Source organism: Halomonas sp. A3H3, assembly GCF_000982975.1.
GTDB classification, from domain to species: Bacteria; Pseudomonadota; Gammaproteobacteria; order Pseudomonadales; family Halomonadaceae; genus Vreelandella; species Vreelandella titanicae.
Window position 1 is genome coordinate 2505313 of the sequence record NZ_HG423343.1, and the last position, 56460, is coordinate 2561772.

Below are 56460 nucleotides of genomic sequence, written 5' to 3' on the forward strand. Positions count from 1 at the left end.
CCGGGTGGTGTGGCAGGGGACCGGTCAGCCATGCTGACCGCCCCTATGCCGATTACCCCTGCCCTTTATCGGCTGTGGGTATCGAGATCTGTTGACGTTGAGTCTCATGACCGCACGACTATTTTACAAGGATGAGTAAAATAGAATGTATCAACAATCGGTCAAAAGCGTAATGAAGCGAGTGGATAACGCCCTTTATCTAGTCAAAGAGCAAGGGCGGTATCGCGTTTCAACGGGTGGCCTATTAAAATCGGCGCAGCAGGCTTAAGCCGGGTCGCGATCAACCGCAAACGCTGACCATGCCTGACGAACGGTCATAATTTCCAAGCGATTGATGTTGATATGGGCGGGCAGCGTGGCCAAGTAGTAAAGCTGCTCGGCGATATCTTCTGCTTGAAGTGGCGTCGTACCCCGGTAAAGTGCATCCGAAGCGGCCTGGTCGCCTTTAGTTCTGACCAGTGTGAACTCGGTTTCTGCCATGCCGGGTGCCAGGTCAGTAACCCGCACGCCAGTACCTAACAGATCGCAGCGTAGGTTGTAGCTGAACTGCTGAACAAAGGCTTTCGACGCGCCATACACATGCCCGCCAGGATAAGGCCACTGACCCGCCACCGAGCCGAGATTGAGAATACTCGCGCCTTTACCGGTTTTCAGCAGCAGCGGCAGCGCCGCGTGTGTCACATTGACCAACCCCGTGATATTGGTGTCGATCATGGTGTGCCAATCCTCCAGCGCCACCTTTTGCGCCGGTTCCGGTGCCAGGGCTAACCCCGCATTATTGATTAAACACGTCAGCGGCAGAAACGTTTCCGGTAAGTTGCTAATGGCGTCAGTCACCGCGTCACTATCGCGGACATCCAGCGCCAGCGTTAGCACGGGCACCTGCTTGGAAAGCTCCTCCTCAAGTGCTTTGAGGCGCTCTACGCGTCGCCCGGTTAAAATCAATGACCAGCCCGCTTTGGCAAAGCGCTGGGCAGCCGCTTTACCAAACCCTGACGTCGCTCCGGTAATAAGTACGCTAGGCATTGCAATCTCTCCACGTTATTTAAATGATTAAAAGGCGATGGGGCGAGTTCTGACATCACTGTAAGCAACGCTGGTTCAAGCCTTTAGAGCCAGTTCGTGCCCGTTACTGTGACATCACTCGTCTGTCCCTCTGGTATGTAACGACTGGCCCTACAGCCTAAACGGTTGACTCACTAGGCTGGCAAGCACGCTATTTCTTAACGGATTACTTAAGGTGCTTGCTATGAATACCAATATTGCCGCTTCACATCCACCCGAAAGCGGTGTGGATAATACTTATGTACACACCTTAGATCGCCAGTATGTGTTCCACTCCTGGGCACAGCAAGGCAGTTTAGACCCCATGGTGATTGCAGGGGCTGAAGGGTGTCGCGTATGGGACTATGTGGGGCGCTCGTATCTGGATTTTAGTAGCCAGTTAGTCAATACCAATATCGGCCATCAGCATCCCAAGGTGGTCGGTGCGATTCAAGCCCAGGCCGCGAGCCTGTGTACCATTGCCCCCGCCCATGCCAACTTGGCTAGGGGCGAAGCGGCCAAGCGCATTATCGCCAAAGCGCCCGCTGGGTTTAGTAAGGTGTTTTTCACCAATGCGGGCGCGGATGCCAATGAAAATGCCATTCGTATGGCGCGTCTTTATACCGGGCGAAGCAAAATACTATCCGCCTACCGCTCCTATCACGGCAATACCGGTTCAGCGATTGCCGCCACCGGTGATTGGCGGCGGGTGCCCAACGAGTACGCCAGTGGCCACGTGCACTTCTTCAACCCTTACCTTTATCGCAGCGAGTTTTGGGCGCGCAATGAAGAGGAGGAGTGTGAGCGGGCGTTGCAACACCTGCGCCGGGTGATTGAGTGCGAAGGTGCTAACGCGGTCGCGGCCATCCTGCTGGAAACCATTCCCGGTACGGCTGGCGTACTTTTGCCTCCGAAGGCGTATCTTCAGGGCGTTAGAAAACTCGCCGATGAGTTCGGTATTGTACTGATTCTTGATGAAGTGATGGCTGGCTTCGGCCGCACGGGCCGTTGGTTCGCTTTTGAACATTATGACATGGCGCCGGACTTAATCGTCTTCGCCAAAGGGGTGAACTCGGGCTATGTGCCTGCCGGGGGCGTGATTATTTCTGAACCCATCTCACGCTATTTCGATGACCACTTCTTTGTCGGCGGTCTGACGTATTCCGGCCACCCGCTGGCAATGGCGGCGATAGTCGCGACCCTGGATGCGATGGAAGCAGAAGGCGTGGTTGCAAACGCTGACTCGGTGGGTAATGGCCCGTTAGCCGCAGGGTTGCAACAGCTTGCCGAGCGATACGCCATCATTGGTGATTGGCGGGGCGTTGGTGTGTTTCATGCTTTGGAGCTCGTCAGCGACCCGGTTTACAAAACGCCACTGCCAGGGGCGGAAGTGCTGCAACTCAAGCAGCAATTAATGGAAAACGGCCTGCTGGTCTTTACCGTTGAGAACCGCATCCATGTGGTGCCGCCGTGTATCGTGACGGCCGCTGAAGTAGAGGAGGGTTTAGCCATTTTGGATCGCGTGCTGAAAAACTATACGGCATCACGCTAGATGGGCGATGGTGGGTTAAGTGCCCGTTGTTAAAGTATTCAGGGCGTTATCGTAGGCGAAACCCAGGCGCTGTATGCCTGGGTCGATACGCTCCCTCTCGATGGCGCCAAACCCTAGCCGGAAAAAGCGCCGCGTCGGGGCGGCATCGAAGAAGTGCTGGAAGCCGGGTTCAATCAACACACCCCGCTGGGCGGCATGCCAGGCTAGCCGCTGAGTATCGATGCCCGCATCCGCTTCCATCCAGAAGGCGCTGGAGCGACTGCTGCTGTGGCTGAGGCAGCCGGGCAATGCCTGATCGATGGCAATCCGCATGGCGTCCCGGCGCCGGTCGATCTCCTCCACATGAAGCTTGAGATAGCGCTCGTAATAGCCTTGCGAGATAAACTGCGCCAACTGGTGCTGTAACGCTGCGGGTGGATGGCGGTACATCATGCGCCGCAGCGCTCGCAGCTCGTCGATCACCTCAGCATCGGCCACTACGTAGCCCATGCGCAGCCCGGGCGAGAGTGCTTTGGATAAGCTGCCCATGTAGATAATTCGTGCGCTCTGGGCACTGGCTTTGAGCGCTGGCAGCGCGAACTGGTCGCCATGAATCTCGGCGTCGTAGTCATCCTCAATCACGATTTGGTCGCGATGGGGTAGCTGGGCCAGCAAAGTCTCGCGTCGCTCGCGGCTCATGGTGACGCCCGTGGGCACCTGATGACTGGGCATGACGTACAGATAGTCACACTGCTGAGACCCCTCAAGACGCATGCCTTCCGTATCCACGGTTTGCAACTGCAGACTGGCTCCGCGCTGAGCAAACACATTCATTGCCTCGCGGTAACCGGGAGATTCTAGCGCCACGCGAGTGCCCCGATGGCAGAGCAACTGGGCAATCAAATAGAGTGCATTTTGCGTTCCCATGGTGATCAGAATTTCTTCTGAGCGAGCAAAAATTCCCCGGCGCGGCAAAATACGTTTGCGCAATTGCTCAATCAGAAACGGGTCGTCCTGGTCAATACGGTCGCGCAGCCAGGGTTTATCGCGTTGCGAACTCAATAAGCGCCGAGAAACATCTCGCCACTGGGCTAACGGAAAAAGTCGCGTATCTAACTGGCCGTAAATAAACGGGTAGGCATATTCCGACCAATTGCCGGGCTTGAGGATTCCTTGGTAGTTAGTAGGGCGCTGAGCAATGCGTTTGTGCCAGTTTGGTGCGCTTATTGCGCCGTTATTGGTTTCGGTTAACGCTGTTAGTGATGAACTAAGCGTTGATTGAGGGTCGCTATAATCAGGGTGTAAATAGTAGCCGCTACGAGGGCGACTTATTAAATAGCCATCCTCGACCAGCTTTTCGTAAACAATCGCCACCGTATTACGCGAAATACCCAGCTGTTGTGAAAGCTTGCGGCAAGAGGGCAGCGCGTCCTCGCTGGGTAAACTGCCCATACGAATCGCTTCCAGCAGCGTTTTGCGTAGTTGTTCTTGCAGGCAGGCGCCAGTGTTAGGGTCGACCTCAAGACACAGTGATGTCATGCACATCTCCTCTTCAAAACCCTGGCCATCTAGCCCATTCACTCAAGCATCTCTCCTTAAACAAAGCATCTTTCGTGCCAGCTCTGTTGTTGGCAGCGGCTATCGGTAACTGTCCTTTTAATTTGCGCTAACTGGCTCTAATCGCAGAGAGGATAAAAATCTAGGGTGAAGTCAGCTTCTGCAAACAGTGGGCGAGCGATGTTTTGACTGCTTTTTCTAAAACGTATTTTTTAAAAGCGTATTTTTGAAAACCTAGGGGATATCAGACGATGAAAAAAATAGCTGCCTTAGCCTCCGCAATAAGCATCGGCGCGCTTGCTTTAAGTGCGTCACTGACCGTTTCCGCTGCGGATTTAGATGAAATAGAGAGCCGTGGCTATATGAGCGTGGCCACCGAAGATAACTACGCGCCGTTCAACTTTATGAGTGGCAGCGACCCCGATGGCTTTATCAAAGATATATTGATTGAACTGGAGGAGTACTCTGGCTTCGAGATCCGCCAGGATATTTTGCCTTGGACGGGGCTTTTGGCCTCGGTTTCATCGGGCCAATACGACATGGCACTTACCGGCGCGTCGGTGACCGACGAACGCCTGCGGGTATTTAACTACGCGCCGCCGTTTGCATCGGCACAGCACTTTTACATCAAGCGGGCAGGTGATGAGCGTATCAACAGCATTGAAGACTTAAGCGGTATGACGCTGGGTGTTCAGGCGGGCAGTGCCCTGCTATCGCGCCTACCAGAGTTGGAGGTCATGCTGGAAGAGAGCGGTGGCGAGCTGGGCGACGTGATGGAGTATGAGGCCTATCCAGAAATCTACGCTGACCTGGCCAACGGTCGTGTCGATTACGTGATTAACTCTATCGTGCCGGTTAATGATCTGATCCGTGAGCGTTCTGACGTATTTGAAGCTGGTCAAGCCGTCTCCGGTCCAGGCTTCGTGGCCTGGCCGATGCCTAAAGACAGCCCACAACTACTGACCTATATCACCGACTTTATGAGCCACCTGCGTGATTCTGGCCGCCTGGCCGAGCTGCAGGAAAAGTGGTTTGGCGAGTCCTTTGATGACCTGCCGACAACCCCTATCACCTCAGTGGAAGAGTTCCACGAAATGGCCGGTATGTAAGCCATCACATTCGCCTGCCGCCCAGCCTGGGCGGCGGTTTTCTTATCGCGAATTAGGGGGTGAGCATGGACAGCAGCGCATGGGGGCTTCTCATCCAGGGCGCCTGGACAACGCTTTGGATATCCGGCATCTCCATTGCCATCGGTGTGGTAATGGGGCTTTTGATTGCATTGCTTAGGGTGGCCAAAATTCCCGTTTTGCATCAATTGCTAGGCGTCTACATTAGCTTGGCGCGGGCAACGCCGCTGGTGACGCTGGTGCTGTTTATCTTCTTAACCGCGCCGACCATGGGCGTTAACCTCAACCGCAATGTGGCCGGTATTATCGCGTTAACCCTCAATACCACTGCTTTTAACGCTGAAATCTGGCGCTCTGCCTTTAACAACTTCTCCAAAGAGCAGCGTGAAGCGGCCCTGGCCATCGGTATGACACCGTGGGTCTATTTCCGCCGTATTATGCTGCCACAAATCACCATTACCAGCCTGCCGGGCTTGGTGAATGAAATGTCATTTCTGATTAAAGGCAGCCCCGCTATTGCGGTCATCGGCGTCGTCGACCTGACCCGTGTGACCAACCGTATTTCGGCGGTGACCTACGACCCACTGCCACCCATTTTAGCGGCTGCGGCGCTGTATATGCTGATTATCAGTCTGTTGGTGTGGTTTCAACGTGTGGCTGAGCGTAAAGCCAGCCGGCTGGCCGTTTAAGGTGGTCGTTTAGGGAGTCTCTATGAGCAACTGGGAAATTCTTTGGTCATCTTACGATGTGTTTTTAAGTGGTTTTTATAACACCTTAAAGCTATTTGGTTTATCCGCTGTCTTGGCTTTTTTAATGGGCAGCGCCATGGTGTTTTTATTGGAGGGTTCCCGCCCACGGTTAAAGGTTCCGCTGCGGATTTTTATCGATGGCATGCGTATGCTGCCATTTTTGATCCTGGCCTACCTGCTGTATTACGGCTTACCTAGTGCAGGCATCCGCATGAGTGCCTGGACGGCCGGGATTATCGCCCTGGTGATCTACCATGGCGCATACTTCGCGGAGATTCTGCGCGGCTGCCGCGCTACCTTCGCCCAAGGGCAGGTAGAGGCAGCAATCGCCCAAGGGTTCTCGCAGCCCCAAATGTTTATGCGCATTATCTTGCCGCAGCTGATTTTGAAAACCCGCGGCTTATTGGGTAATCAGTTGATTATCCTACTCAAAGACACCGCCTTTCTGGTGATCATCACCGTGCGCGAACTCACCGCGGCGGCGAGCAGCCTGTCGAGCACCTACTTCATTCCCATGGAAGCGTTCATCGTGGTGATCGGCTTCTACTGGCTGATCAGTATTGGTTTAGAACTATTTATCAAAATGATTGGCCGTTTTGGCGCCAAGCGAGGATTCGAAAATGCCTGAGACCGCTGCTGTTAGTATTCGTAACCTTTCCAAAAGCTTCGATGGCACCGAAGTGCTGCGGGATGTATCGCTGGAAGTTCAGCCCGGCGAAGTGGTGAGTATTTTGGGCTCATCGGGTTCGGGTAAATCTACCCTGCTACGCTGCATTAACTGGCTTGAGCAACCCGACCGGGGCGACATCCGTATTGCTGGTGATCGCATTGGCGTGAGTGACACTGGAAAACACATGTCGCGCCGTGAGCTGGCAGGCATGCGCGCGCGCTTGGGCATGGTGTTCCAAGGCTTTAACCTCTGGCCTCATTTAAGCGTGCTGCGCAATGTCACCGAGGCGCCTATTCATGTTCAGGGGCTAAGCAAAACCGAGGCTGACGCGCGGGCCATGGCGCTGCTCGAAAAAGTCGGCATGGCCGACAAGCGTGAACAATATCCCTACACACTCTCTGGTGGTCAGAAACAGCGGGTAGCGATTGCGCGGGCACTCGCCATGCAGCCTAAGGTGATGCTGTTCGATGAGCCCACTTCAGCCCTCGACCCCGAGCTGGTGGGGGAAGTGCTTGGGGTGATCAAAGACCTCTCCAAAGAAGGCTACACCATGGTACTGGTGACCCACGAAATGGAGTTTGCCCGGGCAGTCTCCGATCAAGTGGTCTTTCTCGACAAAGGCATCATCATTGAAAAATCCCACCCCAGCGAGTTCTTTGAGAACCCTAAAACCGACCGAGTACGGCGCTTTCTGGAACTTGAAGCGCCTGCGGTGTGAGCACACTGAATCTGGCGCTGGCTAGATCATTACCCCAACTGCCTGCGCCAGCGGTTCTCTATGGTATCCAGCTCTGCCGGGCCGTACTGTGCATGATCATGCGGCCCGTAGTAGGCCCATAATTGATCGCCATAATCGAAGTGCCACCACTCGCTGGGCAGGTTGGTGAAGCCTTGCTGCTGCAGAGTGTGATAGAGCAGGCGGCGGTTATCCCGCGCCTTATGTTGCTGCGGGGTAAGCATTTCCAGCTTTTCGAAATAGTCGCTATGGGAGGCGGGAAGCGCCTCGTCAAACAGGGTGCCCATATCCAGTGGCAGGCCATCGGCATCGCAAAGCGTGACATCGACGGCGCCGCCGGTGAGGTGCGGGCTGGGGGCTAAAGGGTCGCGACTGGGTACCGATACGAACTCTCTTGTACGCTCCAATAGCTCCGCTTCGCTGAGGTCTGGATGGTGGTGGTGGATGGCTTCATGCAGGGTATCAAACAAGTACTGCTGCACCCGCCATGGCCGCCAGCCATCCAGTACGATCAACCCGATGCCCTCGGGTAAGCTACGTGCCGCAGCGAGTAGCGCCCGATAAACCCCCTCACGAACGAAACACTCCGGCACCGCACCCGGAATACCCAGCCGAGCATAGGCGGGGAACACGCTGACCGGTGCCGGGGCGAGGCTCATCGGTACCAAGCGCTCGCCGTTATCTTCAATAGGCGCGCGGCGCAGCTGTTCCCAGCAGGGAGCTGAATGGCTGGGTATAGGCGGCAAGGCCTTCAATAGTGTGCTCAAAGGCATTATGTTATCCAAGCAGAGTGTTATCCAAGCTGGTTATTAAAACTAGTTGTCAAAACTGAGTAGGCAGCCATAGCGTCAGCGATGGAAAAAGGATTAATAGAATAAGCACCGCAATCGCCGTCAGCACAAAGGGCCAAATGGTTCTAAATAGCGACACTATCTCAAGCCGACTAACCGCGGCGGCCACGAACACACAGGCGCCCAGCGGTGGCGTGATCAATGCAATGGTAATGTTCAGTGTGATGATGACGCCCAGATGAATGGGGTCTATACCCGCCATCATAGCCACCGGCGCAAAGATCGGCGTCAGTAGCATCAATGCCGACACCTCCTCCATAAACATGCCCGTGATGAAGGTGATTGCACTAAGCAGTAATAAAATAACCACGCTATTGTCCACGTAGGGTGATAGCAGGGATACAAACTGCGCAGGTACTTGCGCATAGGAGAGCAGCCAGCTAATCGTCGCCGAGGCCGCCATGATGAGAAAAATCGCCGAGGTTAAGCGTGCCGTATCAAGGATGGCTTGCCAGCACTCTTTAAAGCGTAACCCTCCCAGCACAAAGCCACATAAGGCCACATACAGCGCTGTCAACGCGCCCGATTCTGTAGGCGTCACAAAGCCCAGCACGATGCCAGCAACAATAATAAAGGGAGCGATAAGCGCGGGCAGAGCGGCCGCGAAGGCTATGCCAAGTTGGCCGATTGAGGGCAACTGGCCACTTTTGGGTAATCGGTGGCGCCAGGCATACCAGGCGTTCATGCCCATAAAGGCAACCCCCAGCAGCAGACCTGGTACTACGCCCGCCAGAAATAGATCGCCTACTGAGGTGTTGGTCAGTGAGGCGTAGAGGATCATAAAGATACTGGGTGGAATAATCGGGCCGATCAGCGAGCTACCGGCGGTCAACCCAGCGGCAAAAGCCCTTGAGTAGCCCTCCTTCTCCATGGCAGGTACTAACAGCGACCCCAGTGCCGAGGTATCCGCCACCGCTGAGCCATTGACGCCTGCGAAGAAAACGCTCGACACCACGTTGACGTGGCCCATACCGCCCCGCAAGTGCCCCACTATCAGGCGGGCGAACCCCATCAGGCGCTCGGTTAAGCCGCTGACGTTCATCAGGTTGCCAGCGAAGATGAATAACGGAATAGCCATCAAGGAGAACACATTGATACCGCCAAAGAATTGCTGGGGCAGCATACGTGGAATCATCGAGGGGTCGACAAACAGAAAGCCTACTATCGCCGTGGTCAGTAGCGCGATGAACAGAGGAAGCCCAAGCAAAACGTGGCCGAGGAAAACCACCAGCATCGTCACAATCATAAGGAGTCCTCAACGGTTGTGGATGGAGAGTCCTCAACGGTTTTAAGTGGCGCGGGGCCATAGAGAAGCGCATGCCAAGCCAGTAATAAAAAGCCAACGGGTAGCGAGAGGAGGGGCACCGTGCGGCTAATGCCAAGCCCTGAGGTGGTAAACATGCTGACCGAGAGTGCATAGCGATAGCTGACCCAGGCACCCCCCGCTGCAATCAGCAGGGTGAGCAGCCACTGGTACACGTTCAGCAAACGCGCGAGAGGGGGTGGCAGTAGCTTCTCCAACAGACCAACGCGCATGTGACCCCCTTCCGACCAGACGGTGCCAGCCGCGAGCATCACGGTGGCGATAATCAAAAATCGCGATATCTCATCTGTCCAAATAGGGGCACCACCGGCGATGTAGCGGGCAAACACCCCATACAATATGGCCGCAACATTGAGGCATAGCAGCGCGCCCGCCAGGGTTAGGGACACCGGGCGGCTGATCGCCAGTAGACGGGATCGAAGCGTATTAAACATGGCAGCCTTCCAGGAAGCACAGAAACGTTAAGCACTAGAACATTCAGTACTGGGATATTAAGTACTGGAAATTAGGGGGCCGGTAAGGTACCAGCCCCTGTTGTTAACAGCCGTTAGTCGAGCAGTTCGCTCATGCCTGCATCTTCCAGGGCCATATCGATCCAGCGTTGCTCGATATCACGTTCTTCGAGCCACTCAAGATAGGCGGGCTGGCCAATGTCGCGGAAAGCGGTGAGCTCCTCTTCAGAAGGGCGAATCACTTCCATACCTTGCTCTTCCAGGTAGGCGATACGTGCCTCAACCTGTTCCTCGTTGTGCTCACGGGCATTGTGATTAGCTTCGGAGACGGCCTCCATAAAGGTGCTGCGAAGCTCATCGTCCCAACCTGCGATCATGTCGCTATTGCCCACCAGGAACTGATCGGAGTATTGGATATTGGCTAGGGTCAGGTAGTCCTGCACTTCGTAGAGGCTGCCCAGGATGATATACATCGGCGGGTTCATCTGGCCGTCGGCCACTCCTGTACGCAGTCCCATGTAGGTCTCTGTCCAGGGAATGGGAGTACCGGAGGCACCGAAGGATTCATAGAGGGCTACCTGGCTGGGATCCATGGCCCGGAAACGCAGCCCTTCGAAGTCGTCCGGGTGGCTGATAGGCCGTTCATTGTTGGTGAATGCCAGGAAGCCCCCCTCTTCGACGACCGCCAGCATATCGATACCGGCACGCTCCTGCAGAGCATTGCTGACTTCCTGCCAATACTCTCCTTCATCGAAGAAGCTACGCGCCGCCGCAAAGTCGTCGAACAGAAACGGAATAGCGCTGACGAAGATCTCATCAACGAGAGGAGAGACGCCTGCAAATGACGCCACGTTGAGCATGGGCGTATTCATGGTTTGTTCCATGCGCTCCTCTTCATCACCCAGCATGCTATTCGGGTAGAGCTCAAGCTGTATCTCACCGTCAGTTTTTTCGTCTACCAACGTTTTAAGGTTCTCTGCAAAGACGTGGACAGCATTCTTTTCGGGATCTGGGGCACCGTTGTAACTCAGATTAATGGTGGTGGCTGCAAGAGTGTTTCCTGCCATCATGGCAGAGCCAATCAGGCAAGCCGAGATGAGTCGTTTGGGTGAAAAGTGCTGAGTAAACATCGTAAGTCTCCTGGTTTATTGTCGTGAGCTATGAGGCGCTAAGGGCGCGTTATTGGATTTATAAGGAGTGCTTACTAGAAGACTATGTATTGAGGTGTTGACTATGCAATACCTAAACTGTGGCTTTTATTGCAACAGTCGTGGTGCATCGGCGGAGAAAAAGCGCATGCCTTTGTGCAAATGATCGATGCAAGTGATTGAGGCGACCGGGAGTTCCTGCCCTTTCAGGCTAACAATTTGTGCCCGCGTACCGTTCATCACCGGGTACTGCATGGGTAGTGTGAAGATCTCACCGCGCTCAATCTCATCCGCTACGGTGAGTTCGGGCATAAACGTAACGCCGATGCCTGAGCGGACGAAATTCTTTAACACCGAAACAGAGTTGGTGTGCAGGCGTGCTTCAAGATGAATGCGCTCCTGGTGGGCCACCATATTGACCATTTGCCGCATACCAAAAGGATTGTCCATTAACGCCAGGGGCCACCCCGTTAAGTCATGCAGGGTTACCGGGCGGTTAAGATCACTTAGTGGGTGATTGGGGGGCACAATCACATCGAGCGGCTGGCGCGTTTCCACGTGGCAGAAAAGTTGCGGGTCTACCGGCGGTGCATAAAGTAGCGCTATATCCACTTCACGATCTTTGAGTAACGACATCGCTTCGTTGACACCCGCCATGCGAATTTCGACATTGATACCGGAAAACGCTGACATAAAAGTGCCTAACGGTGCGGCGATCAGGTCAGCGATAAACCCTTCTCCCACGGCAATACGAACTTCCCCTTTCGTTAGGCTTTGAAGTGCCATTAGCTGGGAGAGCACCGCTTCTTCTGAAGCCCGCTGGGCATGAAAATGGTGCACCAGTAGCTGGCCCGCTGCGGTTGCGCGCATCCCTCTTCCGTGCCGCTCGCATAGCTGGGTATCCAACTCTTCTTCTAGTGCTTTTAGTTGGCGGCTAACGGCAGAAGCATCGACATTCAGGTGGGCCGCGGCGCGCCTGAGCGAGCCGCGGCGAATCACTTCATTGAGGTAGGTTAATGCACGCTGGTTAAGCATAAAACACGCCTGTAGTGGAGTGTTTTATATCTTACCCGCTATCACATTATTGCTGGCTCTTAATGTAAATAGTTTTTTAATGTGATTAGTTTTACGCGATCGGTTTTAGCCTGGAAGACGGCCATAGTCGTGAACGCTTATTCCACGGGGCTTATTCCAAGGACTCACTCCAAGGGTGTTATTCCACGGGCCGGGCACGCTGGATGATTGCCGCGCAATCCAGCCCGGTGGGTAGCGTGCCTGTATTGAGGCCACTGCGGTCGGCAAGCCGACCAGCGCAGAATGCATCGGCCACATAAGCGGGGGCGTGCTGAACCAGCAGGGCGCCCTGTAACGCTAGGGCCATGCCGTCCGCCAGTTGGCGGGCGCGGAACTGGAGCGTTTGAGTATCCTGCATCTGCCGCTGTAATTGGTGGATAAAACGGTCAAGATGCCCATTGGCGCCCTGTGAAAGGCCGAGTTCGGCGAAGTAGGCGTCGAGTACTTCGGGCTGTTTTTCAATCGCGCGCAGGATATCCAAGCACTGCACATTTCCGCTGCCTTCCCAAATGGCGTTGATGGGCGACTCGCGAAACAGGCGCGCCATTATGTGGGTCTCCATGACGCCGCTTCCACCAATCACCTCCATTGCCTCGTATGCGTGGTGGGGCGTGCGTTTACATATCCAGTACTTGCCCACAGGGGTGGCGATTCGCGAAAGCAGGCGCTCATGCTCGTTGTCCTGATGATCCATGGCGCGGGCCATACGCAGCATTAAGGTGGTGGCGGCTTCGCTCTCAATAGCCAAGTCAGCGAGCACATTTTGCATCAGCGGCTGCTCGCTGAGCCGCTTCCCAAAGGCATGCCGATGAGAGGCGTGATGAATCGCCTGGGCGGTGGCTTGGCGCATTCCGGCAGCTGAACCAATCATGCAGTCGTAGCGGGTCATGGCGACCATCTCAATAATGGTGCGCACGCCGCGGCCTTCATCGCCCACCATCCAGGCAAAGGCGCCCCGCAGCTCGGTCTCGCTGGAAGCATTCGATACATTGCCCATTTTACGTTTTAGCTGCTGTATATGAAGCGGGTTCTTACTGCCGTCGGGCCGCCAGCGTGGCAGCAAGAAACAGCTCAAGCCGCCGGGCGCCTGGGCGAGTACCAGAAATGCATCGCACATTGGCGCCGAGACAAACCACTTATGCCCCACCAGCTCAAAAGCTTCTCCCGGCCCGCTTTGATCAATCGGGTAGGCGCGGGTGGTGTTCAAACGCACATCGGAGCCGCCCTGCTTTTCGGTCATTGCCATGCCCAGAGTGAGGCCCTGTTTCTCGAAATAGGGGACGTTGCGCGGATCGTAATGTGGGGCGGTGATTTTATCGCCCCAGCTCTCAAGCAGGCTGGGTTGATGGCGCAGTGCGGGGAGGGCTGCAAAGGTCATGGTAATCGGGCAGCCATGGCCCGCTTCTACCTGGGCCTGTAAAAAGTAGTTGGCGGCCCGATAAACATGCGCACCGGGCCGAGGGGTTCGCCAGGGGCTAGCATGCAAGCCGTGCTCTATCGCCGTTTGCATAAGCTGATGATAGGCGGGATGAAACTCGATCAAATCGACCCGATGGCCTTGCCTGTCGTGGGTCACTAACTGGGGGGAGTAACGGTTGGCCTCAACCCCCAAGGCAATCGCCTCAGCAGAGCCCGCCCACTGGCCAAACGTCTTGAGTGGGGCATCGTCGTCAGACCCGCTTTCACGGTTAACGCCTTCCTGAAGAACGCGATCAGCTGTGTAGCTATTGTAGCTTTCCAGCGGTGGCGGCTGGTTTTCTACCTGGTGAGTGCTAGCTTGGAGTTGATCGGCCAGGGGGTAATGATGGTTCATGGCAGGCACCTAGCGCGTAACGACGATAAGGGTGATTGTTTAAACGAACGTTTTACGGCTCATATATTTTGGAGCGTTTATGAGAGCATAGTTGCTGGACGGAGTAGTTGCTGGACGGAAAAGTCGCTAAAAACGGAGGGCGAAGAGGGGAGGGATGGATCCTGCTTTGCTCAGTCAGCGAATTTAACCGACAATGCCGCTTATCCTTCTCAGTCACGGGTACTATCGATGCAAGCAAACGCGATGCAGACAAACGGCTTTTTTGACGAAATTGGCGAAACTATCGGTGAAGCCATCCGCGTGGTGGTGGAGTTTCTGCTGGGCATTTTCACCAACTTCTTCGGTGCGTTCGGCGATTTCATCGATGGCTTGACGCGTTCGCTGGGAATCAGTGATTCCTTTTTCAGCATTGCTGTCTTAGTGATTGGGCTGCTGATTCTGTGGGGCGGTTTGCGCGCTTTTCTGCGAGGCTCGATAATCGGCGGTATTGTACGTACCGTATTGGGGCTGTTTATTCTTTCGTGGTTGATGATGTAGACACACTGAGAGGAGGAGTAGATGAAGCAGTTTGCGTTGATCGCCTATGATTACACCGATGAGGGGGCCTTAAACCGCCGTCTGGCTTGTCGCGAGCTGCACCTGGAAGGACTGCGTAATCTCTATCGGTCGGGTAATTTCGTAAGTGGTGGGGTAGTGCTGAACGATGAAGGTAAAATGATCGGTTCAAATGCACATTTCAGATTTGCTACTCGAGAAGATTTAGAGGCTTGGCTGGCGCAAGAGCCTTATATGACTGAGCGTGTCTGGGAGCAGGTCGATATACGCGAAGTTAAGCTGTTTGATCCCTCTATATAGTATGACGAACGAGCTCGGGTATTGTTTATAAAAAATGTCATAAAATAATGCCCCCGTTTCTCTCCTTGGTTAACACTCCATACACTGATGATGAGCAATCGCGTTGCCCTTGAGTCAGTTTCATCAGGGGCATGATAGATTGTCATTTGCTTATTTGGTGCATTTTGGCATCATTTGCACTCATTTTGTGCAAAGCGAGTGTAATGAAAACTTATCTTGGCAAGATGCGGGGGCAGCCAGTCAAGCGTGCCCGGGTAGGCTGGCAGGATGCTTTTTGGTCATGGGTCGGGGCCTTTACCGGTATGGCGGTCATTTGCTGGTTAAGCTCGGCGTGGCTGTCACAACAACTGCTCATCGTAGGCTCCTTCGGCGCAACCTCGGTGCTCATCTACGCAGCACCTGAAAGCCCTTTTGCCCAGCCCAGCCATGTACTCTTTGGCAGCGTGCTCTCCGCGGGTATTGGCGTTGCTTGCTACCAACTGCTGGGAGCGACCCCCCTCTCAATGGCTCTGGCCGTATCACTGTCGGTGCTGGGTATGCAGCTAACCCATACGGTTCACCCACCAGGAGCCGCGGCGGCTCTGATTGCGGTAGGCGGGGGTGCCAGCGTTCATCAACTGGGGTGGTGGTATCCTCTTTTGCCAATCGGAGCGGGCAGTATAGTGATGCTGGTAATCGCCATATTGGTCAATAACCTTGCCCGTCACCGCCGTTATCCGCGCTACTGGTAATGTTAAAATTGGCTCAGCTGTTGTTCCAGAGCAAAGATATGGGCATCTTTGGCGCCTAGTTCCCGCAGCGCCACGGCGAGGTTGACCAAGTAGTCGCGGTTGGGGCCGCTGGGCCCATGGGCGTTGGCAATTTGCTGGGCGATCTCATCAAGCGGCGCGTCGCCCAAAAAGGCCGGATTGTCATCGCTGGCCAGATAAATAAGCCCTTCGCTCTGTTCGGTTCCGTTGCCTTTCTCGTCCATAAACGTCAGCGGTACTTTTTCCCGCAAATAGCCGTTCTTCTCCCGCACATCCAACGGCGCGAGCACTTCCGGGGCAATGCGGTAGGCCATGCCGTGGCAAATCGAATCTTTGGCGCGGATCAGCGTTGCCACCCGCCCAGGCGCTTCAGGCGTGCCGCGGTGATCATGGGAGCCCTGCCAAAATCGCCGCTCCCAGCCGTGTATATACGCCGGGCGGCGCTCCAGGTAGGCAAAGTCAGCCTTCCAAATCAGTGAGCCGTAGCCGAATAGCCATATCGCCGCATGGCCTTCGAAGAAGTTTCTTTGCTGGTTAAGTGCAGTGGTATCAAGCATCGGTATCAGGCAGCGTTTTTAAGGCACATTTTTCAAGTAACATGGGGGCCAACGACGGTGTAAAACCACCATCTTAACATGTCACGGTTGATCACCCACACGATTGCCAAGACCACGACTGGAGGCAGCCATGCGCGCGATTTTTCTGGTGGATAACGGCTCGCTACGAGCGCAGGCAACGCTGAATTTACGCCGCGTGGCGGCTTCGCTTAGCGGGCTTGTAGGCGAAACCGTGCAGGCGGCCTCGTTGCTGCACTCCAATAAGATTCCTGCGGATGAGGTGGGAGGTATTCCCGCCACTACCCTTGGCCCCGCCGCTGAACGCTGTGCCGAACAGGGGGCAACGGAGATTATCGTGCTACCGTTCTTTTTTGGCCCCAGCAAAGCGCTGACGGGTTATCTGCCCGAGCGCATGGCCACGCTGCAGGAGCGCTTTCCCCACGTTAAGGTGCGGGTAGCCCAGCCCTTAGTGGATGAGTTCGGCGATAACGACCTGCGTTTAGCCCATCTGCTGGCCGATAACGTGCGCGACAAGCTTCGCCCAGGTACTAAACCGCATGTGGCGCTGGTGGATCACGGCAGCCCGATTCCTGAGGTTACCGCCGTACGCAACCGCCTGGCGGGGCAGCTTAGCGTGCTGCTAGCCGATGACGTAGCGTGTGTTGCCGCTGCTTCCATGGAGCGGCGCGAGGGCGATGAGTACCGCTTTAATGAGCCACTGCTGGAAAACTTGCTGGCGCTACCCGAGTTTAAGATAGGCTCGGTGATCCTGGCGATGCTGTTTCTTTCGCCGGGGCGCCACGCCGGGGAGGGCGGCGATATTGCCGAGATTTGTGCAGCGGCTGAACAGCAGTATCCAGGGCTTTCCGTTACCACGACGAAGCTGGTGGGGGAGCATCAAGGGATCGTTGATATATTGCACTCGCGGCTGCGCCAAGCGCTTGATGATGAACGCTTTCTACTCGATATCCCGGCAATCGCCTGACGCCACTAGGGTTTGATGGGTGAATACACGCCTAATAGCGCGTAGAATCGCGAGCCTTTCTATTCGTTGTAAGCTGTCGTCGTTACTGACAATGCGCTAACCAGGGCTCCTTTTGTGATCGCTACCGCCAATATCACCATGCAGTTTGGGGCCAAGCCCCTGTTTGAAAATGTCTCCGTTAAATTCAATAACGGCAACCGTTACGGCCTGATTGGCGCGAACGGCTGCGGCAAATCCACCTTTATGAAAATTCTCGGTGGCGATTTGGAGCCCACTTCCGGCCAGGTGATGCTGGATAGCAGTACACGGCTGGGTAAGCTGCGTCAGGATCAGTTTGCGTTTGAAAACGAGCGGGTGATCGATACCGTCATCATGGGCAATGTAGAGCTCTGGTCGGTCGCCGCTGAGCGTGAACGCATTTACTCCCTGGCAGAGATGAGCGAAGAGGACGGCATGGCCGTCGCTGACCTGGAAGTGCGCTTCGCCGAGCTGGACGGCTATACCGCCGAGCCCCGCGCCGGCGAACTGCTGCTAGGCCTGGGCATTCCCATTGAGCAACACACAGGTCCGATGAGCGAAGTTTCTCCCGGCTGGAAGCTGCGTGTGCTGCTCGCCCAGGCGCTATTCGCTGACCCGGATGTACTGTTGCTGGATGAGCCGACCAACCACCTGGATATCAACACCATCCGCTGGCTGGAAGATATTCTTAAAGCGCGCAGCAGCACCATGATCATCATCTCCCACGATCGCCACTTCCTGAACAGCGTTTGTACTCATATGGCGGATCTGGATTACGGTGAAATCACCCTGTTCCCGGGTAACTACGATGATTACATGACCGCCGCCACCGCCGTGCGCGAGCGTCAGCACTCGGATAACGCCAAGAAAAAGGCCCAGATTGCCGAACTGCAGCAGTTCGTGAGCCGCTTCTCCGCTAACGCCTCGAAGGCTAAGCAGGCTACATCTAGAGCGCGTCAAATCGATAAAATCAAGCTGGAAGATATCAAGCCTTCCAGCCGCGTAAGCCCCTTTATCCGCTTTGATCAGGCGAAGAAAATCCACCGTAATGCCGTCAACGTGGACGGCATTACCAAGAGCTATGAGGGCGACAAGCCGCTGTTCGAGCGTCTTTCCATGACCGTGGAAGCCGGTGAGCGCATTGCTATTATCGGCCCCAACGGCATCGGCAAAACCACGCTGCTGAAAACCCTGGCGGGCGAGTTACACCCGGACGCGGGCGAAGTGAAGTGGACCGAAGCCGCTGAAGTGGGGGTTTTTGCTCAGGATCACAGCGACGACTTTGCCGTCGATGCCACGTTGTTTGAGTGGATGTCAGCATGGACTCAAGGTGGCGAGCAGGTGGTTCGCGGTGCTCTGGGGCGGATGCTGTTTTCCAGCGACGATATTGGAAAATCGGTGAAGGTCATTTCCGGTGGCGAGCAGGGGCGCATGCTGTTTGGTAAGTTAATCCTTACTCAGCCCAACGTAATGCTGATGGATGAGCCGACTAACCACCTGGATATGGAGTCTATCGAGGCGTTGAACCTGGCCCTGGAGAACTACCCCGGCACGCTGATGTTTGTGAGCCACGACCGTGAGTTCGTCTCGTCACTGGCCACGCGCATTATTGATATGCAGCCGGAAGGCATTGTCGATTTCAGCGGCAGCTACGATGACTACCTGCGCAGCCAAGGAGTCGTGTGACGCTGTTTTTTTCAGCATGGTTCTTTGTAAGAATAGCTCTGTAAATCTATTCGCCGATAATTTGCTCAAAGGTGCTGTCGGTGGCGAGTTCGCGCTCGTCATTGAGCATTTTGCCGCTAAACACCGTCTGCATCTCTTTGGCGAGTTCTACGTAGACATGCATTTGTTGATTACGTCGCTTACGTAGCGGTGGTTTCACTAATAAGCTAATACCCTTGATGGGCTCATGGGTTTCCCCGCGCAGCAGGTCAGGCATTTCCCCCGGTGGAAAGGCGTTGGCGATAGTGACTGGGTTGGAAGGCTGTTGGCCGTCGATTAAAAATATCTTCTTAAGCGCGTCGTAGTGAGCGTCTTTCTCCCGCAGCCACTGGGTAAGGCGCTCGTCTGACTCTTCACTGGGTTGATCAAAGATTATAAAAAGCGAATGCTGCTTAACTTTTTTAGTTTGCTTTGAGGGTGCAGGGGTGTCAGGTTCTTGAGCTTTTTCAGAGTTGTCTGCTTGTACCGGACGAGGCGCAGCGGCTTTCGCTGCGCGCCGTCGGCGGCGCCAGGGCACAATGACATATATAAATATCGCTGTTGCCATTGCGCCTAATACCAGCGATGCGAAGGCGAGTACTATTATAGTAGTGGTGCGATCCATACTCTCAGAATCCTTTTTTAATCAGCGCTCAGGCTTTATTTAGCCGACGACAGTTTGTTTACGCCCAAAGAACAGCCACGACCACGCGGCATTGACCATAAGCTGCAGCGCGTAAGCCGCTAAGCTTGCTGAGCGCCATACTGAGTCATTCGCCATATAAATACGCCAAGCGACGATAGCCATCAACAAATACAGTATGCCCCAAGCGAAGGGGAAAGCGATATTCGGTGGTGTCCAGCTTGGCTTACTTAGTTCGCGGAACCAACCATCAGGCCGAAAGCGCGCACCCAGTCGTGGCGGCAAGGCCGACGAGCAGTAGAGACACCAGCAGCGCTAATAGCGAAGCAAGCATTCATTACCTGTATGTTCAAACGAAAGAATCAATAGCCTAGCAGCGTTTATCCAAGAGGCTCAACACAAAGTAATCACGAGCCGCAATGAGTCAATTGTATTGCCTGAGTTTACCGTGTTCGCGCAAGGCAGTATTGTTTTGTCAAACAACCTAATGAAGCGCTACTCATGAAATACTGCTCAACAACCGATGATATCGATAGTACCTTTCTGGCAAGTGCGGGAAGTGCTGCTTGGCATCGGCATATGGCGAGCTTGGTACGCTCATCGGGACAGCGCGATTTCCCCGTTCGTCTGGAGCAAGTGCTGCGCGCGCTAACCGGTTTCGATACGATTCTGATCAATACCTACAAAGGGCGTCATAGACCACTACTGATTCACGACGATTACCCGTCAGAAAATCGCCCTCAAGCGATAGATCGCTACCTCAGCGGTGCGTATTTATTGGATCCTTTTTTTACCGCCATGAGTGGTGGCCTGGATAGCGGTGTGCACCGGTTGCGGGAGCTAGCCCCTGATCGTTTTGAATCCAGTGATTACTATGCCCACTATTATCGCGCGTTAGGATTGGCGGATGAGGTTGGTCTCTTCGCACGTGTGGGGGATGATGTCTTGATGGTGGTATCGCTGGGCTTTCAGGCAGAAGCTCCCTTGAAACGACGTGCATTGCAGGTGTTGAAGAATGTGGTGCCGATGATCGAAACCTTGTTGATGGAGTTCTGGAAATGGCAGGGCGTCCTCTTCCAGCCGACATTGGAAAAGGACGCCCCGGTGGAAGCTGCCTTCGTAAGCTTTGGCCGAGAGGTTTTAACGGCACGTGAACAGGAAATCGTTCGTCTGTTGCTTGCGGGGCACTCCACCAAATCGGCGGCCCGGGAACTGGATATCAGCGATGGCACTGTGAAGGTACACCGCAAGCATATTTACCAGCGTCTGGATGTCTCCAGTCAATCGCAGTTGTTCCAGCTATTTCTTGAACACGTGGCTCTCATTTCCCGGCAGTTGAGAGGTTAAGGTGCTAGGTTTGTAGCGCCATCCAGATGGTTTTGATCTCGGTATACTCGTCAAGCGAGTGAAGCGATTTATCCCGTCCATTACCGGATTGCTTAACCCCACCGAACGGCACTGTCATGTCCGGGCCTGCCCAGTTGTTAACGTAGACCTGCCCGGAGTGCAGCTTGCGTGAGACGCGCATAATACGATCAATGTCCTGGCTCCAGACGGCGGCCGCCAAGCCGTAGTCGCTGTCGTTGGCAAGTGTCAATGCCTCCTCTTCGGTATCGAAGCCAAACACCGACAGCACCGGCCCGAAGATCTCCTCGCGACCTATGGTCATGGCCGGGGTGACATCGTCAAACACGGTGGGAGGAATAAAGAGCCCGGAGCTATCTAATGGCTGTCCCCCGGTACGAAGCGTGGCACCCTCTTCCTGCCCCTGGCGGATATAATCAAGCACCCGCTGGTATTGAGTGTTATCGACCATCGCCCCCATAAAGCTTTGCGGGTCGAGTGGGTCGCCTGGTTGCATGGCAGCCGCAGCGTCCACCACTTTCTCGACGAAAGCGTGGCGAATGCTATTTTCCACCAACAGCCGCGAGCCAGCGATACAGACTTCACCTTGGTTATGAAAAATCGCAGCGGCTGCGTTTTGAGCTGCAACGTCTAGATTTTTGCAGTCGGCAAAGATGATGTTGGGGCTTTTGCCGCCGCACTCCAGATAAACGCGTTTCAAATTGGATTGGCCTGCGTACTGCATGAGCTGTTTGCCCACTTGAGTGGAGCCGGTAAAGGCGAGGCAGTCGACCTGCATCGACAGGGCTAGCGCTTTACCCACGGTATGGCCATAGCCGGGGAGTACTTGAAACACCCCGGCGGGTAGGCCCGCTTGTTGGCTTAGCTGGGCAAGGCGTAGCGCCGATAATGGCGATTTTTCTGACGGTTTGAGAATAACGCTGTTACCGGCCGCCAATGCCGGTGCAATCTTCCAGGCGGTCATCATGAGCGGGAAGTTCCAGGGGACGATGGAGACCACCACCCCTAGTGGCTCGCGCACAATCAGACCGAGGTGTTGATCACCCGTCGGGGCCACCTCACCGTAAAGCTTATCGATACTTTCGGCGGTATAGCGCAGGCAGCCGATGGCGCCGTCAATATCCCCCAGCGCACTGGTAATCGGTTTTCCCATATCCAGAGTGTCTAGCAGGGCAAGCTCGTGCCTATGGGCCTGCATTAACGCCGCCAGTTCAAGTAACGTGGCTTTGCGCTGAGCTGGCGCGCGGCGCGACCACTCCCCCCGGTCAAAGGCCTGTCGAGCTGCGTGGGTAGCGAGCTCGGCATCGGCGTCATCGCAGCTGGCGACCTCTGCCAACACTTCACCGGTGGCTGGGTTCACCGTGGATAGGGTGGCGCCGCGCTGTGCATCGACAAAGGTGTCGTTGATATAGGCGCGGGTTTCAAAGGAGAGTGTGTCTGCCAGTGCTTGCCACTCGGCCAGGTTCGTTGGGACAGTTGTGCTCATTGGGTAACCTCAAGGTCGTTAGCGTTATGCAGTAGCGCGTCGCACAGCACCTGGGTGCCAAGTGCACACTGCTCTGGCGTTGAGTACTCGGCTTCGTTATGGCTAATGCCATCGCGGCAGGGAATGAAGATCATCGCGGTGGGCGCCACCCGTGATACATACACCGCATCATGGCCCGCCCCACTGAGCATACGGCGGTAAGTAATGCTTCGCGCCCTGGTCGCCTGTTCGATGGATGCAATGCATTGGTCGTTAAATGCCACCACCGGGGAGCTCCAGAGGCGTTGCGGTGTTATCACAACACCAAAGGTCTCTACCAAGGCATCTAGCTCGCTATAGAAGCGGGCCTCCAGCGCGTCTAGTTGATCATCGTGCACATGACGGAGGTCGACAGTCATGGTGACCTGGGCGGGAATCACGTTGCGAGAAGGCGTATCGATCTCCAGGCAGCCAAAGGTCACCTTGCTGTCACCGCTGGTGTCGGTGGCGGCGATGGCGTATAGCCGATCAATGAGCCGGGCGGCAGCGGCCAGGGCGTCGTGACGATATGCCATGGGGGTGGTGCCCGCATGGGCAGCGCTGCCTTCAATCGTCAGGTCAAACCAGCGCATCCCTTGCACCCCAGTGACCACACCAATATCTAAGCCCTCCTCTTCAAGTACCGGCCCCTGTTCGATATGCAGTTCCAGAAAACTGGCTAACCGAGGCTCGCCAATAGGCAGGCTTCCCTTCATGCCTGTCTCATCCAGGGCTTGTCCAAAACTAATCCCCTGTTCGTCCTGGCGAGCGAGGGTCTCATCCACTGTGAACACTCCGGCATAGGTACCGGAAGCCACCATCGCGGGGGCAAAACGGCTGCCTTCCTCGTTAGTCCAAACGATCAGCTCCAGGGGGCGCTCGGTAACGATTTGCTGGTCGTGCAGGGTGCGAAACACTTCCAGGCCCGCGAGAACCCCCAACACGCCGTCGAAACGACCGCCTTTCGGCTGGGTATCCAGGTGGCTGCCGACAGCGGCGGGCTCCAGGTTGTCACGTGCACCGGGTCGACGGAAAAAAAGATTACCCACGGCATCACTGCGCACGTGGCAGCCAATATTGGCGCACCACTCGATCAATTGCTGCCGGCCGGCAGTATCTTCGGGTGTCAATGCCAAGCGGTTGCTGCCGCCATTGGGGGTAGCGCCGATCTCAGCCATCGCCATTAAACTTGACCACAGTCGCTGGCCATCGATGGAAACTTGCATGGCGTGTCTCCTGTTGTGCTTGTTGGGTTAAGGAGACCTACCATAGGTGGCCTTCCGCGCAGCCGATATACCCCAATGGGGATATATTCCCAACACTGTTTTCCCCGCTAGCCTGTGAAGTCACCTCAACAACGGCTTCCTAATAAGCGAGGGTATGACGATGACTCAACAGCAGGCGAAAGCCTCTTACGACGCGCAAGACCTTTGGCAAAAAGATAAAAATCACTTCATTCACCCCTTCACCGACTTCAGCTTGTTCCACGAAAAAGGCTGTGACTTGATTACCGACAGTGATGGTATCTATGTCGAAGATGTACACGGCAATCGCTTTATCGATGGGATTGCGGGACTGTGGTGTGTCAATGTAGGCCACGGCCGTGCCGAAATTGGCCAGGCGATGGCCGAGCAAGCCACACGCATGGCCTACTTTTCCACTTTTAATAATCTCTCCAATGCCCCTGCTACCGAGCTGGCTGCCAAGCTTGCCGAGCTTGCGCCTGCCCACTTGAACCATGTGTTTTATAGCTGCGGCGGGTCAGCGGCAAACGATGCCACCATCCGGCTTGTGCATTACTACTTCAATCGCTTGGGCAAGCCTTCGAAAAAGCGAATCTTGTCGCGCACCAATGCCTACCATGGCACCACTTACATGGCGGCAAGCCTGACCGGTATCGCCAGCAATAACTGGCAGTTCGATACGCTTGATCTGGTGACCCATCTGAGCGAAGCCAACTGCTATCGCCGCCCAGAGGGGATGAGTGAGGCCGAGTATTGTGATCACCTGGTCGATGAACTCGAGCAGACCATTGACCGGCTAGGGGCGGATAACATAGCGGCCTTTATTGCGGAGCCAATCATGGGCGCGGGGGGCGTATTGATGGCACCACAGGGCTACCATTCCCGCGTGCAGGCCATATGCCGTGCCAACGATATTCTGTTTATTGCTGATGAAGTGGTGACGGGCTTTGGACGTTTAGGGCACTTCTTTGCCTCAGAAGCCGTGTTTGAAACCCAGCCCGATATTATCAATGTGGCGAAAGGGCTTTCGTCTGGGTATGCCCCATTAGGTGCAACGCTGATATCTGACGCTCTTTATGAGGTGTTAAGTACCCCTCAAGGCCCCGGTGGGGTATTGAGCACCGGCTTCACCTATTCCGGGCATCCCGTTAGCTGTGCTGCAGCGCTTAAAAATATCGAAATCATTGAGCGCGAAGGCATTTGTGAGAATGTTCGCGAAGTTGGCCCCTATCTTGAATCCAAGCTCAAAACGCTCGCCTCTCATGAAACGGTAGGTGATATACGTGGCAGTCATTTCATGATGGCGATTGAAAATGTGGCTAATAAAACAACCAAAGAATTACTCCCCGTTGACGCGCGCGTAGGTGACCGCGTGGCTGCTGAAGCACAGAAACGTGGCTTGATTATTCGGCCGGTTGGCCATCTCAATATCATCTCTCCGCCCTTGATCTGGACGCACCAAGTCGTTGACGAGGTCGTCACTATTCTCGACGCAGCGTTTGCTGCCACCACTCGTTCTCTAAAAGCGGATGGTTATCTGTAGCGATTTGTATTTAAACGGGCGCTTTAGCGCCCGTTTAAGCATTGATAAAACACAACGATAAAGAGACACAATAATGGATGAATACGGAATTTTAAGTCTCATACCTACGCTGGTGGTCTTGGTGATGGCGATTATTACCAAGCGCACGATCGAGTCGCTGTTGGCTGGGGCGTTAGTAGGTTTATTAATGGTTCAGCCCCTCAATGTCATTACCCAAGGGTCGGATATTCTCTTGTCGGTATTGGGTAATGATACGGTGACGTGGATTATTCTGGTGTGTGGGCTTTTTGGCAGCTTGATTGCCTTGCTGGTAAAAACCGGTGGTGTATTAAGCTTTGGCGATGCCATTACCCGACGAATTCATACTCGCCGACAAAGCTTGTTAGCGACGTGGGGGCTGGGGCTGGTAATTTTTGTCGACGATTATCTCAATGCGCTGACTATTAGCGCTTCCATGAAAAAAGTGACTGACCGCTTTTACATCTCTCGTGAGAAGTTAGCGTATATCGTTGATTCCACCGCAGCGCCGATCTGTATTCTCGTGCCGTTTTCCACCTGGGCAGTGTTCTTTGCCGGTTTGCTGGAAGACAACAATGTCGCTGGTAATGGAATGGGGCTGTACATCGAAGCCATCCCGTTTATGTTTTACGCCTGGATAGCGGCGGCGCTGGTGCCTTTGGTAGCGCTGGGTATTATTCCCAACCTTGGGCCGATGCGAGCGGCCGAAGCGCGTGCCAAAGCTGGCCAGCCGCAGCCTGAGGGCGCTGACGACAGTGCGCTAGAGATAGAAGACACTGGCAAGAAGCGTCCCCACCTGATCAATTTCCTGCTCCCCATAGCCACACTGATTTTCTTTACTTGGTATTTTGAGATTGATGTTTTAAGAGGCGTCATTGTTGCGCTCACCGTTACGCTAGTGCTTATCGCGGCGCAACGACTGTTAAGTTTTAACGATACTTTTGACACTGCCCTGGATGGTTTTAAAGCCATGATTATGCCACTCGGGACACTGGTGGCAGGGTTCGTTCTTAAGGATGTTAACGACTTACTTGGACTGACTGACTTTGTGATTGCCAGTGTACAGCCCCTGATGACGGCAGGCATGCTGCCGGCAGTTATCTTCGTCACCATGGCCTTTCTCGCTTTTGCCACAGGCTCCTTCTGGGGGTTGTTTGCCGTGGCGATGCCTATCGTGTTGCCGCTTGCCAGCAGCATGGAAGCGTATATGCCGCTAGTGGTGGGGGCATTGATCTCGGCGAGTGCCTTTGGAAGCCACGCCTGCTTCTATGGCGATTCGACCGTTCTGTCTGCCCAGGGAGCGGGATGTACGCCAATGGCTCATGCCTTAACGCAACTTCCCTACGTATTGATATCTGCTGCTGTCGCTACGGGATTCTTTATTTTGGCAGGCCACTTATGAAACACACTATTACCTCACCTATGAGCGCTACTACCCCTCTCGAAGGCAGGATGACCCCCGGTGCCTTGGGCTTTTCGATGCCCGCCGAGTTTGCGCCTCATGCAGCCTGTTGGATGCTATGGCCACAGCGCCCAGATACATGGCGTTATGGTGCGAAGCCCGCTCAGCAAGCCTTTGTGGATGTGGCCGTGGCGATTGCTGAAAGCGAGACGGTCTTCGTGGGTGTCAACGATGAGCAGTATGAAAATGCTCGTAACCAGCTGCCTGCGCATATTCGGGTGGTTGAGCTTTCCAGCAATGATGCCTGGATGCGCGATGTAGGGCCCACCTTCATTACCCATCCCGATGGGCGACTCGCCATGGTGGACTGGGAGTTCAATGCCTGGGGCGGGTTGAAGGAGGGACTCTACTTTCCATGGGATAAGGATAAGCGGATTCGTTGTAAAATCAGTGAGATACTTGGTATTGAACGCTTTCAGGCCCCACTCGTGCTGGAAGGAGGAGCCATCCACGTGGACGGTGAAGGTACGCTCATTACCACGGAAGAGTGCTTGCTGAATCCTAACCGGAATCCGGAGATGAGCCGCGCCACTATCGAGCACTGGCTGCAGGCGTATTTAGGTGTCAGTAAGATCATCTGGCTACCGCGTGGCTGCTATCTCGACGAGACCGATGGTCACGTAGACAACCTGTGCTGCTTTATTGCGCCTGGCCAAGTGGCGCTAACGTGGTGTGAGGATGAGCAGGATCCCCAAGGCGCTATTTGCCGGGAAGCCTTGCGTGTGCTGGAAAACGCCAAAGATGCTCAAGGCAGGCGGCTCACTATCCATAAACTGCCTCAGCCAGGCCCACTCTATATTGCCGACGATGAAGCCAGTGGGCTTGACCGCCTCAACAGCTCGCATCCCCGGTTACCTGGGGATCGAATGGCGGGGTCTTACGTCAACTTTTATATTAGTAACTCGGCCATTGTGATGCCCTTGCTGGATCCTCGTTACGATGAACAGGCCAAAGGCATTCTATCCCGGTTATTTCCCACGAAGAGGGTGATCGGCGTTGCGGCAAGGGAAATACTGCTTGGCGGCGGGAACATTCACTGCATAACTCAGCAGCAACCACGCGTATAGCGTTTCGCAGGAAAAACGCCCTGTTCAGCCACAGGCTGAACAGGGCGTGGTGATAAAAATCACTCTTGGTCGTTACTGGATACGGTCATAGCCATTATTCATAAATGGATAGTCGGTGTATCCCTTCTCATCACCGCCATAGAACGTTTCGTGATTCGGCTCGGTGAGTGGTGCGTTAACTCGGAAGCGCTCCGGCAAGTCGGGGTTGGCGATGTAGGGGCGGCCAAAGGCCACGGCATCAGTGGTGTTTTCGCTGATGCGTTTATCGGCGCGCTCGGCGTCGTAGTTGCCGCAGTAGATCAGGCTGCCGCTAAAGCGTTCGCGCATCTGCTCGCGGAAACCATCGGGGAAGGTGATATCGCCACCGGCCCAGTTGGGTTCGTTCAGGTGCAGGTAGGCAAGGCCGCGCTTGGAAAGCTGCTCGGCCATGTAAAATGCCATCGCTTCCGGCTCATCGTCGGTCAAACCAAACAACTCGATAAATGGCGTCATACGGATGCCGACCCGGTCAGCCCCGTAAACGTCAATCACCGCATCAACCACTTCCAGCGGGAAGCGAGCCCGGTTTTCCAGCGATCCGCCATACTGGTCGGTACGCTTGTTGGTGCCCGTCGCCAGGAACTGGTTAAGCAAGTAGGCGTTCGCGGCGTGGACTTCGACCATGTCGAAGCCGGCACGCTTAGCGCGTTCGGCCGCTTGGCGATAGTCGGCAACAATGCCTGGGATCTCGTCGGTTTCCAGCGCACGTGGCGTGCTGGTGGGGTGCTGACCCGCGGTGCCATCTTCAAACTCTACGAAACACTGGGCGCCTTCGCCTTTCAAGGCACTCGGTGCTACCGGCTGTTGGCCGTCAGGTTGAACCATTTCGTGAGAAACTCGCCCAACGTGCCACAGTTGCAGAGCAATACGGCCACCTTTGGCGTGTACTGCGTCAACAACGCCTTTCCAGCCTGTTTCCTGCTCATCCGTCCAAATACCGGGTGTATACACGTAGCCACGGGCAGTGGGAGATATGTTGGTGGCTTCGCTGATGATTAGCCCCGCTCCTGCGCGCTGGCCGTAGTAAGCTTCCTGAATTTCACCCGGTACGCTATCGGGTGTACGCGCCCGTGTCAGCGGTGCCATAACAACCCGGTTAGGAATCGATAGGCTGCCCAGTTGGAGGGGAGTAAACAGTGTTTCGAAAGCCATCAATTAAGCTCCTTTTGAATGCTTCGATGAAATAGTACGCACCAGAATAGACCAGTTTACTAGTTGGTGCCAACCAGATATTTTTAAATGTATTTATGCGCTAGATAACCTTTTATATGGCATCCAAACTCGCGATCTCTCTGGTACTCTTGCTGCTTATTACCAAGGATGTTGTTGATAGCATGTTAAAAAACGCCCCTCAGCGCCGCCCTTATCAGGTGGCGGAAACCATTAAATGCTGGATCGTGGACAGGCACCTAAAGCCGGGTGACCGGCTACCTAGCGAGTCGGAGCTGATGGAGACCCTGAAGGTGTCGAAAGGGACGGTACGTGAGAGCACGCGAGTACTGGAAGCCCAGGGGTTGGTTGAAACTCGGACAGGGCCCGGAGGCGGCGCTTTTGTGCGTGAGATGAGTGAGGCCAAAGCGGTATCGCTATTAAGTAATTACCTGTTTTTCAAAGAGATATCAATCAAGGATATCTATCAGATACGCTTGGCGTTAGAGCCTGAATTAGCTGCTTCGTTAGCGGGGAAAGTGGCTGCCAGCGATATGACACGCTTACGTGAAAGCCTGCATAGTTACGCAGACCCTGCGGACGATAGTGAGGCTGAGCGTCAGCAACACCTTGATTCGCTGCATTTCCATCTGATGCTGGCAGAACTGGCCGGTGGCAATCAACTGCTGACATTTATTATCCGCTTCACCATACAGGTGCTCTCAGATCTGACGATTTATCACCGTCTCTATGAGCCAGTTACCCACGATTTAGGACAGACTGGCTGTCGTTATCATGCAGAAATTTTGGATGCCATTGAGCTTGGCGATGCCGAAAGCGCCTATAACATCATGCGCGAGCATATGCTCGATGCTCAACAAGTGATGAACCAGCAGGAGGCTCAGGTGCGCCGAGGCTTTTTACCTGAGCCACTGGCGTAACGAGCTAAGGGCGTAAAACATTATGGGTGTTTCAGTTGCTGTAAAAATGCCATGATCACTCGCGTCGCGGCTTCGCCGTCTTCGGCGGTAATAGCTTCGTCGGGATGGTGGCTAAGCCCATCTTTACAGCGCACAAACAGCATCCCTATATCGGTCAATGCCTGCATCGCTAAGCCATCATGCCCTGCGCCGCTAAACATTCGCTCTGCCGGTTGGCTAACCTGGGTACACGCCTGTTCGAGGGCGGTCATCATCCAGTCGGCACAGGCCACCGCATCGGCGCTGTAAGTGTTTTCAATGTTAAGTGCCAACCCTCGGCGAGTGGCGACTTCCGTTAAGGCGGCTGTTACGACGTCTCGCCCTTGCTGGCGAATGGTCGCTTTGGGTGAGCGCAGCTCTATCGTGAACGTTACCTGGGCAGGTATAACGTTGACCGCATTGGGGTGGACATCGAGCCTGCCCACCACGCCGACCAACTCATCGGTATTCTGCAGTACGCTATCGATGGCAAGCACCATTTCCGCCGCGCCGACTAGCGCGTCATGACGCATGTTCATCGGCGTAGTACCTGCATGACCGGCCTTGCCGCTTAGCGTGACCTTGTGGCGTTCAATACCCGTTAGCGCCGTGACAATGCCCACCGCATGATCCCGCTGTTCCAGGATTGGCCCTTGTTCAATATGTACTTCTAAAAAACCCAGCGTGTTGGCAGGTTCGCGGGCAGTAGCGGGAATGTCCTCAGGCGTGCAACCGAAGGCTATTAATGCCTCTCGCAGAGAGATTCCCTCGGCATCCTGGGCTTCCAGTTGGTCGGGTGTCACGCTCCCCGCCAGCGCTTTACTGCCGACCAGCGTGGTCGGGAAGCGCACCCCTTCTTCGTCGCCAAATGCGACCACTTCTACCCCGAATGGCAGCGTCACGTCTTCGCGTTTAAGTGCCTCCAAGGCCAATAGCGGTAGGGCCACGCCCAGCATGCCGTCGTATTTGCCGCCTTCTATCACTGAATCTTGATGAGATCCCATAATGAAGGTTTTCTCACCCGCTTGAGCTTTGGGGCAGCGACCCACAAGATTGCCAGCGGCATCCAGTTGGGGAGTAAGCCCCGCTTGTTCCATCCAGCGGCCGATTAACGGCAGTACCTGACGATGTGCCTGGGAGCAGAACAGTCGCGTGACACCGGGGCCTGGCTCAGAGTATTGGGCAGCTTCGTCCAGGCGGTCAATTAATGCCCTCCCCAGCTCGCTTTGGTTAAAAGCAGTGTGAGCAACCGTGTTGGTCATAAACTCTCCAATAGGCGCTGGCACGGGGTGCCAGCAACAGAATAGGCGTTCTTTTAGCGCAGCGGCAGCTGGCGCCAAAAGGCTTGAAAGTCACTGGCCATAAATCGGTCGGCTAACGCCCGCAAAGTACCCACGACGTCTTCCGACCAGTCGACGCGCAAATCGATGGGGGCTTGCTGAAACGACTCGATACGCAGTGCGGCCGAGCGTACACCGCGTTTATCGCCACCCGCTGATAGAGCAGCATCAAGAGCATCAATCAGATGCGTAACCAGATGTTGGTCGTGATGAATAGGGAAGTGGGGCGATTCGTCGCGTTTAATGACAGCGCTGCTATTAGTGGCGCTAAGGCGTAAAAATTGCTCTGCAAAAATCCGCACGACTTCGGCGCTCTGCAGCATGTTGCCAACGGCAGCGACGCAGGGAAAGCAGGTCTCCGCTACTTCAGGCACATTCTCTTCACCTGAATGTACTGAGGCGCGGCCCTGAGAATCCATCACCAAGCATTGGCGCAACCCTGAGTCGTTGTCCTCGCTTACGGCGACTCTAAGCGCCTGCCGGGCGCTGGCGCCCGCGGCAAGTGCTTCGTATATCCGAGCTGGGTACCACGGGTTGGTAAAGCGCCCTTGGGTGGCGCATGCCCCAATGCCACGCCAGCAGTGATGTACATAGCCTCCCACCGCCACTCCGCCTGTAGCGGTGATGGTAGCGACGGTGCCCGTGTCAGGATTGCAATGAACAAGTGAAAGCGTCATCGCGGTTTCCTATGTTGTTCAGTAACCCACGAGATGGCCAATCACCAACCCTACCCAGGCTAATACATACACCAACGCCATAAAGGGCATAATCGCCTTCAACCACTGGGCGTATGAGACGCGACCCAACGCCAGCATGGCGAGTGTGCCGCCAGATGTGGGAACAATCAGGTTCGTTAAGCCGTCGCCGACTTGGAATGCAGTGATCATCAGTTGACGGCTCATACCCACAAGATCCGCCACTGGAATCAGAATGGGCATTGTCACCAGTGCCTGACCAGAACCGGAAGGGATAAAGAGGTTGATAATACCCTGCACCACACTGGCCATAATCGCGGAAAATATTGACGGAATGCCGTCGATCATGGCGCTCAGCGAGTTAACGATGGTGTCAATAATCACTGCTTGCTCAAGGATGACCTGAATAGAGGCCGCCACCCCGATCACCAGCGCGCCTGCGGTTACGCTGGCAGCACCCTCCATCATCTGTTTAACAATGCCGTTCGCCGATAGGCCGTTTAAGGCGCCAATGATGATCGCCAGCAGCAGGAACGTGCCTGCAATTTCATTGATATACCAACCGCGAGTGAACACGCCAATTAGCATAGCGACTAGTCCACCCACAAACACGACCATAGTAAGAATGTTGCGTTTGGTGAGAGAGTATTCGCTAAGCGGTTTGCTCAGTGCTTCCGCGTTATCCGGCTCTTCAAACTCCATTTTGACGACGCGTTTGCAGATATACAGCGAGAGCAGTGCCAGTGACGAAAGCACCAGCAACGTACGCAGCCAAGCGCCAGAGAAGGTCGGCAGTTCCGCGATCCCTTGCGCAACCCCCACGGTATAGGGATTGATGGGCGAGAGTGCAAAACCGATCCCAATACCACCAACGGCCATAGCGGTACCCACCAAACTGGAGCAGCCAATGGCGCTGGCGATGAGAACCGCAATGGGGACTAATGCAATGTTGTTTTCAAACCCGACGGCGACACCAAAAAAGCCGTATATAAAGGTTCCGACGACGATAATCACGTTACGCCGCTCAACGCCAACACGATTAACCGCTACGCCGATCGCGTTCTCTAACGCGCCAGTCTTTTGCAGAATATGAAACAGACCACCGGCGATAAAGACGATGAATAGATACTGCGAGGCGGAGATAAGCCCTTCAGGAATCGCCACAAAAATATTGAAGAGTGGGATGTTGGCAACGTCTTCCAAGTAGGCAAAGGAGCCCGGCACCACCACCGTTCGGCCATCTTGGGTAACACGTTCAAACTCACCAGCGGGGATAATGAAGGTCAGAAAATAGGTAGCAACCAGAATAATAAAGATTAGCACCATGGGGTCGGGAACCGCCTGATACCACTTTTTACGCGAGCCAGAGGCTGCCGCGGTTTGTTGTTCAGCCATGAGGATACCCTGTCTTGTGATGTGTCTCAGCGTTGACGCTCGTTGGCGCCTTACCTTGAATTTATCATGATAAATAGCAGGGTCAAGCAAGAGCTATTTTTTAGAAGCAGAGCGAGCATCGACAGAACATCTGCCAACCGCCGGACAATTGCATTTACATGCACCGTTCTACATCATGAGGTTAACTTAAACGTTATAAGGCCTTACACGTGCTGTATGACGTCAACCAAACGCTTGAGCAGGCGGCATGACACCTAAACTCCCCATCAACATTGATGACTTGCTCCATCACCGCACGGTGGAAAGCGAACGCATTGAATACAAGGAAGGTTGGAACCCTGAGTCCATCCTGCATACCTTGTGTGCCTTCGCTAATGACTTTCACAATTTGGGTGGTGGTTATGTGCTGGTGGGTGTTGCTGAAAAGAATGGCCAACCGCAGCTACCGCCTGCCGGTTTATTACCGGATCAAATCGATGCTATTCAAAAAGAGCTGTTAAATCTTGGGCACTCAGCGATTGCGCCGCACTATCACCCGTTAACCGCGACTTATGAGATCCAGGGCAAAACAATTTTGGTGCTATGGGCTCCGGGAGGTGAAACACGCCCCTATAAAGCTAAAACCAGCTTGAGCAAGAAGAGTGATTGGGCCTATTACCTGCGCAAACATACCAGCACGGTGAAAGCATCGGGGCGGGATGAGCGCGAGCTGCTAAGTTTGGCGGCAACCGTGCCCTTTGATGATCGCTATCGCCAAACTGCGAATTTAAGCGATCTTTCTCCCTATTTGATGCGTGATTTTTTGCACGACATTAGCAGCGAGTTAGTGGGTGAAGCCCGAGACCTGGATATTGAAACCCTGGGCCGCCGAATGAATGTGGTTGGTGGGCCAAGCGAAATGGCTTTTCCTAAAAATGTAGGGCTTTTGTTCTTTAACGAGCAACCCGAGCAGTTTTTCCCCGCGACTCAGATAGATGTGGTGTATTTTCCAGATGGTGCCGGTGGCGACCATTTTGAAGAGAAGGTATTTCAGGGGCCACTGGGGCGTATCACCCGCGATGCATTAGACTACATTAATCGCAACTATCTGAAAGAGGGCGTAACAAAACACGCTGATCGCCCACAGGCCGAGCGTTTCTGGAACTTTCCGCTGGCAGCCATTGAAGAAGCCGTGGTGAATGCTGTTTATCACCGCTCTTATGAAATTCGTGAGCCCATAGAAGTTCGTATTGATGGTCAGGAGCTTGTGGTGCTTAGCTTCCCAGGGCCAGATCGCTCTATTCGCTTGCAAGACCTGCAGGCAGGCAAAGCAGTCAGCCGCCGCTATCGCAACCGGCGTATCGGCGAGTTTCTGAAAGAGCTGGATTTAACCGAAGGCCGTTCAACGGGCGTGCCAAAAATTCTTCGGGTCATGAAGGCGAACGGTTCTCCAGAGCCGGTGTTCGAAACTAACGATGAACGCAGTTACTTTTTGATTCGCTTACCCGTTCATAAAGGTTTTTTGGTAGATGAGGACATAGCCTCTGTAGCAACTATGCAAGTAACCGAACAAGTAACCGAACAAGTAACCGAACAAGTAATGCGGTTATTGCAAGCTCTGCTTGAAGAGCCAATGAGCACTAAAGCACTTCTTGAGGCGTTATCACTCACGCATCGCCCCACGTTTTTACAAAATTATTTACAACCGGCATTGGCACTGACATTGATTGAAATGACGCAACCTGACTCGCCGCGTAGTCCAACCCAAAAATATCGATTAACAAACCTAGGTAAGCAAGTGCTTGCCACCAAGAATACGCATCAATAAACCGCCCTTATCACTTCCAAGGTCTAGAGCTTTTCTATTGCCTGCTATCTTGACACCGGGAGCATGCTGGCAATCGCCAATAGATAATTCTTCTAGCCCCCTTAATCTAGCTCAATTCCACTTCGCCCAAGGCCAACGCCGTTTGGTGGGAGTGTCGATCTGCTGCAGTGCGCTTGAAAGCGGCAACATAATGGCACCCAACTGGCGATAGCAGACCGCGCTGCTGAGCACCCCGGGGCACTGTTTGAGTAGCAGCTCGCACTGTTGCGAGGCGATATAGAGCTGTTCGGTGACGGCTGGGGCAAACAGCGGCTTGGACTGTTGGCAGCAGCGAGTGAGCTCCCGCGACAGCATGGAAAGCATGCTGGTATCCATCCAGCAGGGCAGCGGGTCTTCCAGGCGGCCGGCAATAGAGTGCTGCACCGCTTCAAAAGAAGTGCGCAAAAATATGACCGTTTGGCGAAGTTGCCGCTGCTCGCTAGTCATTCCACTGCTCCCTCACGCTGGTTGCTTCCTGTGGGCATAATGTGGGCATAGACCCGACCATCTACTATCTGAAATAAAGAGAGTGTTTCTCATTTGCATCTTTGTTGACGATAGCGCTACTCCATCGACCTGTCAATGCTATGGCTATAAGGCGCAGTAGCTTATGAGCCCGCCTCAAACAGCTGCCAGTCGTTATTGGTCAGTGGTTTTGCTCCATTTTCAGTAACCACCACGGTGTCGCTTATGCCAACGCCCCACTGGCCGGGCACCCGCAGGCAGAGTGGCAGGTGAAACACCATGTTGGTTTCAAAAGCGCGGGCCTGCTCTTTGGCGATAAAGCCGGTGCCCTCCACCCAGCTAGGCGGAAACTGAGCACCCACGGCATAGCCAAAGACACCGGAGAAAAAATACTGGTCACGCTGGGGGGCGAGTAGGGCATCAGCCGCCTGGGCAGCGGTATTAAAGGTATTGCCCGGACGCATGGCGTCGCAGAGCGCTTCAAACAGTGAGCGGCAAAGGTCCCGAGTGGCGGAGAGAGCTGGGTTTGGAGTCCCCGTCACGGCAGTGCGCATCATGGGTGCCGTATAGCGTTGATAGGCGGCGCCGAACTCTAGGAAAACCGGCTCGTTAGGCTGTATGACACGCCGCTTATGATTAACGTGAATCACCCCAATTCGGTGCCCGCTAGTCACAATTGGCTGGAGGCTCATAAACTCGCTGCCGTTTTCAAGCAGCGCTTTGGCGCCCACGGCGGCAATATCGTTATCGGTCATGCCGGGGCGAATACTTTGTACCGCGGTCTCTAACCCGAGAGCGGTGATTCGTGCGCTCTCTTGCAGCATTTCAAGCTCGGCGGGGCTTTTTACGATCCTAATCGCATCGACCACTGTGCCTGCTTCGCTAAAACGCTCACGGCCGATAGTCTGCATCAGCGCATCGATCACTCCAAAACGCAGCCCACTGCTCCAGCCATCAATACCAATTTTCGAGCAAGGAGAAAGCAGGTCTACCAGCGGCGTGGTGATTTCATCCAGATTTTCCCAGCGGTAACCGATGATCTCATCGACCCGAGCGGTAACTACCGCCGCACCGGTTTCAATGGAGGCGACTTGTAGCACTAGCCGCGCTTGGGTGCAGACCAGGCAAGCGTGCACCGAAACTTCAAAGGTGTGGTAGCCGGTGAGGTAGTTAATATCGGCGGGGTCGGTAAGCAGTAGCGCGTCTAATCCATGCTCTGCCATACCCTTGCGCACCTTCTCCAGGCGCACCTGGTATTCGGCAGCGGGAAAAGGTAGCTCACTTTGGGCGAGCGTTTCCGCAAGGGCTGTGCGGTAGTGGTGGTAATCCATAGCGACCTCCATTAATAGGTAAGGTCAGTATAGGCACCTGCTTTAAGCTCGCTTTTATCTGCCTCAACGCTAGCGGGTGAGCAGGAAGATCCCCTGACAAAAGTAGAAGACCCCAATACCGGTCACGATCCAGCGCGTCCAGGTGCGGAAGTTGGCATCGGTGAGACGGTGTAAAATGCGGTTGCCGGTGTGGGTGCCAAAGATCGCAAACGGCGCCGCTAGCAGCACAATGCCCCATTCGCCGGTGCTAAGTGCCATGGCGGCGCCGAGATAGAAGATGATTTTAATACTGTGAGCCACGACCTGAATCATTGCCTTGGTCGCCACGACTTGGCGGCGATCCATGCGTGAGCGTACAAAGAATATATCGATTAGCGGCCCCGAAACCCCTGCCGCTATCGTCAAACCGCCAGAGGCGATGCCGCAGCACAGCGCGTGGCTGGCGCGGTTGGCATCCAGGTGAAACCAGCGCTTGGGCAGCCAAACCAAAATCGGCATTAGGCCAATCAAAATAGAGACGCTGGCGGCATTGGGGCTGTAGTTGAACAGCAGAAGCAGGCCCGCGGCGCTTAGTACACCCAGCGTCATAAAAGCGACGATAGGCCAGACAATATAGCGTCGCGATAGCCATGCTCGCGACCCATTCGCGGTGAGCTGTATAACGCCGTGCACCGCCATCGCCGTGCCCGCGGGAAAGATCAGCAGCAGAAACCATAGCAGTACCAATCCGCCCGCCATACCAAACACCCCGGAGAGCATCGAGGTAAAAAACACCACGCTAACCAGGGCCGCACCCATCCATAGAGACATCGTCAGCTTCCTTAACTACGACAGAATGGCCAGACCTGGTAAAACTTGCGGCATTGGAACTCCGCTTCACAAGCGTTGAGCTGGGCTTGGTAACGGTTAGCGCGAGCAGCTACTTGTCTCCCCGCACTCAATACCTGTGGTTTGCCGCGGTAAGAACCCCGCTGATAGCCGCCTGCGCCTTCGTGATAGGCGTAGTAGAGGTGCTCAGGATTGGTTAGCGATATGCCTGCTTGCTGCTGGGAACGACGGTTGTACCAGCCAATAAAGTCCGTGGCGTGTTTCATATGGGTACGCCGGGCAAACAGGCTGCCTGCTTGATCCTCATACTCCCCCCAAACGGGGTCTTGGGCCTGGGCGTAGCCTTTGGCAGAAGAGGGGCGGGGGCCGGGAATAAAGCCTAGATAGTACTTGCGATCCGGGCGGATATGGCTACGAAATGAAGACTCCTGCTGGATAAACGCCATCTGAGTGGCGATCGGTGTGCCCCACTTCTCCTCTGACTCCTGGGCATAGTCGTACCAGCTTGGCTGCTCGCGGAATATCTCGCAGATATTACTTTGATCCTGGGGCGGGTTGGGTGCAAAGGTGGCGCAGCCGGAAAGCAGGGTTAAAAGGCTCAGCGTTACCCATAGGCGCAGCTTAGTGAAAGGCGCTGGGAAGCAAGACGAGAAATCAGCGCTAAAGTGCTCAGTGATACCATCAACCGGGTGACGCATAGTAAGTCCTTGTGAATAGTCTCTTGTGGATAAGTCCTTGGGGGCCTGTGGGTAAGCATTGGGTAACTGTATTTTATCAATAGCCCTAGCTCGCCCTAGCGTAACAACACCTCTAAACAGCGGCGCAGCCGTTGAGCTTCGCGCACTAACGTTTCACCCGAAAGCATGCCCACCCCCATTACGAGACCAGATCGTGAGTCGCCCTTAGCGCATACCGGGCTCAACGGACGCACGATTAAGTGCTCTTTTAAGAGCGTTTGAGCAATCTGTACGTCATTGATATGCGGTTCAAATTCGACGCATAGACTGATGGCACTGCTCGGTGGCGAAACGCTGCGCACCTGCGGCAGCGAACGTAATTGATCATGCAGCACCTGTTGGCGCCCTAGATAGTCGCGCTGAATGCGCCGACACCAGGCATCCAAATCACCATCAAAAATAAACTGCGCCAGCACGGCTTGATCCAGCATGCGCCCTTCGCGGAATAGTTCACTGCGCAGGCGGTTCATTGGCCCCGCTAAATGACGGGGTACCACTAAATAGCCTAAGCGCAGCCCTGGAAACATCATCTTGGAAAACGAGCCCACCAGCAAGTGGCGCTCCGAGTGCGGGTCAAAGAGCAGATTGGAATGGTCGTCGCGGTTAAACTCGTAATCATCTTCGACAATATACGCGGGCGCTAAGGCATCACATAAGCGCTGTTTATCCACCGCACTGGTAGGCACACTGAGCGGGTAATGGTGCGAGCCGGTCAGGTAGGCCAGCTTTACCGGGCCAGGAGCAGGCGGAAGCATGTGCCCCTGACCTGGCAGCCACGCCACCGGTTCGATTTCCAAACCTGCGGCGGTAAAGACGTTGCGCGCTCCCCAGTAGCAGGGCGACTCTATGGCAACAGTGTCACCCACATCAGCCAGTGCCACGGCGCATAGCTCAATGCCGTTATGGGTACCGTCAGTGATGATGATCTGTTCCGTGTCGCAACTAATATTGCGCCAGCGCGCCAGAAAATCGCGTATCGCGCGCTTTAATGGGCCGTAGCCACCGGTGGAGTAGGAGAGCAGCAGGGCGTTTTGCGGCACCGTCACGCTGGCGTAGAGCTGCCGCCATTTACGCATCGGGAATTGGGCGATATCGGGAATGCCGGGCACGAAGGCACCGCTTTGGATCATGCTCGCACCGGGGCCACTCAGCACCCGCTGGGCGCGAGAGGAGAGCTGTGCATTGCCATGCAGAAGAGGGCTTGGCGTAACGGGGCGGCAGGTCCAGGTGCCTTGGCCGTGGGCGGTTTTAAGCAGTGCCTCCTCGAGTAGCGTATGGATCGCCAGCGCCAGGGTTTGGCGAGCAACGCCAAGGGCATCCGCCAACTGGCGATGGGAGGGCAGACGCAGCCCGGCAGGCCACTGCTGGGTAATGGCTTGTCGCAATGCTTGCTCAATACGCACCTGCTTACTCAACCGTTCCGGTTGGAGTGCATAAAGTTGTACAAGTTGGTGCACGACCTCCTTGCGATCCATTTGAACACCCCTTAATCCCGCTTAACCCGCTAACGGCGGGCACTTAGACGAAAGCCGTATGAAAATAGCGCACCCTTTCGGTGCGTATGAAAAGTGGTCTAGTCGAACGCAAAAGTGGTGCGTTCGCGTTTTCTCTCTCGCCTGCTAGCGTGTGGCCATCCTGTTTGGCGAAACCGTTTAAAACATGCCTATTCAAAGAGAGGCTGTTAAAACAGGATCAGGATACTGCGCCCCTGAGCGCCTACGACAACATCCAATAACTCGCAGGACATTTCAAATGACCACATCCTCATCAGAACATGAAGGGCTCGTCCGGGTATTGGCCCGTGGCGATGTATTAGCGCTGGCCTTCGGTGCCATGATCGGTTGGGGCTGGATTGTCCTCACCGGTACCGCCATTCAATCCGCCGGCAGTTTAGGCGCCATTATAGCGTTTATTATCGGCGGTTTAGCGATTGTCTTGGTTGGCCTTACCTACGCTGAACTTGCCGCTGCGATGCCCAAAGTGGGTGGTGAGCACGTCTACAGCTACCGCGCCTTGGGCCACTTACCTTCTTTCTTGTGCACCTGGGCGATTATTCTAGGCTACCTAAGCGTGGTGGCCTTTGAAGCGGTAGCACTTCCCACGGTGATTGAGCACCTGGCGCCCAACTATGCCGTCGGTCATCTGTGGACGATTGCCGGGTGGGAAGTTAAAGCCACCTGGGTAGCGGTAGGTGTAGGCGGCTCGTTGGTCATGATGATCATCAATTACTTCGGTGTGACCACCGCGGCCCTGCTGCAAAAGGTAGTGACTGGGTTAATTCTGCTGGTGGGGGTCATGTTTGTCACCGGTTCGCTGTTTGAAGGCGAAACCATCAACATGATGCCGCTCTTCACCCAGGCCGACACCGGCGTGTTCGCAGGCATTGTAGCGGTGCTGGTCATGGTGCCGTTTCTGTTTGTGGGTTTTGACGTTATCCCCCAGGCCGCTGAGGAGATCAACCTGCCCTATAAGGCCATCGGCAAAGTGCTGATGATGTCGGTGATTCTGGCGGTGGTGTGGTATGCGCTGATTATTCTGGCGACCAGCCTGGCGCTCAACAGCACTGAACTGGCGGCCAGTTCACTGAGTGTGCCGGACGCCATGGGAAGCCTGTTTAACGCCGCGTGGGCCAGCAACTTAATGGTCATGGCGGGTATTGCAGGCATCATTACTAGCTGGAACGCCTTCTATATTGGCGGTTCCCGGGCGATCTATGCCCTCGCTAAAGCAGGCATGCTACCTGCGCCGTTTGCCAAGCTGCACCCTCGCTACAGAACCCCTACCAATGCCATCTTTATGATGGGCTTTCTCTCCTGTTTGGCGCCCTTCTTTGGCCGCCCAGCGTTGGTGTGGATCGTTAATGCGGGTGGCTTGGGCATTGTGTTGGCCTACCTGTTTGTGGCCATCTCCTTTGTGGTGCTACGGGTGCGCGAGCCGGATATGCCCCGCCCATTCAAGGTGAGTAACGGCAAGCTGTGCGGCACCCTCGCTATCATCCTTTCTTTCGGTATGGCGTGCCTCTACCTGCCCGGTAGCCCGGCGGCACTGAGCGTTGCGGAGTGGACTATCTTTGCTGGCTGGGCGGTGCTGGGCATCGTGCTTTATGTGCATGCGCTGCGCACCTACGGGCGTGACTACAGCGATCGCCATATGCAAGTGGATCTGTAAGCCGTCCTACGAGATTTCTGAGGAGCAACATATGAGCTTTATCGAACAGTGGTTGCACGATGCGGTTCCAGCCCTGGTGGGTGGCGAGTGGCGTACAGGTCAACAAACCTTTGTGGTGGATAACCCCGCCTCCGGTGAAACCATTGCCCGGGTGGCGGATATGGGCGCCGACGATACCCGTGATGCCGTGGCCGCCGCCTACAACGCTGGCGCTGCCTGGCGAGCCACGCCGGTCAAGCAGCGCTCGGCACTGCTACGGCGCTGGTTTGAGCTTATTAACGAACATGCCGACGACCTGGCCCACCTGATGACCCTGGAGCAGGGCAAGCCGCTGGCGGAAGCCAAAGGCGAAGTGACCTACGGTGCGTCGTTTATCGAGTTCTTCGCCGAAGAAGCCAAGCGCATGGCAGGAGAAACCCTGCCCAGCCACGGCGCAGACAAACGCTTATTGGTTCTGCGCGAGCCGGTAGGCGTGGTGGCGGCAATTACCCCGTGGAACTTCCCGCTGGCAATGATTACCCGTAAGTGCGCCCCGGCGCTTGCCGCTGGCTGCACCGTAGTGATCAAACCGGCTGAAGCCACTCCGCTCACCGCCTTGGCCGCTGCCTATTTAGCGCTGGAAGCAGGCCTACCGGCGGGCGCCATTAACGTGGTCACCGCTTCCAAACCGGCAGCGGTAGGCGAGGTGCTCACCACTGATCCTCGGGTGCGCAAGGTGTCGTTTACCGGCTCCACGCCTGTTGGCAAACACCTGCTGGCCCAGTGCGCCAGCACGGTGAAGAAAACCGCCATGGAGCTGGGTGGCAACGCGCCCTTTATCGTGTTTGACGACGCCGATGTAGATGCCGCTGTTGATGGCGCAATCGCCTCCAAATTCCGCAATGCTGGGCAAACCTGCGTATGCACCAACCGTTTTCTGGTGCAGGACGGTATTTACGACGCATTCGTCAGCAAGCTGACCGAGCGTGTGAATGCACTAAAAGTCGGTGATGGCCTGGCGGAGGGCAGCATTATCGGCCCGCTGATCAACCAAGCGGCCGTCGACAAAGTGCAGCGCCATGTGGATGACGCGGTAAACCAAGGTGCTCGGCTGCTGTGCGGCGGCAAGCCCCACGCGGCGGGTGATCGCTTCTTTACCCCGACGGTACTGGCGGATGTCACCACCAAGATGGCGGTGGCCGATGAAGAGACCTTCGGCCCGGTAGCACCAGTGTTTCGCTTCCAGCGCGATGAAGAGGCCATCCAGATGGCCAACGATACGCCCTTTGGTTTGGCGGCCTACTTCTACGCCACCGACTACCGTCGCATCTGGCACACCATGGAGCAGTTGGAGTACGGCATGGTCGGCGTGAATGAAGGGCTGATCTCCACGGAGCTGGCGCCGTTTGGCGGCGTAAAAGAGTCCGGGCTGGGCCGTGAAGGCTCCCACCACGGTCTTGATGAGTTTACTGAACTTAAATATGTCTGCGTTGGCGGTTTATAAGGAAAGCTATGATGACTAACCAAGAATTGAACGACCTGAAAAACCGCTACGTGGCCAACGGTGCCGCCACGCCGACAACCCAGTTTGCCGAGCGCGCTGAAAATGCTGAGCTGTGGGATGCCGACGGCAACCGCTGGATCGACTTCGCGGGCGGTATTGGCGTGCTGAACCTGGGCCACCGCCACCCGAAAATCGTTGCCGCCGTTGAGGCGCAGCTCAAGAAAGTCATGCACACCAGCGCTGCGGTGATCTCCTACGCGCCCTATGTGCAACTGTGTCAGAAACTCTGCGAACTGAGCCCGGTACGCGGCCCCGAGCGCAAGGCGATGCTGGTGAATACCGGTGCCGAAGCGCTGGAAAACGCCGTGAAGATTGCCCGCGCTGCCACTGGCCGTAGCGGCATCATCACCTTCGACGGTGCCTTCCACGGCCGCACCATGATGACCCTGGCCATGACCGGCAAGGTGCTGCCCTACAAGAACGACTTCGGCCCGATGCCGGGCGACGTGTTCCGCGCCCCGTTCCCCAACCCGCTGCACGGCATTAGCGAAGAGGCGTCTTTGGATGCCATTCGCACGCTGTTCAAAACAGATATCGCCCCGCACCGCACGGCGGCCATCGTGATTGAACCGGTACAGGGCGAAGGCGGGTTCTACATCGCCTCACCGGATTACCTTAAAGCGCTGCGTGCACTGTGCGACGAGCACGGCATTCTGCTGATCGCCGATGAAGTGCAGTCGGGCTTTGCCCGCACCGGCAAGCTGTTTGCTCTCGAGCATAGCGGTATCGAAGCGGATATTCTCACCACCGCCAAGAGCCTGGCCAACGGCATGCCGCTTTCTGCAGTAGTAGGTAGCGCCAAGGTAATGGACGCCTCCGGCCCCAACTCGCTAGGCGGCACCTACAGCGGCAACCCGCTCTCCTGCGCAGCGGCGCTGGCGGTGATTGAGGTGATCGAAGAGGAAGACATCCTGGCCCGCAGCGAACAGATGGGCAAAATGCTCGCCGAGCGTTTCGCGGTATGGGAAGAACGCTTCCCCGCCGTGGCCCACGGTCGCCAACTAGGCGCCATGGCGGCGTTTGAACTGCTCGACAGCGACGGTAAACCAGATACTCAGATGACCGGTGCGCTCTGTGCCAAAGCCCGTGAGAAAGGTCTGATCCTTCTGTCATGTGGCTTCTACGGCAACAGCATTCGGATTTTGGTACCGCTGACGGTTTCTTCTGTGGTATTGGAAGAGGGCTTGGGTATTATCGAGCAGTCCCTGGAAGCGCTTAGCTAATCCTCTTCTAAGCATCATCAAGCCCGCCGTCGTCAAACAGCGAAAGCCGCTGGCGATGGCGGGCTGGTTTCAAGAGGGCTCAACCCTTATTGGACAGTGCGGCGACCCCAGCTTAAGTACTTTATGGGCAAGAATTCGATGCCTCTCTAAGCGATTGAATTTGGCTTCAACCGCGTCTAACGACCACGCTACTTACAGCACCAGATCCATTTTGATCCGACGCTGAATGGCTGGTGAGTAACCTCTCGACCTTTCATTAGCATTTCGCAATTAAGTAGCTAAACTTAGTGAGGGCTACTACATGGCCCAAGCGGAACAGCCGCACTGCAGTTATGAACGGCTGATTGTTAACCCTGAGGAGATCCGAAATGAACACAGTGAAGCACGCAGCCGGTCGCTGGTTGGTAGCTCTATCGCTGGCACTGCTGGCAATGCCCGCCATTGCTAAAGAGGGCGTTAGTTTTGTGACTCCAGAAGACGGCGCTGAAGTGTCAAACCCGATACAGGTGGAAATGGGCGTTTCAGGCATGCAAGTCGAGCCTGCTGGTACCATGGAGGAGAGCACAGGACACCATCATCTGATCGTTGATGGCGGGTCGATTGCCAAAGGCGAGGTTGTCCCTGCCGACGATACCCATATCCATTTTGGTGGTGGCCAGACCAGCTACGAGCTCACCCTGCCCCCAGGCGAGCACACGCTGACTCTGCAGTTCGCCGATGGTGAGCACCGCTCTTATGGCGCTGACTGGGCAAGCACCATCACCGTCGACGTGGTTGAATAACCGCTAGTGAGTTAACCCCGCTCAGGCCCATCCTTGTGCACCCGAGGGTGGGCCTGTTGATGTTGTGGATCTTGCCTGCCATCGTCAAACTGCGAAAGCTGCTGGCGATTGGCGGGTTTTTTGGCTTTAGGGGGAACGTGAATATTTTGGCGTTGCAGTGTGATTAGGAGCCACTGCCCCTGCAGTCTGGTTTAAACCTAGATAACCACTGAGTGGGAGTAAGACCGAAGGCTTTCTTGAAGTGGTTTGTCATATGGCTCTGGTCATTGAAACCAGCTGAAACCGAGGCGTACGACAACGAATAACCTTGGGTCAAATAGTGTTTTACGAACGAAAGACGCCGCATGGTCAAGTAACGGTATGGGCTTGTTCCGTATAATGCCCTGAAATCTCTTGATAAACTCCACTTTTCACGGCCACTTACTAACGCTAAATCATCCAGTGTGATCTGAGAATCCAACGAATAGTGGATATATTCCCTAGCTTTTTCTGCGGCGCCATAGTCGTATGCCACCCTACCTTTTTTGTGACCGGCAACAGTAGATAGAATATTGGCCAGCTCAAAGATAATATCGTCTTCTTCTAGCTGTTTATGAGTAGCTTCTAAATCATACATGAGGAATTCTGTGGCTGCATATAGCCGAGGGTCTGTGCTAACGCCACCCTTTATGTAGGGTAAGGTGCGGCCACCAAGCACCGCTTGAAGAGCACAGGGTTCAATATACATGATGCGGTAGTGGAAGCCGTCATTCGTACCAGCCTCACCGTCGTGGAGTTCATCAGGATGAATCACAATGGTATTGCCAGGTAAGCTAGTTCTTTTTTCACCTCGGTAATTGAAGCAATGAACCCCTGACAGTGTCCTGCCTACAGCATACGTATCGTGCCGGTGCGGCTCGAAGGCAACGCCAGAAAAAAAGGCTTCAAATTTTTCTATCTGTGTATTAAAAAAAGAATTTAGCATAGGTGGTAAGGTATCGGCTTCTATCTGAATGCAGGGTTATCATGCAGCGGAATATATAAATAAGTAAAGCTAGTTAGCCAGTTTTGACAGTTTATATAGGCTGTCCTTGAAGCGCTCTCGTATTGCGGGCTATTCAGCTCAATACGTAATATAGAGTGGTGGCGACGACTGTCGTTAGGATCAGTCCACTTTTTAATATAACTGCCAATATGCCTACTGCAATAAAAGAAAAAATAGATAGGTTAAGCCCGTTAGCTATCTCTGGTATCACGATATAAGTGATGAAGCAAATAAAAATAGAAGTAGGCAATACTTCCTCAATCAGATGCTGGGACTTTGCACCGAAGTTAATCGTGAACAAAGAGGGCAGAACTCTTACCATGACACTTGTAAGTAGAAGAGCCAAAATCACCAAAAAATTATCTGCCATATTTGTTCCTCAATATTTTCTCTTCAGTAGATAGAAGATAGCGGATAATAGAATGATGGAGGGGACCCAAAAGTAGATGCCACCAAGGGTGTAATAGAAAATCCCACTTATTAAAAAGCCTAACGTTGACTTTGGAATGGTTATCAAACCACTTTTATAAGGTCGGTTTTGAAGATACGAGATGGCAAGAAAAAGAAGCACCAAGCTCGCAGGTATACTGGCATTTATGTCATCAGGTAAAAGGTTGGGAAACAGCCTAGCTATAATGCCGCCTGCTACCCCAAAGAGTATCCAGGAGACGAAAATGGTGAAGCGAATTATCAGCATGGCTCTTTGGTTATGTCCCTGCTCAATAGCGTACGCTTCGTCGCCGAGTGCATGGGACGAAAAAAACTGAAGTAGTTTATTTGTTGGTAATTTGTTTGAGCATGAAAGCGAAATTGCAAAATACCGGCTATTGATCATGGTGGTAACGAAGGCAATAGTTAAAAAACTGGCACCAGAATCAGAGAGAGGTAGAGCGGTAAACTGCCCGCTCCCAGAAAAACCGAGTAGGCTTACAAGAAAAATTTCGACAATGCTCCAGTCTGCTTTGTAAGCAGTAAAGCCGAATAGCATGCTTACAGGTGCTATTGCAAAGATGGCCGTCAATAGTAACGGAAGTAGAACCCGATACTCTACTGTGTTTGAAGCAGAGAGAGCTTTTTTGGTGTTTAAATACTTACTCATCATTGCCAATCGCCTTTCCCAAGATGTGAATTTTTTTGTTATGGCTAATGGACTTACAGCAGAACAGTGAAGCTAGCTGCTACGCTGGAAGCGTATGGGAAAAGTTGATAAGCGTATTGTAAGATCGTGCAGGTTTGTTGAGAGCGGAGTGGGTCTAGCCGTTATGGTTCTTCAATATTTTGTTTTCGTGCGTTGGCTTGGGCATCGCTGGCTGGCGAGTTTATCCACAATCACTTGGCTGGCTTCTTTGGTCGGGTTCAATGGTGAATACGGGCAACATGGGGCCCGCCGTGGCTGCGTTAGCAAGCGGCGCGTGATCATGAATGCGTACTCGCGTTTGAACCAAACGACCTGGATAGGTGCCTTAGCCATTAATAATACTGATACCTGACGGTTGAGAGCTATTCGCCGCTAAGTCTATTCGCCACTATGCCATGACGTTACCATCAAGGTAGCGTTTGCGTAATCAACCCAGCAGATCAACTCTGCAGGAACAAACCCGTAGGAGAGTAACGATGTATATCGCGATGAACCGCTTTCGGATTGCCCCAGGCCGCGAAGAGGACTTTTTAGAGGTGTGGCGCAACCGCGACTCTCACCTGGATGAAGTGCCGGGCTTCAAGCAGTTCAAGATGCTGCAGGGGGAAAGCCAGGAAGATCACACCGTGTTTATCTCCCACAGCGTGTGGGAGTCGGAAGAAGCCTTCCGCGCCTGGACTAAGTCAGATGCGTTCCGGAAGGCCCATGCCAATGCCAAATCACCCGAAGGTATTTATCTTGGCCCGCCTAAGTTTGAAGGTTATGAGGTGGTGCTTTAAGCCATAGGTAATAATGTCAGCGCTGGACAACAAGCAAGTGATGCACGTGTTATCCAAGCGATATGGGTTTATAGGTTCATTACAACTATCACCCCAATAATCACCACCGCACAGCTTGCGATGACCCATTTAGTGAAGCTGCTGGCGGTGGCTTTATTCGTTTGCTCAAGCTCGTTTAGCAGGATGTTAACGCGCATGTTAGAAGTGAATTCGGACGTGAGGTATTGATTGCTGACGCGGCTACCGTCGTACCAATGTTCGGGAAAATCGATAAGCGATGTAGGGAGCGCTAACTTGTCGCCATAATTCAAAAACGACATGCTTTGTGACTTTGTATTGATCAGTTCATTGCGCTGGGGAATTGAAGCTGGCACCTCCACTTCTGGGATGCTCATATACTTCAATGGCTTACATATGTAGTTGCCTTTCCTCTGCCCCAGTAAAAGCATTGGAATCCGGTATTGACCGCATTGAAAGCGCGCTAGGCAGGGAAAGCGTCCGTCGCTATAGTCAGGCTGAAAAAACTCGTCGCTATTGGCCATTTCGCCGGGTAACAGCCCGTCGAGACTTTCGCTGAATCGCGCCATATCAAAGCTTCGGCCCTTCTGGAAGAATGACCAGGCAAGGTGGTTGACGATACGCTCTCGCAGCGCTTCGCTGGCGATGTGAATTCCTGTGGTGTCGGGGAGTGCCGCATTAGCTTTGAAAAGTGACGCCGGAATCCAATCTGGATCCGGCTCAAAGAGCGCCTTCATGCCCGTAGGCATAGTGAAGCTGACCATTAACTCCCAGCGCTCAGGAGTATCGGCTGGCTCCCCTTTCAATGGCGCGATTGCCGTTACATTCAAGCTAATGTCGTTCGCAGAGGGGACAATATCGTGATTGATCAAGGCGCGTAGCTTGTTGAAGTGGGAGAGTGGATTCTCTTCAATCAGGCTATTGCGATAAGGCGACTCTGGCACGATGGGTTCTATTGACGCTTCGTCCCAACTTAGCAGTAACGGCCGCCTCATGCGTTCGAAAAAGGCCTGCTCGCTTGGCGATAGCGTGTTCAGTGGTTTCGCGCCATCGGGTAGCTCGGGGAAAAGAGGGTTACGCCAATCCAACTGATCATCGAATACGTAGATAGGTGCTAGCTTGCTCGAGTCTTGACCGGACGAATGCGACAAGCTGCTATCGACCCAATACTGAACCGCACCATACGGTAATGCGCCTGCCTCGCTCATCTGCTCGAAAGAAAAAACTTGTGCCTGGTAGACAACTTCTTTTCCCTCTTGGGGTTCCACAATCGCCGTCATGCCCAACGCTAACGTAGACCTACCCTCAAGATACTGGCCTGTTTCGCCATCGGTTAGGTGTAGACCCACACGATACAAGTACGCATTACGGGCCAGTTCAGCCAGTGTCAGCGGCTTGGCCTTGACCACTGCTTCGCTGTCTTCTTCAATCTGTGCACCAGCCAGCAATTTGAGCAGGGTATCCGCGCTTGTGGATGCGACGTAACGAGGTTTTGAGTCTACCTGCATCACGACCGGTTCGTCATGACCTGCCGCGTTGCGAGCAAAGGCCGCATAGAGTTCGCAGTCGGCCCAATGAAGTAGTTTGCGCTGATCCGACGATGTCAGATCTTTCTGAAATACAGGGAGAGAGAAGCGTGTAGAAGTATTCGTTGTCATGGTTATCATCCTTGAGTTAGATGGCCGTCTAAAGCCCAATAAAACACTAGGCTGTTAATATGGTAATGAAAAAAGAAGGGTACGAGTTGGTGCTATAAGCGACCAGGATCACGCTGGTGCTTACCCGTGAACTTATCGAGTAAGCGCCAGGCTTAAGCAGTATGGGGTTATAAAACCATATCCAATATCACGAAAAGTGCGACGACGGCACAGCATCCCAGTAGCCACATGAGTGGGGAACTGTTATCGGAGAATTGCTGGTTCACGTTTTCGGGCAGCTTTCTTTCGGGTAGTTTTCTGAAACTCATTTCGGAATAGAATTTGTCTTTGATATCTTTATTGCTAATCCGTATGCCTTTATACCAATGATCAGGAAAGTCGATAAGCGATGTGGGGATCGCTAGTTTGTCGAAAAATGCTGAAAGCTGCATGCACTTTGACTCTATACAGATCAGCTCGCTACGACGAGGCACCAGCGTGGAGACATCCGCCTCTGGGATCTCCTCGAACGTCAATGGCATGCATATATAGTTTCCTTGATCCTGCCCTAATAAAAGCATCGGCACACCGTATTCGCCGCACTGAAAGCGTGCCAAGCAGGGGAATCGTTTGTCCGAGTAGTCCGGCTGAAAGGAATCATAGCTGTTGCTAATGAAATCAGGTAGCAGCCCCTTGAGATCTGTGTCAAAAAGGCTTTGTGTGAAGTCGCGGCTGCGTTGAAAGAAGCTCCAGGCAAGTTGATTGACGATACGCTCGCGAAGTAATTCGCTGGCGCGGTGGGAACCGGTTGTGCTGGGTAGTTCTGTATTGGCTTTGCATAGAGAAGCTTCAATCCAGTCCGGGATGAAGACTGCATTCGCCCCTGTGGGCATGGTAAAACTAACCCTTATTTCCCAGCATTCGGGGCTGTCTGCGGGGTCATCATCATGCCTGGCAGATGTTGTGATCGTCAGGGTAATGTCGGCAGCAGCCGGTACGATATCTTGATCGACCATGGCACGCAGTGGGCTGAAGGTGCTGAGGTTGTCCGCGCCCAGCAGGCTGTTCTGATAGCAAGACTCTGTATCGGTTGGCGTTGCAGACTCGTCGACCCAGATCGGTATCGGCTGCACTTTCATACGCTCGAAAAAGGCCTGAGCACTGGGCAGGAGCGTACTCACTGCCTTTGCGTCATCGGGTAGTTGCGGAAAGAGGGGGTTGTTCCAATCCAGCTCATCGTCAAATACGTATATTGATTTTATCTTGCTGAGATCGCGGTCGGAGGTGTACTCGAGTTCAATGTCGTGCCAATACTGAACAGCACCGTAGGGTAAGGCTCCAGTGTCATTAACAGACTCGAAAGAGAATGGGGCGGCTTCGTAGATGACTTCGTTGCCCTCGGCATCTTCCAGGATAGCCGTCATACCCAATAGCTGCATTACGGATAATCCAATATGCAGACTTTCTTCCTTGTCGATGAGGTGTAAGTTCAAGTGGTAGAGGTGCGCATTGCGGGCCAGCTCGGCAAGCGACATTTGCTCAACAGTTATTTCGTGGCCTTCTTCAAATTCTGCGCTGGCCATCAAAGTTTGTAAGGCATTAATGCTGGTAGACATGATGAAGCGACGCTGAGAGCCTACATGCATCACTGCTGGCTCTTTATAGCCTGATGTATAGCGTAGAAAGGCTACATAGAGCTCGCAACTGGCCCAACGCAGCAGCTTGCGCTTGTTTGTCGTTGACAGATCCTGCCGAAATTCTGTGAAAGAGAAGGGCTCAGAAATAGCTGTGGTCATCATTCATCATCCTTGATACGAAAGGCGTGTTGTCAAAAATAGTGCCGAAGAGTGGCAACAGAGGCATACACTCCCATGGATGGCATATTTAATTTCGCTTAGTTTACCTAAGTAAGCCGGAGTTTTCCCAGCATCAGGCCTCATCATCGCCAAAGAGCAGATCTGTTTTGAACTGGGTGTTTGTTTAGCGCTGACAAGGGTTGGTAAAAACTTAAAACAACGCCAAGCCAATAGAGAGCAGTACGCTATAAAGCAGCGTTGAAATGGCCGTTTTCTTCAGCATGCCGGTTAGAATCTCGCCATCACGGGCATGGCTTAACGTTCTGGCTGCGTCAGTCAGTGGTTTGGCCACTAGCAGGCAGCTCCATCCCACCCACGGCACCGGCAGCGCAACCAAGTAGATTAGGGTAAGTAGCAGCGCCAACCCCAGCAGCGCCCAGTGGTAGTTAATCGCCTTAGCGCGGCCTAGCCGCACCGCCAGGGTGATTTTGCCATTGCGTGCATCGCTTTCGATATCGCGCACGTTATTTACATTGAGCACGGCGGTGGCCAGCAGGCCGCAGGCGGCGGCAGGTAGAAATGGTAGCCAGTTTAGCTGCTGTACATGCAGATAGTAGGTGCCCAAGACGCCGAGTAGCCCAAAAAATACAAAGACCGCAATGTCCCCAAACCCTCGGTAGCCATAAGGGGTGCCACCTAGTCCAACGGTATAGGTCACCGCTGCCAGCAGGGCAGCAGCACCTAATAAAATGAAGATGAGAATTTGCCCCCACTGATTTCCAAACGCGGCGACCAGCAGTAACAGCCCCAGTAACGCGGCAACCGTTGCCGCAATGATCATTCCCGTGCGCATTTTTTCCGCGCTAAGCAAACCAGAAGAGACTGCTCTTGCAGGCCCTATACGCTGTTCGTCATCGGCGCCCGATGCAGCATCACCGTAATCGTTGGCTAAATTAGACAGCACTTGGAGCGTAATAGCGGTCAGTAGGGCAAGTACAAGCACTGCCATATTCAGGGCATCCACACTTGCGGCTAGCCCAGTACCCAACAGAATGGAAGCACACGCTAGCGGTAGCGTTCGGGGGCGAGCGGCTAACATCCAGGCTTGGTAGTGGCGGCGCTTACTATTTTGTCTCATTCCGTTGATATTCCTGTTGACCGTTTTCATTCAATAAACATTCGGCACTGTATGATTAAGTGCTAAAAAGTAGACCTACATCAAAACTAGCGGCGCTGTCTTCCCCCACACTGCTGGTTACCCTACAGCAGGAGTTTACGCGATGATTGGCGACTTATTTAGACATAACAAATATATGGCGGTAGTTTGGTTACTGCTACGGCTCTATTTAGGCATCACCTGGCTAACCTTAGGCATCGGTAAAATGACCGGTGGCTTTAGCGCCGAGGGCTTCCTAAGCAATGCTGTCGCCAACCCTGTGATGCGCGAGGGAAGCGCGGTTTACCCTAATTATGTCGCCTTTCTAGAGAATTTTGCGTTGCCCAATGCGGATGTCATTAATTTCATTATACCGCTGGGAGAAGTGTTAGTTGGCCTGGGTTTGATCGTTGGTGTGCTGACCTCGTTTGCTGCGTTTTTCGCCATCGTGATGAACATGTCGTTTTTGATGGCAGGCACGGTGTCCACTAATCCATGGATGATTGCGCTGACTTTCTTGTTGCTGGTGGCGGGTGCCAATGCGGGGCGGTTTGGTGGCGATCGGTGGGTGCTGCCCTATATGAAAAAAAAGCTAGGCTTGAAGTACCCAGCTGCCGCTGGTAGTTAATTGAAAACGCGGGGCTAACAGGCGAATTATGCACGTTACACACCCTATTGAAGCACTCAAACATCAGCTTGATGCGCTTCGTCATACGGATAAAAAAGGGTTTATGCGCCTAAATACGCCCTGTCAGGTCGGTAACCTGATGGGGTGGTTAAACGTGCAGAGCGTTTATCCCCGCCTCTATTGGCAATCCCGCGATGTGGGCACCGTGGAGTATGCGGCGCTGGGGGTTGTTAGGGCGTTTGATTCGCTAGCCGCGCTGCAGGCTGACCTTGCCACACTGGCCGATAGTGGTGGCGAGCAGCCGGATTACTTCGGGGGCATGGCCTTCGACCCCGGTATGTCTGGGTGGGAGCATTTTCCGGGCTGCCACTTTTTGCTGCCGCGTATAGAGCTTAGGCGCCAGCAAGCGGGGGCGACGCTATCACTCAATCTGCGCTTTGATGATTGCTGCCCAGAGGTCGAGATAGCCCAGGCTCGTGCCTGTTTGGCTGCCCTGGAGGAGGAGCAACTGCTGCCTTGTTGGCTGCCGAATGTTTATCAGCGTGAAGACCGCCCTGCGCAGAAAGAGTGGGCGGCGTCGGTGGCGCAGGTCACTCATCCTGATCAACTGGGTCACACCCCCAAGGTGGTGCTCTCCCGGGAGACCTGCCTGACGACATCTGAAACGCCCAACCCCTGGGCGCTGCTGGCACGCTGGCAGGCCGGTGCCGTTGACTGTTTTCACTTTGGCATCCAATTTACTCCCCATGAAGCCTTTATCGGCTGCCCGCCGGAACGGCTCTACAAGCGTAAAGGTAGGCATTTAATGACCGAGGCGCTGGCGGGTACCACGCGCCGTGGGCGGGATGCCCAGCAAGATCAAGCGCTTGCCGATGAACTGCTTGCCGATAAGAAAAACAGCCTGGAAAACCAGTGTGTATATCAGCAGCTTTTGACCCAGCTTGAGTCGCTCTCTTCTCAAGTGGACATGGGCGAGGCGCATATTATTAAGCTGCGCTCGGTGCAGCATATCCGTCGTCTGATTCACGCCGAGTTGCACCGAGACGTCACCGATCAGCAGTTGCTGGCAGTGCTGCCGCCTACCCCAGCGGTAGGCGGTGTTCCCCGCAAGTCGGCACTGGCATTTATTCGCCAACATGAGCGCCATCGACGCGGTTGGTATGCGGGCGTTTTCGGTCGAATCAGTCACACCAGCAGCGATCTGGCGGTGGCCATTCGCTGCGCCCATATCGGCCCAGAAACAATTCGCCTTTATGCCGGTGCAGGCATTGTGGCAGGCTCACAGCCAGACGAGGAGTGGCACGAACTGGATACGAAAATTGCTGACATTATGTCGCTGCTTGGGATGGGATAACGTAGATGACAGCACTGACATCGGACGGTTTTGTGAAGAGTGGTTTTATGGAAGAGTACTCCACCTTTAATCATGTATGGGCGGCACTAATGCTGGAGGAACTCTACCGCTTAGGCGTGCGCGATGTAGTCCTGGCGCCAGGCTCCCGTTCATCGCCTTTGACTATGTCCGCCAGCGAGCATGCCGGGCTGCGCTGCCACTGCCATTTTGACGAGCGTGGACTGGGGTTTATGGCGCTGGGCATTGCCCGGGGCAGTCAGCACCCGGTCGTTATTATCACTACCTCAGGCACCGCCGTGGCCAACCTTTACCCGGCGGTGGTGGAAGCCAAATTGCTCGGCGTCCCGCTTATTGTGCTCTCTGCCGACCGCCCCATTGAACTGCTGGATAACGGCAGCAATCAGGCGATTGACCAACGGGATATTTTCTCCCGCCACACCATTGTTCACCACGACCTGCCGCCGCCGGATGCTGAGATAAAAGCAGCGTTTCTACTCAGTACTGTTGATCAAGCTGTTGATCAGCAACGCCGTATGCCCGGGCCGATTCACATTAATTGCCGTTATCGCGAACCGCTTTACCCCGGCAACTGCCTGGTGGATGCCAGTGACTATCTCGCTCTGCTGAGGGACTGGCTGACGACTTCAAAACCGTGGAGTGATTGGTCATCCAGCACTGCGGTTCCAGCGCTCAACAACGAGTGGGAAACGTTTGCCCAGCAGCGTGGCCTGATTGTGGTTGGCAGGGTTGACGACAGAGTTGAAGACAGTGCTGATGCCTCCCAGCAGGCGCAGCAGATTGTTGAGCTATCCAAGCAGTTGGGTTGGCCGCTACTGGCCGACATACAGAGCCAAATTCATTTTGACCCTCACAATCTGATTCACTTTGATCTAGCGCTGCATGATGAGCGTTTCTGCGCTGAACTCGCCAAAGCCGAGGTACTGCTGCAGTTTGGTGGTCGGTTAATTTCGAAACGGCTAACGCAATTTATTGCCCAACAACCGTGGCAGGATGCCTGGTTGGTTGATCCGCTGCCCCAGCGGTTGGATCCCGACTACTGTGTTAAGCGCCGTTTGATATGCTCGCCCGCCGACTTTATAGCCGCTTTGCCAACGATACCTGAACAACCTCCCTGCCATCAGCTGGCCAGCCTCCAACGACGCACTAGTCAGCTTGTGGAAGAGCGCTGTACAGCATTCTCAGAGGTGGGAGTTTGTCACCTTTTAGCGCAGGTGGCTGAAGGGCAGTTGTTTATAGGCAATAGCCTGCCCGCGCGGCTAATGAATATGCTGGGGAAGCATCGCCAAACGCCGCTGCGGGTATTGGCCAATCGCGGCGCCTCCGGTATTGATGGTCTTATTGCAACGGCTTACGGCCTCAGTTGCACATGCTCAGAGCCGACTACTATTGTGCTGGGGGATACCAGCGCACTGCATGATCTCAACAGCTTGGCGCTGTTAAAGCAGGCCACGCAGCCTCTGGTGGTGGTTATCCTCAATAACGATGGTGGCAGTATTTTCCATATGCTGCCGGTGTCTAAAGAAGACGAACTGCTGGAGCGCTATTATCGCCAGCCCCACGGCTTGCACTTCGAGCATGCGGCGAAGATGTTTGGACTTGGCTACTTCGCGCCAGAGTCA

Annotated in this window: 52 protein-coding genes (1 of these 52 only partly in view); 24 read left to right on the forward strand and 28 right to left on the reverse strand. The window is 54.4% G+C overall.

Annotation, left to right across the window (positions count from 1 at the left end):
• Positions 1-264: 264 nt before the first annotated feature.
• Positions 265-1026 (reverse strand): SDR family NAD(P)-dependent oxidoreductase, encoded by a 762-nt coding sequence (locus HALA3H3_RS11135; RefSeq protein WP_022521639.1) that lies wholly within the window; start codon positions 1024-1026, stop codon positions 265-267.
• A 223-nt stretch (positions 1027-1249) separates the two neighbouring features.
• On the opposite strand from HALA3H3_RS11135, the gene HALA3H3_RS11140 reads away from it, so the two are divergent.
• Complete coding sequence (locus HALA3H3_RS11140) at positions 1250-2596, forward strand: aspartate aminotransferase family protein (RefSeq protein WP_022521640.1); 1347 nt, start codon at positions 1250-1252, stop codon at positions 2594-2596.
• Between the two features lie 15 nt (positions 2597-2611).
• On the opposite strand, the gene pdxR is transcribed toward HALA3H3_RS11140, so the two are convergent.
• Entirely contained in the window at positions 2612-4114 is a 1503-nt protein-coding gene (gene pdxR / locus HALA3H3_RS11145; protein WP_053857174.1) for a MocR-like pyridoxine biosynthesis transcription factor PdxR, read from the reverse strand.
• A 269-nt stretch (positions 4115-4383) separates the two neighbouring features.
• On the opposite strand from pdxR, the gene HALA3H3_RS11150 reads away from it, so the two are divergent.
• The 4 genes from HALA3H3_RS11150 (at position 4384) to HALA3H3_RS11165 (ending at position 7396) form a co-directional block, all read left to right on the forward strand.
• On the forward strand, positions 4384-5241 hold the full coding sequence (locus HALA3H3_RS11150) for a transporter substrate-binding domain-containing protein (RefSeq protein WP_022521642.1): 858 nt from the start codon (positions 4384-4386) through the stop codon (positions 5239-5241).
• Between the two features lie 65 nt (positions 5242-5306).
• Complete coding sequence (locus HALA3H3_RS11155; protein WP_022521643.1) at positions 5307-5948, forward strand: amino acid ABC transporter permease; 642 nt, start codon at positions 5307-5309, stop codon at positions 5946-5948.
• A 22-nt stretch (positions 5949-5970) separates the two neighbouring features.
• Positions 5971-6636, forward strand: a complete 666-nt coding sequence (locus HALA3H3_RS11160; RefSeq protein WP_022521644.1) for an amino acid ABC transporter permease — start codon at positions 5971-5973, stop codon at positions 6634-6636.
• The gene (locus HALA3H3_RS11165) at positions 6629-7396 is read left to right on the forward strand and encodes an amino acid ABC transporter ATP-binding protein (RefSeq protein WP_022521645.1); all 768 of its coding nucleotides are present in this window, start codon (positions 6629-6631) and stop codon (positions 7394-7396) included. The genes HALA3H3_RS11160 and HALA3H3_RS11165 overlap by 8 nt, the downstream gene beginning before the upstream one ends.
• A gap of 29 nt (positions 7397-7425) precedes the next feature.
• Here the strand turns inward: HALA3H3_RS11165 and HALA3H3_RS11170 are convergent, their stop codons facing one another.
• From HALA3H3_RS11170 to HALA3H3_RS11195, 6 genes are all read right to left on the reverse strand, one after another.
• On the reverse strand, positions 7426-8187 hold the full coding sequence (locus HALA3H3_RS11170) for a M15 family metallopeptidase (RefSeq protein ID WP_022521646.1): 762 nt from the start codon (positions 8185-8187) through the stop codon (positions 7426-7428).
• A 49-nt stretch (positions 8188-8236) separates the two neighbouring features.
• Positions 8237-9511: a TRAP transporter large permease gene (locus HALA3H3_RS11175; protein WP_022521647.1), complete on the reverse strand. Its 1275-nt coding sequence runs from the start codon at positions 9509-9511 to the stop codon at positions 8237-8239.
• Positions 9508-10023, reverse strand: coding sequence for a TRAP transporter small permease (locus tag HALA3H3_RS11180; protein WP_022521648.1), 516 nt, complete (start codon positions 10021-10023; stop codon positions 9508-9510). Before HALA3H3_RS11180 ends, HALA3H3_RS11175 begins: the two co-directional genes overlap by 4 nt.
• A 113-nt stretch (positions 10024-10136) precedes the next feature.
• Positions 10137-11171, reverse strand: a complete 1035-nt coding sequence (gene dctP, locus HALA3H3_RS11185) for a TRAP transporter substrate-binding protein DctP (protein ID WP_009285955.1) — start codon at positions 11169-11171, stop codon at positions 10137-10139.
• A 126-nt stretch (positions 11172-11297) separates the two neighbouring features.
• Positions 11298-12224 carry a LysR family transcriptional regulator gene (locus tag HALA3H3_RS11190; protein ID WP_022521649.1) on the reverse strand — a complete coding sequence of 309 codons (927 nt, stop codon included), beginning with the start codon at positions 12222-12224 and terminating at the stop codon, positions 11298-11300.
• Positions 12225-12402: 178 nt separating this feature from the next.
• Entirely contained in the window at positions 12403-14076 is a 1674-nt protein-coding gene (locus HALA3H3_RS11195) for an isovaleryl-CoA dehydrogenase (protein WP_022521650.1), read from the reverse strand.
• A gap of 243 nt (positions 14077-14319) precedes the next feature.
• On the opposite strand from HALA3H3_RS11195, the gene HALA3H3_RS11200 reads away from it, so the two are divergent.
• From HALA3H3_RS11200 to HALA3H3_RS11210, 3 genes are all read left to right on the forward strand, one after another.
• Complete coding sequence (locus HALA3H3_RS11200) at positions 14320-14613, forward strand: hypothetical protein (RefSeq protein ID WP_027957100.1); 294 nt, start codon at positions 14320-14322, stop codon at positions 14611-14613.
• A 21-nt stretch (positions 14614-14634) separates the two neighbouring features.
• Positions 14635-14931 carry a YciI family protein gene (locus tag HALA3H3_RS11205; protein WP_022521652.1) on the forward strand — a complete coding sequence of 99 codons (297 nt, stop codon included), beginning with the start codon at positions 14635-14637 and terminating at the stop codon, positions 14929-14931.
• A gap of 203 nt (positions 14932-15134) precedes the next feature.
• Positions 15135-15662 (forward strand): HPP family protein, encoded by a 528-nt coding sequence (locus HALA3H3_RS11210; protein WP_022521653.1) that lies wholly within the window; start codon positions 15135-15137, stop codon positions 15660-15662.
• A 2-nt stretch (positions 15663-15664) separates the two neighbouring features.
• On the opposite strand, the gene HALA3H3_RS11215 is transcribed toward HALA3H3_RS11210, so the two are convergent.
• Positions 15665-16237 carry a gamma-glutamylcyclotransferase gene (locus tag HALA3H3_RS11215; RefSeq protein WP_009285951.1) on the reverse strand — a complete coding sequence of 191 codons (573 nt, stop codon included), beginning with the start codon at positions 16235-16237 and terminating at the stop codon, positions 15665-15667.
• A 130-nt stretch (positions 16238-16367) separates the two neighbouring features.
• Between HALA3H3_RS11215 and HALA3H3_RS11220 the strand changes: the two genes are divergently transcribed.
• Complete coding sequence (locus tag HALA3H3_RS11220) at positions 16368-17222, forward strand: sirohydrochlorin chelatase (RefSeq protein WP_022521654.1); 855 nt, start codon at positions 16368-16370, stop codon at positions 17220-17222.
• A 114-nt stretch (positions 17223-17336) separates the two neighbouring features.
• Positions 17337-18926, forward strand: coding sequence for an ABC-F family ATPase (locus tag HALA3H3_RS11225; protein ID WP_022521655.1), 1590 nt, complete (start codon positions 17337-17339; stop codon positions 18924-18926).
• Positions 18927-18972: 46 nt separating this feature from the next.
• On the opposite strand, the gene HALA3H3_RS11230 is transcribed toward HALA3H3_RS11225, so the two are convergent.
• Positions 18973-19569: a cell division protein ZipA C-terminal FtsZ-binding domain-containing protein gene (locus HALA3H3_RS11230; RefSeq protein WP_022521656.1), complete on the reverse strand. Its 597-nt coding sequence runs from the start codon at positions 19567-19569 to the stop codon at positions 18973-18975.
• A 39-nt stretch (positions 19570-19608) separates the two neighbouring features.
• Entirely contained in the window at positions 19609-19872 is a 264-nt protein-coding gene (locus HALA3H3_RS11235; protein ID WP_022521657.1) for a TspO/MBR family protein, read from the reverse strand.
• A gap of 216 nt (positions 19873-20088) precedes the next feature.
• Between HALA3H3_RS11235 and HALA3H3_RS11240 the strand changes: the two genes are divergently transcribed.
• On the forward strand, positions 20089-20934 hold the full coding sequence (locus HALA3H3_RS11240; protein ID WP_022521658.1) for a helix-turn-helix transcriptional regulator: 846 nt from the start codon (positions 20089-20091) through the stop codon (positions 20932-20934).
• A gap of 4 nt (positions 20935-20938) precedes the next feature.
• Here the strand turns inward: HALA3H3_RS11240 and HALA3H3_RS11245 are convergent, their stop codons facing one another.
• Both HALA3H3_RS11245 and HALA3H3_RS11250 read right to left on the reverse strand, forming a co-directional pair.
• Positions 20939-22438: an aldehyde dehydrogenase gene (locus HALA3H3_RS11245; protein WP_022521659.1), complete on the reverse strand. Its 1500-nt coding sequence runs from the start codon at positions 22436-22438 to the stop codon at positions 20939-20941.
• Positions 22435-23682: a M20 family metallo-hydrolase gene (locus HALA3H3_RS11250; RefSeq protein WP_022521660.1), complete on the reverse strand. Its 1248-nt coding sequence runs from the start codon at positions 23680-23682 to the stop codon at positions 22435-22437. The genes HALA3H3_RS11245 and HALA3H3_RS11250 overlap by 4 nt, the downstream gene beginning before the upstream one ends.
• A gap of 154 nt (positions 23683-23836) precedes the next feature.
• Between HALA3H3_RS11250 and HALA3H3_RS11255 the strand changes: the two genes are divergently transcribed.
• From HALA3H3_RS11255 to aguA, 3 genes are all read left to right on the forward strand, one after another.
• The gene (locus HALA3H3_RS11255; RefSeq protein WP_082116846.1) at positions 23837-25243 is read left to right on the forward strand and encodes an aminotransferase; all 1407 of its coding nucleotides are present in this window, start codon (positions 23837-23839) and stop codon (positions 25241-25243) included.
• A gap of 73 nt (positions 25244-25316) precedes the next feature.
• The gene (locus HALA3H3_RS11260) at positions 25317-26663 is read left to right on the forward strand and encodes a Na+/H+ antiporter NhaC family protein (RefSeq protein WP_022521662.1); all 1347 of its coding nucleotides are present in this window, start codon (positions 25317-25319) and stop codon (positions 26661-26663) included.
• A complete protein-coding gene (gene aguA, locus HALA3H3_RS11265; RefSeq protein WP_022521663.1) occupies positions 26660-27790 on the forward strand; it encodes an agmatine deiminase in 1131 nt (376 codons plus the stop codon). The genes HALA3H3_RS11260 and aguA overlap by 4 nt, the downstream gene beginning before the upstream one ends.
• A 72-nt stretch (positions 27791-27862) precedes the next feature.
• Here the strand turns inward: aguA and HALA3H3_RS11270 are convergent, their stop codons facing one another.
• A complete protein-coding gene (locus tag HALA3H3_RS11270; protein ID WP_022521664.1) occupies positions 27863-28981 on the reverse strand; it encodes an alkene reductase in 1119 nt (372 codons plus the stop codon).
• 116 nt (positions 28982-29097) lie between these two features.
• Here HALA3H3_RS11270 and HALA3H3_RS11275 point away from each other — a divergent pair, with 116 nt between their 5' ends.
• Positions 29098-29919: a FadR/GntR family transcriptional regulator gene (locus HALA3H3_RS11275; protein WP_022521665.1), complete on the forward strand. Its 822-nt coding sequence runs from the start codon at positions 29098-29100 to the stop codon at positions 29917-29919.
• 20 nt (positions 29920-29939) lie between these two features.
• Here the strand turns inward: HALA3H3_RS11275 and HALA3H3_RS11280 are convergent, their stop codons facing one another.
• Genes HALA3H3_RS11280 through HALA3H3_RS11290 form a run of 3 tightly spaced genes read right to left on the reverse strand, consistent with a single transcriptional unit; the run spans position 29940 to position 33367 of the window.
• A complete protein-coding gene (locus tag HALA3H3_RS11280) occupies positions 29940-31199 on the reverse strand; it encodes an allantoate amidohydrolase (RefSeq protein ID WP_022521666.1) in 1260 nt (419 codons plus the stop codon).
• A 53-nt stretch (positions 31200-31252) separates the two neighbouring features.
• Positions 31253-31954 carry a DUF1028 domain-containing protein gene (locus tag HALA3H3_RS11285; protein ID WP_022521667.1) on the reverse strand — a complete coding sequence of 234 codons (702 nt, stop codon included), beginning with the start codon at positions 31952-31954 and terminating at the stop codon, positions 31253-31255.
• Positions 31955-31972: 18 nt separating this feature from the next.
• Positions 31973-33367, reverse strand: coding sequence for a YfcC family protein (locus tag HALA3H3_RS11290; protein WP_022521668.1), 1395 nt, complete (start codon positions 33365-33367; stop codon positions 31973-31975).
• Positions 33368-33614: 247 nt separating this feature from the next.
• On the opposite strand from HALA3H3_RS11290, the gene HALA3H3_RS11295 reads away from it, so the two are divergent.
• Entirely contained in the window at positions 33615-35174 is a 1560-nt protein-coding gene (locus HALA3H3_RS11295; RefSeq protein WP_022521669.1) for a Fic family protein, read from the forward strand.
• Positions 35175-35285: 111 nt separating this feature from the next.
• Here HALA3H3_RS11295 and HALA3H3_RS11300 read toward each other — a convergent pair whose 3' ends face one another.
• The 5 genes from HALA3H3_RS11300 to HALA3H3_RS11320 form a co-directional block, all read right to left on the reverse strand.
• Positions 35286-35660 carry a hypothetical protein gene (locus HALA3H3_RS11300; protein ID WP_022521670.1) on the reverse strand — a complete coding sequence of 125 codons (375 nt, stop codon included), beginning with the start codon at positions 35658-35660 and terminating at the stop codon, positions 35286-35288.
• A 161-nt stretch (positions 35661-35821) separates the two neighbouring features.
• On the reverse strand, positions 35822-37009 hold the full coding sequence (locus HALA3H3_RS11305) for a M24 family metallopeptidase (RefSeq protein ID WP_022521671.1): 1188 nt from the start codon (positions 37007-37009) through the stop codon (positions 35822-35824).
• Positions 37010-37078: 69 nt separating this feature from the next.
• A complete protein-coding gene (locus tag HALA3H3_RS11310; RefSeq protein ID WP_022521672.1) occupies positions 37079-37819 on the reverse strand; it encodes a sulfite exporter TauE/SafE family protein in 741 nt (246 codons plus the stop codon).
• 11 nt (positions 37820-37830) lie between these two features.
• Positions 37831-38535 carry a transglycosylase SLT domain-containing protein gene (locus HALA3H3_RS11315; protein ID WP_022521673.1) on the reverse strand — a complete coding sequence of 235 codons (705 nt, stop codon included), beginning with the start codon at positions 38533-38535 and terminating at the stop codon, positions 37831-37833.
• Positions 38536-38630: 95 nt separating this feature from the next.
• The gene (locus tag HALA3H3_RS11320; protein ID WP_022521674.1) at positions 38631-40049 is read right to left on the reverse strand and encodes an aminotransferase-like domain-containing protein; all 1419 of its coding nucleotides are present in this window, start codon (positions 40047-40049) and stop codon (positions 38631-38633) included.
• Between the two features lie 277 nt (positions 40050-40326).
• Between HALA3H3_RS11320 and HALA3H3_RS11325 the strand changes: the two genes are divergently transcribed.
• From HALA3H3_RS11325 to HALA3H3_RS11340, 4 genes are all read left to right on the forward strand, one after another.
• Entirely contained in the window at positions 40327-41742 is a 1416-nt protein-coding gene (locus tag HALA3H3_RS11325; protein WP_022521675.1) for an APC family permease, read from the forward strand.
• A gap of 31 nt (positions 41743-41773) precedes the next feature.
• Positions 41774-43225, forward strand: a complete 1452-nt coding sequence (locus HALA3H3_RS11330; protein ID WP_022521676.1) for an NAD-dependent succinate-semialdehyde dehydrogenase — start codon at positions 41774-41776, stop codon at positions 43223-43225.
• Between the two features lie 11 nt (positions 43226-43236).
• A complete protein-coding gene (gabT, locus tag HALA3H3_RS11335) occupies positions 43237-44508 on the forward strand; it encodes a 4-aminobutyrate--2-oxoglutarate transaminase (protein WP_053856960.1) in 1272 nt (423 codons plus the stop codon).
• Positions 44509-44876: 368 nt separating this feature from the next.
• On the forward strand, positions 44877-45290 hold the full coding sequence (locus tag HALA3H3_RS11340; RefSeq protein ID WP_022521679.1) for a DUF4399 domain-containing protein: 414 nt from the start codon (positions 44877-44879) through the stop codon (positions 45288-45290).
• A 163-nt stretch (positions 45291-45453) separates the two neighbouring features.
• Here the strand turns inward: HALA3H3_RS11340 and HALA3H3_RS11345 are convergent, their stop codons facing one another.
• The 3 genes from HALA3H3_RS11345 to HALA3H3_RS11355 form a co-directional block, all read right to left on the reverse strand.
• Entirely contained in the window at positions 45454-46254 is an 801-nt protein-coding gene (locus HALA3H3_RS11345) for a helix-turn-helix domain-containing protein (protein ID WP_022521680.1), read from the reverse strand.
• A gap of 133 nt (positions 46255-46387) precedes the next feature.
• Positions 46388-46684 carry a hypothetical protein gene (locus HALA3H3_RS11350; protein ID WP_022521681.1) on the reverse strand — a complete coding sequence of 99 codons (297 nt, stop codon included), beginning with the start codon at positions 46682-46684 and terminating at the stop codon, positions 46388-46390.
• Between the two features lie 9 nt (positions 46685-46693).
• A complete protein-coding gene (locus tag HALA3H3_RS11355; protein WP_022521682.1) occupies positions 46694-47416 on the reverse strand; it encodes an AzlC family ABC transporter permease in 723 nt (240 codons plus the stop codon).
• Positions 47417-47928: 512 nt separating this feature from the next.
• Here HALA3H3_RS11355 and HALA3H3_RS11365 point away from each other — a divergent pair.
• Positions 47929-48231: an antibiotic biosynthesis monooxygenase family protein gene (locus HALA3H3_RS11365; RefSeq protein ID WP_022521683.1), complete on the forward strand. Its 303-nt coding sequence runs from the start codon at positions 47929-47931 to the stop codon at positions 48229-48231.
• 68 nt (positions 48232-48299) lie between these two features.
• On the opposite strand, the gene HALA3H3_RS11370 is transcribed toward HALA3H3_RS11365, so the two are convergent.
• The 3 genes from HALA3H3_RS11370 to HALA3H3_RS11380 form a co-directional block, all read right to left on the reverse strand.
• Positions 48300-49907: a hypothetical protein gene (locus HALA3H3_RS11370; protein ID WP_022521684.1), complete on the reverse strand. Its 1608-nt coding sequence runs from the start codon at positions 49905-49907 to the stop codon at positions 48300-48302.
• Positions 49908-50074: 167 nt separating this feature from the next.
• The gene (locus HALA3H3_RS11375) at positions 50075-51685 is read right to left on the reverse strand and encodes a hypothetical protein (protein ID WP_022521685.1); all 1611 of its coding nucleotides are present in this window, start codon (positions 51683-51685) and stop codon (positions 50075-50077) included.
• A 208-nt stretch (positions 51686-51893) separates the two neighbouring features.
• Positions 51894-52820 carry a 1,4-dihydroxy-2-naphthoate polyprenyltransferase gene (locus HALA3H3_RS11380; protein ID WP_022521686.1) on the reverse strand — a complete coding sequence of 309 codons (927 nt, stop codon included), beginning with the start codon at positions 52818-52820 and terminating at the stop codon, positions 51894-51896.
• 142 nt (positions 52821-52962) lie between these two features.
• On the opposite strand from HALA3H3_RS11380, the gene HALA3H3_RS11385 reads away from it, so the two are divergent.
• The 3 genes in view from HALA3H3_RS11385 to menD are tightly spaced (at most 28 nt apart) and all read left to right on the forward strand, a layout consistent with a single transcriptional unit that may run on beyond the window.
• A complete protein-coding gene (locus tag HALA3H3_RS11385; protein WP_022521687.1) occupies positions 52963-53466 on the forward strand; it encodes a DoxX family protein in 504 nt (167 codons plus the stop codon).
• Between the two features lie 28 nt (positions 53467-53494).
• Complete coding sequence (locus tag HALA3H3_RS11390) at positions 53495-54820, forward strand: isochorismate synthase (RefSeq protein ID WP_022521688.1); 1326 nt, start codon at positions 53495-53497, stop codon at positions 54818-54820.
• Positions 54821-54825: 5 nt separating this feature from the next.
• Positions 54826-56460 carry the 5' portion of a 2-succinyl-5-enolpyruvyl-6-hydroxy-3-cyclohexene-1-carboxylic-acid synthase gene (gene menD / locus HALA3H3_RS11395; protein WP_022521689.1) on the forward strand. Its footprint extends 141 nt past the window's final position, so only the first 1635 of its 1776 coding nucleotides appear in the window; its start codon is at positions 54826-54828; its stop codon lies off the right edge, out of view.

Excerpts from the sequence above, each read along its gene's own strand:
- HALA3H3_RS11135 (WP_022521639.1), bottom strand. The coding sequence starts at position 1,026 with ATGCCTAGCGTACTTATTACCGGAGCGACGTCAGGGTTTGGTAAAGCG.
- HALA3H3_RS11140 (WP_022521640.1), top strand. The coding sequence starts at position 1,250 with ATGAATACCAATATTGCCGCTTCACATCCACCCGAAAGCGGTGTGGAT.
- pdxR (WP_053857174.1), bottom strand. The coding sequence starts at position 4,114 with ATGACATCACTGTGTCTTGAGGTCGACCCTAACACTGGCGCCTGCCTG.
- HALA3H3_RS11150 (WP_022521642.1), top strand. The coding sequence starts at position 4,384 with ATGAAAAAAATAGCTGCCTTAGCCTCCGCAATAAGCATCGGCGCGCTT.
- HALA3H3_RS11155 (WP_022521643.1), top strand. The coding sequence starts at position 5,307 with ATGGACAGCAGCGCATGGGGGCTTCTCATCCAGGGCGCCTGGACAACG.
- HALA3H3_RS11160 (WP_022521644.1), top strand. The coding sequence starts at position 5,971 with ATGAGCAACTGGGAAATTCTTTGGTCATCTTACGATGTGTTTTTAAGT.
- HALA3H3_RS11165 (WP_022521645.1), top strand. The coding sequence starts at position 6,629 with ATGCCTGAGACCGCTGCTGTTAGTATTCGTAACCTTTCCAAAAGCTTC.
- HALA3H3_RS11170 (WP_022521646.1), bottom strand. The coding sequence starts at position 8,187 with ATGCCTTTGAGCACACTATTGAAGGCCTTGCCGCCTATACCCAGCCAT.
- HALA3H3_RS11175 (WP_022521647.1), bottom strand. The coding sequence starts at position 9,511 with ATGATTGTGACGATGCTGGTGGTTTTCCTCGGCCACGTTTTGCTTGGG.
- HALA3H3_RS11180 (WP_022521648.1), bottom strand. The coding sequence starts at position 10,023 with ATGTTTAATACGCTTCGATCCCGTCTACTGGCGATCAGCCGCCCGGTG.
- dctP (WP_009285955.1), bottom strand. The coding sequence starts at position 11,171 with ATGTTTACTCAGCACTTTTCACCCAAACGACTCATCTCGGCTTGCCTG.
- HALA3H3_RS11190 (WP_022521649.1), bottom strand. The coding sequence starts at position 12,224 with ATGCTTAACCAGCGTGCATTAACCTACCTCAATGAAGTGATTCGCCGC.
- HALA3H3_RS11195 (WP_022521650.1), bottom strand. The coding sequence starts at position 14,076 with ATGAACCATCATTACCCCCTGGCCGATCAACTCCAAGCTAGCACTCAC.
- HALA3H3_RS11200 (WP_027957100.1), top strand. The coding sequence starts at position 14,320 with ATGCAGACAAACGGCTTTTTTGACGAAATTGGCGAAACTATCGGTGAA.
- HALA3H3_RS11205 (WP_022521652.1), top strand. The coding sequence starts at position 14,635 with ATGAAGCAGTTTGCGTTGATCGCCTATGATTACACCGATGAGGGGGCC.
- HALA3H3_RS11210 (WP_022521653.1), top strand. The coding sequence starts at position 15,135 with ATGAAAACTTATCTTGGCAAGATGCGGGGGCAGCCAGTCAAGCGTGCC.
- HALA3H3_RS11215 (WP_009285951.1), bottom strand. The coding sequence starts at position 16,237 with ATGCTTGATACCACTGCACTTAACCAGCAAAGAAACTTCTTCGAAGGC.
- HALA3H3_RS11220 (WP_022521654.1), top strand. The coding sequence starts at position 16,368 with ATGCGCGCGATTTTTCTGGTGGATAACGGCTCGCTACGAGCGCAGGCA.
- HALA3H3_RS11230 (WP_022521656.1), bottom strand. The coding sequence starts at position 19,569 with ATGGATCGCACCACTACTATAATAGTACTCGCCTTCGCATCGCTGGTA.
- HALA3H3_RS11240 (WP_022521658.1), top strand. The coding sequence starts at position 20,089 with ATGAAATACTGCTCAACAACCGATGATATCGATAGTACCTTTCTGGCA.
- HALA3H3_RS11245 (WP_022521659.1), bottom strand. The coding sequence starts at position 22,438 with ATGAGCACAACTGTCCCAACGAACCTGGCCGAGTGGCAAGCACTGGCA.
- HALA3H3_RS11250 (WP_022521660.1), bottom strand. The coding sequence starts at position 23,682 with ATGCAAGTTTCCATCGATGGCCAGCGACTGTGGTCAAGTTTAATGGCG.
- HALA3H3_RS11255 (WP_082116846.1), top strand. The coding sequence starts at position 23,837 with ATGACGATGACTCAACAGCAGGCGAAAGCCTCTTACGACGCGCAAGAC.
- HALA3H3_RS11260 (WP_022521662.1), top strand. The coding sequence starts at position 25,317 with ATGGATGAATACGGAATTTTAAGTCTCATACCTACGCTGGTGGTCTTG.
- aguA (WP_022521663.1), top strand. The coding sequence starts at position 26,660 with ATGAAACACACTATTACCTCACCTATGAGCGCTACTACCCCTCTCGAA.
- HALA3H3_RS11270 (WP_022521664.1), bottom strand. The coding sequence starts at position 28,981 with ATGGCTTTCGAAACACTGTTTACTCCCCTCCAACTGGGCAGCCTATCG.
- HALA3H3_RS11275 (WP_022521665.1), top strand. The coding sequence starts at position 29,098 with ATGGCATCCAAACTCGCGATCTCTCTGGTACTCTTGCTGCTTATTACC.
- HALA3H3_RS11280 (WP_022521666.1), bottom strand. The coding sequence starts at position 31,199 with ATGACCAACACGGTTGCTCACACTGCTTTTAACCAAAGCGAGCTGGGG.
- HALA3H3_RS11285 (WP_022521667.1), bottom strand. The coding sequence starts at position 31,954 with ATGACGCTTTCACTTGTTCATTGCAATCCTGACACGGGCACCGTCGCT.
- HALA3H3_RS11290 (WP_022521668.1), bottom strand. The coding sequence starts at position 33,367 with ATGGCTGAACAACAAACCGCGGCAGCCTCTGGCTCGCGTAAAAAGTGG.
- HALA3H3_RS11295 (WP_022521669.1), top strand. The coding sequence starts at position 33,615 with ATGACACCTAAACTCCCCATCAACATTGATGACTTGCTCCATCACCGC.
- HALA3H3_RS11300 (WP_022521670.1), bottom strand. The coding sequence starts at position 35,660 with ATGACTAGCGAGCAGCGGCAACTTCGCCAAACGGTCATATTTTTGCGC.
- HALA3H3_RS11305 (WP_022521671.1), bottom strand. The coding sequence starts at position 37,009 with ATGGATTACCACCACTACCGCACAGCCCTTGCGGAAACGCTCGCCCAA.
- HALA3H3_RS11310 (WP_022521672.1), bottom strand. The coding sequence starts at position 37,819 with ATGTCTCTATGGATGGGTGCGGCCCTGGTTAGCGTGGTGTTTTTTACC.
- HALA3H3_RS11315 (WP_022521673.1), bottom strand. The coding sequence starts at position 38,535 with ATGCGTCACCCGGTTGATGGTATCACTGAGCACTTTAGCGCTGATTTC.
- HALA3H3_RS11320 (WP_022521674.1), bottom strand. The coding sequence starts at position 40,049 with ATGGATCGCAAGGAGGTCGTGCACCAACTTGTACAACTTTATGCACTC.
- HALA3H3_RS11325 (WP_022521675.1), top strand. The coding sequence starts at position 40,327 with ATGACCACATCCTCATCAGAACATGAAGGGCTCGTCCGGGTATTGGCC.
- HALA3H3_RS11330 (WP_022521676.1), top strand. The coding sequence starts at position 41,774 with ATGAGCTTTATCGAACAGTGGTTGCACGATGCGGTTCCAGCCCTGGTG.
- gabT (WP_053856960.1), top strand. The coding sequence starts at position 43,237 with ATGACTAACCAAGAATTGAACGACCTGAAAAACCGCTACGTGGCCAAC.
- HALA3H3_RS11340 (WP_022521679.1), top strand. The coding sequence starts at position 44,877 with ATGAACACAGTGAAGCACGCAGCCGGTCGCTGGTTGGTAGCTCTATCG.
- HALA3H3_RS11345 (WP_022521680.1), bottom strand. The coding sequence starts at position 46,254 with ATGCTAAATTCTTTTTTTAATACACAGATAGAAAAATTTGAAGCCTTT.
- HALA3H3_RS11350 (WP_022521681.1), bottom strand. The coding sequence starts at position 46,684 with ATGGCAGATAATTTTTTGGTGATTTTGGCTCTTCTACTTACAAGTGTC.
- HALA3H3_RS11355 (WP_022521682.1), bottom strand. The coding sequence starts at position 47,416 with ATGATGAGTAAGTATTTAAACACCAAAAAAGCTCTCTCTGCTTCAAAC.
- HALA3H3_RS11365 (WP_022521683.1), top strand. The coding sequence starts at position 47,929 with ATGTATATCGCGATGAACCGCTTTCGGATTGCCCCAGGCCGCGAAGAG.
- HALA3H3_RS11370 (WP_022521684.1), bottom strand. The coding sequence starts at position 49,907 with ATGACAACGAATACTTCTACACGCTTCTCTCTCCCTGTATTTCAGAAA.
- HALA3H3_RS11375 (WP_022521685.1), bottom strand. The coding sequence starts at position 51,685 with ATGATGACCACAGCTATTTCTGAGCCCTTCTCTTTCACAGAATTTCGG.
- HALA3H3_RS11380 (WP_022521686.1), bottom strand. The coding sequence starts at position 52,820 with ATGAGACAAAATAGTAAGCGCCGCCACTACCAAGCCTGGATGTTAGCC.
- HALA3H3_RS11385 (WP_022521687.1), top strand. The coding sequence starts at position 52,963 with ATGATTGGCGACTTATTTAGACATAACAAATATATGGCGGTAGTTTGG.
- HALA3H3_RS11390 (WP_022521688.1), top strand. The coding sequence starts at position 53,495 with ATGCACGTTACACACCCTATTGAAGCACTCAAACATCAGCTTGATGCG.